The following is a 57,671-nucleotide window of genomic DNA, read 5'->3' as shown; positions in this document are numbered from 1 at the left end:
CGCTGGATCAAATGGTCGAAGCCCTCGTCATGGGTGGTAAGATTGCCTTGCTTGGAATCCCGCCCGGGCAATCCCCAGTGGATTGGAGCCGGATTGTCTTCAAGGCCATTACGATAAAAGGCGTGTACGGGCGGGAGATGTTCGAGACCTGGTACAAGATGATCGCCATGCTTCAATATGGTCTGGATGTCAGTCGTGTGATTACGCACCGCTATGATATTGCAGATTTTCGCGAAGGTTTTGAACAGATGAAGTCAGGAAGATCCGGCAAAGTGGTGTTGAATTGGACCTGAGCCGAACGGCAGGCAGATCATGGGAGGTACACCATGTCATCGGCCGGGATGATGCAGCCATGCTACCGCGCGCTGCGGTACGCTGGACATTGCACGGATTGCACGACTGATATGGCACGTTCGGCGAACCCACAGGCGCCGAGGTATTTGTCCTTGGCGCAACCCATGCCGAATATGGGGAGCTTGTCGGTGGCGCGCCCAAGCTCCGCCGCGATTGGACCCTTTATGACGAGACTGCCGTCTGGAAACAGATCCTGCTTCAAGTGGGGTAAGATCTGATTACGTTCTTGCCACTCAAACACTGCAGGAGCGACTTCCTTTCTCGCGCTGGCAGCGAAAGTCCGCAATGCGGGCTGCGTCTGCATAATTTAAGCGAGCCGGTGGACGGCGGCTTTGCGCCGAATTGTCCGACCTAAGCGGCCACTATTTCCGCTAGGTGCCCCAGAATTCGGGCATAGTTGTCTTCGCCCTGCGCCCCACTGACGAGATGTTGCCGTTGAAAGATCATCGCAGGCACGCCTGTCACGCCGCGGGACGTCCAGAACTGTTCTTTCTGGCGCACGATGTCGGCCATCTCGCCGGACAACAGCATGGCCAAAGCCGCATCGTGATTCAGCCCGATGCTTTGCGCGACTTCGGCCAGGACGCTTGGGTCATTCAGGTTCTCGCGCCGCGTGAAAAAGGCTTCAAAAAGAGCAAGCTTCGCGTCGTGCGCAAGGCCCTGATTTTCGGCCCAATCGATGAGTTGATGCGCCCGGAAGGTGTTCACCATCCGCATGTCGTCTGCATAATTAAACATGAACCCCAAGGCGGCTCCCATCTCGGATAAACGCGCACGGGCCTTCTTTGAGCCTTCCGGTGTCGTTCCGTATTTGGCGGCGAGATGCTCGCGCAAATTCTCACCTTCTGCGGCCATCTGCGGATTAAGCTCGAACGGATGCCAATGCACCTCAATTTCGATGCCGGTTTCATCCGCCGCCTTGGCCAGTTGGTAATATCCGATGGCACACCAAGGACAAACGACGTCTGAGACGATGTCGACGCGAATGGGTTGGGTCATGTCAGGCCTCCTTGAACCGCGCTGCGTTCGCTTTCGCAGCAGCATCAATATCCCCTTTGCCAAAGGCCGACGGCCTCGGCTCTGGCAATTGTAGTGCCTCTTGGACCTTTGGCATCGCATCCATGCGGTCGAACCAGGCTTGCAGATGAGGCAACCCCTCCACGCTGACTGTCGCCCAGAAATAGCTTCGCGCCCAAGGGTAAGTTGCAATGTCTGCTATCGACATGGCATCGCCGACAAGCCAGTCCCGCCCTGCCAGCCGTGTGTCCAGCACTTCCAGCAAGCGCCTGCTTTCGTCCACATACCGCTTGGTGGCGAAAGGCACGTCGTCGCCATTGGGCTTTGCTATCCGTTCAAAGAACATGGCCTGTCCCATCATTGGGCCAATGCCGCCCATCTGGAACATCAGCCACTGCAGGGTCTCTGACCGTTCCTTGGGATTGTGGCTGAGGAAGCGATCGTATTTCTCCGCGAGGTACCAAAGGATGGCTCCGGACTCGAAGACCGCAAAGTCGTCATTTCCGCGATCTACGATCGTGGGGATGCGCCCATTGGGGTTGAGCTTCATGTAGTCCGGCGCTTTCTGCTCTTTTTTGGAAAAGCTGATCGGCACCAATTCGTAGTCGATCTCTGCCTCGTGGAGGAAGATCAGCGGCTTCCAACCGTTCATCGTGTTGGCGGTGTAAAGAAGGATGTCGGGCGTCGTCATATCGGGATCCTGAGATGTTTAGTGGTGCTTGACAGCGTGTCTTGTTGCCGACATATTTGGACACTGCGCACGAAATGCAACCAGTATACTTTTGGTAACCTAATAGAGATCAGAATGAGAGCACGGGTCAAGCAAGACGAACAGGGGCGGCGACATGCGGCCGAAGCCTGTATCGAACCATGCGCCATTGAGAGTGGCATGCGAATTATTGGTGGCAAGTGGACGGGATCGATCCTCTGGCACCTCAAGGATGGTCCAGTCCGTTTCAACGATCTTGCCCGAATGATTGGCGGGGCGAGCAAGAAGATGATTGTCGAGCGTCTACGGCAACTCGAGGCGCAAGGGTTGGTGCGACGCGAGGTTGTGGACTCCGCACCTGTCTCCGTTCAGTATGAGATCACGGACTTCGGTCGAACCGCTCTGACGTTCCTCGATGAGCTCAGAAAGTGGAGTGAGGGATTGCCCAGGACGCCTTAGCTGATCATGAGCACGCTTCTCGACGCATTTTCGGGTGTAATTCAGCAAAAGTCCGCGCCAGGTAATCTTGACAATGTTGCGAGTCTCCGAGCGCAGCGAACGACCGCAAAGCGGGCTGCACCCGCAGCATCAAGATGAGGTGGTCAACGGCAGCTTTGGGCCGTTCGTGTAGGGTAAGATATGGTGCATCCAACAATGCTGCGAGATAGCTTTTGGTTAAGTTGGGCTCAAAGTGGTCATTAATTGCAGCAAGGAAAAAGTTCCTCGACCGTATTTGTTAGCCAAAATCGTAACACGATGTGGTATTAAATGTGGTATAGTATTTGGATGCTGAACAAAAAGAATTTAGTAACATAGCCTTGTGCTTTAGATTTGGCGGATCCCCAGTCCGCCACTCACCCCGTCTCGCATTGTCACTCCCGTTTCGGCTGGAATTCCCGCGTAGTTTCCGCGGGTTGTAAACGCGCATCAGCGACTGAGACGGATCGTATCCCTCCACGTGCGGGATCTGTCTCCATTTGTCTCAGTTGGTAGATTTCCTCGGTCTGGTTTTCCCTGATAAGGGCTAATTTACAGGGAAATTAGCCCGAAACGGCCAAATAGAGTTGATTGCCGGTGCGATAAAGAAAGCAATATCAGCGCTTTATCAGCAATTTCCATAAATCCCCTAACAGGGAAATTATTTCACGGAACAGGGAATTTTCTACCCGGAGCAGGGAAGCAATATCACTTATCAAGGAGCGCTAGAATTGGGGCCGAACAAGAGATCCTGCTGTGCCCAATCCAGAGGTATATGTCCGCGCACCAGCGTTTCGAGATTTAGGTGCGGGGCCTGTGTACCATCGAGGATGGCGGCCTGCAGTTTTGGCGAGAGCGCTATCAATGGCACTGTCAGAAGAAACCAGCTTGAGGCGGGCAGGGCGGTTTTGTAGCTTCGCGGGATGACAAAATCCGACCCATTTCGCTACTTCAAAACCAGCCCAGAGGTTTTCCGCCTGGCGGTAATGTTGTACTTTCGTTTACCTTTGTCGCTCCGGAACGTGGAAGATTTGCTACACGAACGAGGTGTCGATGTCAGCCACGAGACGGTTCGATATTGGTGGCATCGCTTTGGTCCGACGTATGCTGCCGAGATCCGGAAGCGTCGTATTGAAAGTATGAAGTCCAGCCGCTGGCGGTGGCACCTCGACGAGATGTTCGTGAAGATCAATGGCGAGATGCATTACCTTTGGCGCGCAGTTTGATCATGAGGGTGAAGTGCTTGAAAGCTACGTTACCACGGCCCGCGATAAGAAGGCAGGCCTGAAATTCCTAAAGAAAGCACTGCGTAAGCATGGTCGAGCCAAAGAGATCGTGACAGACAAACTCCGGTCTTATGGAGCCGCCCTACGCGAAATCGGCGCCGACACACGGCAGGAAGTCGGCCGATGGCTCAACAATCGAGCTGAGAATTCACACTTACCATTCCGACGAAGAGAACGTGCTAAGCTCCGGATTCGGCGGATGCGGAGTCTTCAGAAATTCGTCGCTGTAGACGCCTCCGTCTCAAATCACTTCAACCAGGTCCGCCACCCCCTCTCACGAGACAATTTCAAACTAAACCGAAGCGCCGCTCTCGCCAAGTGGCGTCTACTTTGTTCCGAATAGGTTCGCGCGATCAGCGGCAAACTGAGACTGGTACGAATTCGTCTGATAGCGCCCCTGTGAGGACTGAATGAAGCGATTCTTCTGGCGGCACCGATCGCACTAGATTTCCCGTATTTGGGAAAACTGACCGATGACTAAAGGTTGGTTCGTAAAATCACTTCGACACGGATCTTTTCTTGCGATCCCTTGGCTTTGCGCTTGTCGATGGTCGCCTTGAGCTTTCTGACAGCGCTTCTTACCAGGTGGCCTGAATTCTGCGCGATAATTCCGTCTAGTCGTCCTGCCCGCAGTTCCGCTTCTGTAAATGGTGTTCGCTCATGAGCGATCGTGATCAGTTCTTTTGGGCCTTGTAACTCCTTTAGAGTCATCAACGGTGGTCGGGCTTCAGATGACATCACGTAGAGGCCAATGAGGTCTCGGTTGTTTGAGACGGCGCTGGAAATGATTTCATGGGCGCGATCCATACTGCCATAGGTTTCCAGAGACGGAAGCGCTTTGAGGTTGGGGAAAAAGGTGTTGAGTTCCTCATCAAAGCCAAGGCGTCTTTCCAGGCTGTCGCGTGATAGCATACTTTCAGCGATCACCATAACTGACCCTGTGGCGGAGCCGCTAAACCTACCGATCAGGTTGGCTGCGGTTGCCCCAGCGGAATGATTATTCATTCCGACCCAATGATCATTGGCGGTGGTTTGGTCAGATATGAAGGGCAGGGCGGCCACTCCACGCTCTTGAAGCCTAAAGATGGCGTCGCGGACCTGCGGCGACTCCGGCGCCATGATGGCGACTCCGCTCACTTTGTCGCTGTTGAGTGTCGCGAGAAACGCAGAGATACTGTGGGGGTCGTTTTCGTCGATTTGATGGACATCACACCAAACTAGATCTTCGGCGAATGTCGTTCCTGCTTCTTCGATGTGTCGAATAATCTCTTCGAGGAACTGGTCACCGGATCGGGGTAGCGCAAAAACAAAGCGATATTTTTGCGATCTCGCTAGGTTTGCGGCTTGAATATTGCGTACAAAACCGAGCTTTTCGATGGCTTCGTTTACACGATCGACCGTTTTTTGCTTAACCCCCTCACGGCCATTCAGAACGCGGTCGACGGTAGCTCGACTGACGCCGGCCTCTTTCGCTAGATCTTTTGTCGTCGGCCTTAGCATTTCTGGAGTACGGGTTAATGTCTCAGTTTTGTTCATCTTATCAAACATTTGCATTGTCGCAAGCGCGGGGCGTGTCGCGGAAAAGGTCTATAGTTTGGGTGTTATGTAGCAAGAAATGAGGCACGTGTCTCAAAAAAAACTTGCATTGACGCACGTGCCTCATTTAGCACTTATCGCAAGCCGAGTCGTGGCGAGGAGACGCGGTGCTGAATGGATATGGGAGGAGCAATCCAATGAAGACCAAGATGATGACTACCGTTGCCGCAGGCGCAATCCTCGCGTCTGGCTTGTCAACGGCGGCACAAGCCGAAGACCTGACGCTTTGCTGGGCGGCTTGGGATCCAGCCAATGCATTGATCGAACTTTCCAAGGATTTTGAGGAGCAGTCCGGTCACAACATGAGTTTCGAGTTTGTTCCTTGGACGAGCTTTGCGGATCGGATGTTGAACGAATTGAATTCGGGCGGTCAGCTTTGTGATCTTATGATCGGCGACAGCCAGTGGATCGGCGGTGGTGCAGAAAATGGCCACTATGTGAAGTTGAATGATTTCTTCGATGCGAATGGCATTTCGATGGATGATTTCATTCCAGCAACAGTAACGGGTTACTCAGAATGGCCCAAGAATACACCGAACTATTATGCGCTTCCTGCTTTTGGCGACGTTGTAGGTTGGACTTATCGAAAGGATTGGTTTGATCGTCCGGAGCTAAAGGCCGAATTCAAAGAAACCTACGGCCGTGATCTCGGTGTTCCGGCATCGCTGGGTGAATTGAAAGATATCGCTGAATTTTTTCAGGGGCGCGATATTGACGGCACAACTGTCTATGGTGCGGCGATTTATACGGAGCGCGGATCCGAAGGCATCACAATGGGCGTAACTAATGCCCTGTACAATTATGGCTTCCTCTATGAGAACCCCGATCAGCCATACGATCTTGATGGTTTCGTTAACTCAGCAGGAGCCGTTGAAGGACTGGAATTCTACAAAGAACTTTATGATGTGGGTGCACCTCCCGGATCCTCAAACTGGTACATGGGTGAGAACATCGACGCCTACCGTTCCGGTCAGGTCGCTATGCAGATGAACTTTGCTTTCATCTGGCCAGGTGTTGAAGCAGACGAGAATGTCGGAAGCGGTAAGTCAGGGTATTTTCCGAACCCGGCGGGCCCGACAGGTCAATTTGCTCAGCTTGGTGGCCAAGGCATTTCAGTGGTGAGCTATTCGGAAAAGCAGGACGCGGCACTTGAATACATTCAATGGTTTGCGCAGCCGGAAGTTCAGGCCAAATGGTGGGAGCTTGGTGGTTATTCTGCTCTCAAAGCCGTTGTTGAAGACCCGAGCTTTGCCACAAGCCAGCCTTATGCACAGACATTCCTCGACTCCATGGCGATCGTTAAGGACTTCTGGGCTGAACCTGCTTATGCCGACCTATTGATCCCAATGCAGGAGCGTATCCATAACTACGTTGTTGCTGGTGATGGCACCGCGCAAGACGCTTTGGATGGCTTGGTCCGGGATTGGGTTGAAGTCTTCGAAGACGAAGGCAAGCTATAAAGAACTGCTTTCCTTCCAGTCAATTCTCCAGCCGGCTTCGCGCTGGCTGGGGTGACACCACCTGATGTCGAGCGCCTGCATTCAGATCGGTTCGATTCAAAGGATAACAGCTATGACAGCTTCCCCCATTACTAAGGCGGCTCAGCATACTCCCGATGGAATTGCAAAGAAAATACGTGGCCTTTCCGATCGGTCTATCGCTTGGATTTTCGTCGCGCCGACGATCTTTCTCCTGCTTGCCGTCAATATTTTCCCTTTGATTTGGACGATCCGGCTCAGCTTTACCAACTACAGGGTAAATCGGCCAAATAAGGAAGTCGAATGGGTGGGGCTACGCAACTATGAGCGTATCCTAAATGATCCAGATATCTGGCACACCATGCAGGCCACTGCACATTTCCTGTTCTGGACCATACTTATCCAAGTTCTGATCGGCTTTGCCTTGGCTTACCTGATCAACAACAAATTCAAAGGAAACGACCTTTGGACAACCATCATCGTCTTCCCAATGATGCTCTCACCTGCGGTGGTTGGTAACTTCTGGACCTTCCTTTATCAGCCTCAAATTGGCTTGTTCAATTATGTGGTCACGTTCTTTACTGGAGGCGATCCAGCAGACTTTTCGATGATCGGGGATGTCTATCTTGCGCCCTGGGCCATCATTATCGCCGATACCTGGATGTGGACACCGTTTGTAATGCTTATCTGCCTTGCTGGTCTGCGGTCGATTCCGGATAGCATCTATGAAGCAGCTGAGTGCGATCGCGCCAGCAAGTGGCGACAGTTTTGGACCATTACCATTCCGATGGCGCTGCCTTTCCTGATGTTGGCCGTCTTGTTCCGGGGAATTGAAAACTTCAAGATGTTCGATCTCGTGGTGCAGCTGACCGGCGGCGGTCCGGGCAACACGACAACGCTGACATCCATCGACCTGAAACGAGAAGCGTTTGAAAAATGGCGCACGGGATACTCATCCGCTTATGCCGTCATCCTGTTTGTCACAGTGTTCGGGCTTGCTTCGATCTACGTGAAGGCGCTCAATAAGGTAAAAGAAAGATGAGCTTTTCTGTAACAGAACCAACCAAAGGTACCAAGTGGTTTTCGGGAATACTTGTCGTAATCTATGCGGTCATCACTATTGTTCCGCTCCTTTGGATTATCGCAACCGGATTCAAATCTCCGGCGGATTCCATTGCGTATCCTCCGGTGGTATTCTTCGAACCTACTCTTGAAGGGTATGTAAACCTATTCACCGACCGGACGCGTGCGACGGCAGAAATGCTTGAGGAGGCCGGACCACCGCAAACATGGTACGAAGAAATTGCGCGTGAGCGAGGCACTGTTATCTCTGGCCCTTCTCGATATGGGGAGAGGTTCCTGAACTCAGTCATTATCGGCTTTGGCTCGACGGCGCTTTGCATGGTTTTGGGAACGGCGGCAGCCTATGCATTCAGCCGGTTTCGTGTGCCGCTAAAGGACGACCTTCTGTTCTTCATCCTATCCACTCGCATGATGCCACCGATTGCGGTCGCGATCCCTATCTTCCTGATGTTCCGGAATCTAGGTCTGAACGATACCCATCTCGGCATGATCTTACTCTACACGGCCGTGAACCTGTCCCTGTCCGTCTGGTTGCTCAAGGGGTTTATCGACGAGATTCCAATGGAATACGAAGAAGCTGCTCTGATTGATGGTTACACGAGGTTCCAAGCCTTCTACAAAGTCGTGTTGCCGCAAGCAGCGACAGGCATCGCCTCCACTGCTATTTTCTGCCTGATCTTCGCATGGAACGAATATGCGTTCGCTGTTTTGCTGACCTCCGGCACCGCGCAAACCGCGCCACCATTCATTCCCAATATCATCGGTGTGAACGGTAAGGACTGGCCTGCCGTAGCAGCCGGAGCCACCCTATTCCTTGTCCCTGTCATGGTGTTCACCGTGTTGTTGCGGAAGCACTTGCTCAGAGGCATCACATTCGGAGCTGTACGCAAATGACCGACTTTATTAATGGCCTGCTGCGGTTTCGCCGCGGCCCCTGGGAGATGGTGGCTTCGATCCTCATCGCAACAGGTGTCTTGATGCTGATGCAGCCCTTTCTGCTTGTGCTGTACACCTATTCCTTTGTTGTCACCCTTACCGGCACGGTGATGTTCATCATCGTCAGCCATTTTCCAAACTAGGAGACGCACGTGGCACAGATACGCATCGAAAATGTGCGCAAGGAATTCGGCGCTTTTACCGCTGTACAGTCTTCCACATTTACCATTGAAGACGGCGAATTTTTTATGCTTTTGGGTCCATCTGGTTGCGGAAAGACGACCACACTTCGGATGATGGCCGGGCTTGAGCTGCCGACGTCTGGTGAAATCTTTATTGATGGCGAAGAGGTGGGCATGAAGCCCGCGCGGCAACGTGACATCGCTTTTGTGTTTCAAATGTTTGCGCTCTATCCGCATTTGAACGTTGGGAAAAACATCAGTTATCCGCTGATCAGTCAGGGCATGGCAAAGTTAGAGGCGAAGAAAAAGGTTCACGAGATCGCCGAAATTCTCGGCATTACGGATATCCTTGATAAACGGGTTGGTGGCTTGTCAGGCGGGGACCGCCAGCGGGTCGCGCTTGGTCGTGCAATCGTCAGGGATCCAAAAGCATTCTTCATGGATGAACCGTTGGGGGCCCTAGACGCAGAATTTCGCGAGCATATGTCCGAGGAGCTTCGTGCGCTGCACAATCGCATGAATGCCACAACCGTTTATGTCACCCATGATCAGCTCGAAGCTATGCAGATGGGTGACAAGATTGTTGTGATGAATCACGGTGTTGTCGAGCAATTCGGTGCCCCACAAGACATCTACGATTGGCCCGCAACGAAGTTTGTAGCGCAATTCATCGGCTCGCCGCCAATGAACTTCCTCGATTTTGATGCCAGTGTTTCCGAAGGTAGTACCGCGGTAACTCTGGAAAGCGCATCCATTGAAGTGCCTGAGACACGAGAAGGCGCTTCTGGTGCAATAACACTGGGTGTTCGTCCCGAACATTTAAGTCTCGATGATTCAGCAGCATATCGTGGGCGGATCACAGCAACAGAATATTTGGGGACAACACAAATCGTTACACTGGATACAGCGAACGGTGAATTGAAGGTTCGAATGTCTTCGGAAGAAGACGCTCGGGTCGGTGATCAAACAGGTATCACCTTTGATCCACGTACGATTTCGCTGTTCAATTCTGATACAGGACAGGCGCTCAGAAGCGCCGCGAACATGGAGGTTTTGGCCTATGGCTGACGTGACTTTGAGTGGCGTGTCGAAAACCTTTGGTGCCGATACAGCATTGAGCGATGTGTCAATGACTGTTCCTGATGGATCTTTTGTTGTCCTTCTTGGTCCAACTGGCGCAGGAAAAACCACTACATTGCGGATGGTGTCCGGGCTCGACAAGCCTGATAGCGGAACAGTGAAGATTGGCGATCGCGACATGGCTGGGTTGACGCCTGCGCAGCGTGATGTGGCGATGGTGTTTCAACAGTACTCACTTTATCCGCATTTGACGGTGCGGCAGAATTTGGAATTTCCGCTGAAGTCCCCAATCCTAAAGACGCCGCAAGCGGCAATTGATGTAAAAGTGGGCGAAGTCGCGGAGATACTTCAGATCAGCCATAAGCTTGACAACAAAGCGACTGCTTTGTCTGGCGGCGAAATGCAGCGGGTTTCAATAGGTAGAGCCCTGGTCCGAAACCCCGCTGTCTATCTCATGGACGAACCGTTGAGTTCTTTGGACGCAAAATTGCGGTCTGACTTGCGGATCGAACTCAAGAACATTCAGGCGAACTCGGGAGCGACCTTGCTCTATGTGACGCACGACCAGATCGAAGCTATGACAATGGCAACTCACGTTGGGGTTCTAGACAATGGAAAGCTTGTTCAATTTGGTACGCCGCGGGAAATTTATGAGAACCCGGTAAGTGTTTATGCCGCAAGCCGCCTTGGGCAGCCTCGCATCAATGTCCTTCCGGCAGAGTCGTTTGGGGGTGCGCCCAACGGAGCCGTCAATATCGGCTTGCGTCCCGAACAAATCATCCAGGGTGAAGGCGAGGACAGCACTGTGTCGCGCGTAGAAAGGCTCGGCGATCAAACGCGCTTACATTTGATTTTCAAGGGCCATGACATCGTAACCGTAACCGATGCTCATACCCGTCTGACTGGCGGAGACATCGTTAAGATCCGGCCGAGAAATCCACACTACTTTGACGCCGATGGCGCACGCGTTGCCTAAGGGGAGAGACATGCAACATTTCATCAATCAAAAAGAGAACATGGTCACCGACGCCATTGATGGAACAATCAAAGCGTCTGGCGGAAAACTTACTCGCCTTGATGGTTATCCGCACATCCGTGTTGTTGTTCGGTCCGATTGGGACAAGTCGAAAGTTGCTCTCGTGTCTGGGGGTGGATCAGGACATGAGCCTTCACATGCCGGATTTGTGGGTAAAGGAATGTTAACGGCGGCTGTGTGTGGCGATGTTTTCGCTTCGCCCTCCGTTGACGCAGTTTTGGCCGGTATCCTCGCCGTTGCCGGCCCGGCCGGTTGCCTGTTGATCGTCAAAAATTATACAGGTGATCGGTTGAATTTTGGCCTTGCTGCCGAGCGGGCGAGAGCGTTTGGCCACAAGGTCAGCATGGTCATTGTTGACGATGATGTCGCACTGCCCGATTTGCCGCAGGCACGTGGCGTCGCAGGAACTTTGTTCGTTCACAAAATTGCTGGTGCGATGGCTGAAAACGGCGCCAATCTAGAGGCATGTACCCTTGCAGCTGAGCGGGTCGTTAAATCCACTCGGACGATTGGTATGTCTCTGGACACCTGTACGGTTCCGGGATCGCTCAAGGAGGACCGGATTCCGCACGGCATGGCGGAGCTGGGTTTGGGCATTCACGGCGAAGCAGGTGTCGAGCAAGTGGCGTCGAACGGCGCCGCCGATGCGATTGCAAAAGTGACGGAGAAGCTTGCGGACGGTATGCCAAGAACGCCACATGTTGCACTGGTCAATAACCTGGGTGGTGCGTCATGCTTGGAAATGTCGATCCTGACCAATAGCCTGCTTGCGTCGGAATTAGGTTCGAATATTCGCCATGTCGTTGGTCCGGACGCTTTAATGACAGCACTCGACATGCATGGGTTTTCGATTTCATTGCTTGAATTGGCAGAGGGCGACGAGAAACATCTTGCACAACCGGTAGAGGCTTCTGCTTGGCCGGGGATGAACGAAATCGCAGAGCCAGACGTATTGCCATTGCCAGATGGACTTTCTCCAATCCGTGCTCCGGCATCTGCTCATGACGCAACAAAAGAATTTCTTGTTGCATGCTGTACAGTTCTTATCGAGTCCGAGGCCGACCTAAATGCGCTGGATGCAAAATCTGGGGATGGCGATACCGGCTCGACGTTAGCATCAGCGGCGCGCGCATTGATTGATGCAATGGACAGCTTGCCGCTCGCAGATCACACGCAGCTCTATCGTGCGATTGGGCTGGAACTGAGCCAAACTATGGGTGGTTCATCCGGAGTGCTGTTGGCAATTTTCTTTGCAGCTGCAGGTGACGCGTCTTCTTCTGGCTTGCCAATGAAGGATGCGTTGCGAGCCGGTTTGGATCGTATGCGAGAAATCGGAGGTGCCAATCCGGGAGATCGTACGATGGTTGATGCTCTCATTCCTGCTTTAGACGGACTCAAAACGAGCATGTCTTCCGCAGCAACCGCGGCGAGAAAAGGTGCAAATTACACGGCTACGCTCACTACAGCAAAAGCTGGGCGCGCAAGCTATATCAATGCTGATCAACTTGATGGTCATGTTGACCCAGGGGCCGAAGCGGTCGCTCGCTTGTTTGAGCATCTGGCAGCTTAGATGCCTATAGCGTCATTCGTCTTGCCGGCCTTTTGGTTTAGGGAGGCAACGGGCGTTGTAACAAAAAACTGACTCCAGGCGGACACGGTGGTTTGGCAGCCATTGGAAACGACCCAATGCGCCTCCTTCAAATACTTCAAAATCAGACCTGAAATCATCGGCCTGGCGGCAATGTTGTACATCTGGTTTCCGCTCTCGCTTCGGAACGTCGAAAACCTTCTGCATGAATGCGGGCTTTGTCAGAATAACCTGGCAAGTGGCGAGTAGGGCGGTCCCATAGTTTCCAGCAATGACCAAACCTGTCTCTTTCAAGCACTTCAAAACCAGCCCAGAGGTCATCCGCCTGGCGGTGATGTTGTACGTTCGGTTTCCACTTTCATTGCGGAACGTGGAGGATTTGCTACACGAACGCGGCGTCGACGTCAGCCACGAGGCTGTCCGGTACTGGTGGCATCGCTTTGGCCCGACGTTTGCCTCCGAGATCCGGAAACGTCGTATTGAAGGTATGAAGTCCAGCCGCTGGCGATGGCACCTCGACGAGATGTTCGTGAAGATTAACGGCGAGACCCATTACCTTTGGCGCGCGGTCGATCACGAGGGCGAAGTGCTTGAAAGCTATGTTACCAAGGCCCGCGATAAGAAGGCAGCCCGAAAATTCCTAAAGAAAGCAATACGCAAGCATGGCCGAGCCGAAGAGATCGTAACAGATAAACTCCGGTCTTATGGAGCCGCCCTTAGCGAAATCGGCGCCGACACACGGCAGGAAGCTGGCCGATGGCTCAACAATCGAGCTGAGAACTCGCATTTACCGTTCCGACGGATGCGAAGTGCGCCGTGAGATGGGGTCAGAAACGTTCAACTGTCAGTACCAGCAAAACCCAATTGTACCGGATGGTTCGCCGCTCCGTTGGGAGTGGTTTAGGGCCTATGAGGTTGGCGCTGACCGAAATTGGTACCAAGCGGTTATTCAAAGCTGGGACACCGGCATGTCGGCAGACCCGAGGGCTGACTTCTCAGTCTGCACGACTTGGGGGTTCCGCGAAAACAATTGGTATCTTCTCGATGTCTGGCGCGGTCAGCTTGACTATCCGGATCTGAAGTCAAGAACCCTGGCACTGGTCGAGCAATGGGATCCCGATCGTGTGTTGATCGAAGACGCTGCAACGGGTCGGTCGCTATTTGACGAGTTATTCCGAGATGATTGGCGGCGGTATGAGCGCATCCGGCCGGAAAATGACAAGGAGACGCGATTCCGATCTTCGCTCGCCCCAGTTGAAGAAGGCAAAGTGTTCCTTCCGAAGGAGGCCCCGTGGCTACCCGTCTTCAAGCGTGAACTGCAGTCCTTCCCACGCGGGCGGAATGATGACCAGGTTGATAGCTTTAGCCAGCTCGTGAATTGGTCCAAAGGTAACGGTATCTACCGCGCGCTTGGTCGCGAACACCCGATAAATATCGAGCGGCGTGAGCGTCAACGTCGGCGTAGGTAGGGCGGGATCCAGACATTCGCCGCAGCTGCATGCGCCGTTCAAAAAATACTACTAAAAAGCGACCGTATTCATCGGCAAACCGAATACTCCAAATGCTTCTCTGGAATATCCTTCTGAATATAAAACAAGCCGTTTGCTACCCAGCGAATACAGAAAGTTTGGTTAGTCTTCTGTCAAAGAAGTGACCTAAATGAATCTACATGCAACACACATTGCCGCGGCTGCTATTTTGACTACAGTCAGCCCTGCCGACGCAAACGACGAAGCGCTTTATGGTGCTGCCGTACCAGAAGACGCAGTATTCGTCAGATTTCTGGCAGAAGACCCGGCCAAAGACTTGACTGCTTTTGGTTGGACCTTCGAAACTGAACCCGAGCAGGTCGCCTATTCGGTGGTTTCTGCCTCATTGCTTCCAGAGGCACCAGCTTCGCGGTTTAGTACTGTTGTCGTTACGACCGAGGGTGAAGGCATTGTTATCCCAGAACCCGATCGGACCTCCGCTTCTAAGGTTCACCTGTTGCTTTTGAACGCAACCGTGAACGCTGTGAGCCTTGTGGCAGACGGCGGGGCAATAGAAGTCATTAGGCCGACAAGGTTTGGAGCTGCCAACATACGGGCCGTCAATCCGATTAAAGCTGAGTTTAGCGTCGTACAAGTGCCTAGCCAGACCGTACTTGGAACGTTTGACGTCTCTATGAGTCGCGGAGAAGATCTTTCATTCATTGTGACTAACGATGGCGTAGAACTTGTGCCGACGAGCTACGGCGCTGTGATCACGGACTGATGCGATGGTCTTCTCGTCGCTCATATTTATCTTTGGCTTTCTGCCGGCCTTCCTTGCGGTCTACTACGTTGTACCAGCACGCTTTCGTTCTGCGTGGATCCTGATAGGCAGCTATGCCTTCTATGGCTGGTGGCGCTTAGAGTACCTTGCCGTTGTCGTCGGCATTTCACTTGTCAGTTTCATCTGTGCAAATGCTGCCCTTGCCGCGAAGTCGAAGAAAAGAAAGTCATTGTGGGTTAAGTTGGGCGTTGGCACCGACTTGGCGGTCCTTGGTTATTTTAAGTACACCTACTTTATCGCGGAGAGCATCGATGCAGCATTAATTTCATTTGACGGAGCGTCGTTAGGTGTTGAAAAGATTGTGCTGCCGATTGGCATTTCCTTCCTCACGTTCCAATCCATAAGCTACATCTTGGACGTATCGAGAAAGGATGCCCCACCAGCCCGAACCGTTATGGATTTCCTGGCCTTTTCAGCCTTGTTCCCCCAGCTAATCGCTGGCCCGGTGCTGCGTTATAAGGATGTGGCTGACCAATTTCAAAGTCGAACACATTCGCTTCTTGTTTTCCAAAGCGGATGCAAGCGCTTCGTCCAAGGACTAGCTATGAAGCTGTTGATCGCAGACACAGTCGCGCCGCTTGCCGACAGGATGTTTGCTTTGGATGCTCCAACCATGGCGGAGGCATGGCTGGGGGCTGGCGCATATTCCATACAACTACTCTTTGACTTCGCTGGGTATTCTGCGATGGCCATTGGTCTCGGTTTGATGATCGGCTTCAGGTTCGTGGAGAATTTCAATGCACCGTACATTAGCCAATCAGTTACTGAGTTCTGGAGGCGCTGGCATATCAGTCTTTCAAACTGGCTGCGTGACTACTTGTACATTCCACTCGGTGGCAATCGCGGGGGCACCCTCAAGACCTTTCGAAACCTGATGTTGACCATGGTCCTGGGTGGCTTTTGGCACGGTGCAAATTGGACATTCATCATCTGGGGGGCTTGGCACGGCTTGCTGCTTTCCCTCGAACGGGCAATTGGTTCAAAATCGCGAAAGAGGGTTTGGCCAAGATATACCGGTTGGCCATTTACTATGGTCGCTGTTATTGTAGGTTGGGTGATGTTCCGCGCGGCGACAGTCACCGATGCATTTGAAATGTATCGCGGAATGGTAGGGCTTAACGGCATTAATATCAGCGCAGAAACGATCTATTTTAATCAGCCTATAGAGTTCGTTGGATTAATTGTTGGTGCTATTCTTTCTATTGCCCCTTCGATCAATCCACGAGTATCGGTGCCTCAGTATTTGATGAGTCTTCAACTCTTCACACCGCTCATGTTCGTCGGATGCACGATTGTCTTGAGTGCACGGGCCCATTCACCGTTCCTGTACTTTCAGTTCTGAGGTGACACTATGGGAATTGGCTACTCTAAATCACTTGGACTTGCGGCGCTCTTGATAGCAACCGTCGGACTTGGATGCGTGGCGATGATCCAAACAAAATTCATCCAACCCAGCAAGTCAATTTGGGGCGGGCAGTACCAGTCTTCCGTTGAAGCAGATTTCATCGATCACTTCCCTTTATCTGAAATTTCGCGCGATATTTGGACCGCTTTTCAGCTTGTTATTCTTGATCAGACCCATAACGATGTTATCCGCACCACTGATAACTGGCTCTTTACAGCGGAGGAATTCCGTCAACCTAACTCAGATGTCTCGTTTGATGATGAACTGGACTCGGTTTCTGCACAACTGCAAGCCTCAGGAACAAAACTGATCACTATCGTTGTTCCCGACAAAGCACGCATCTATGCGGAAAAGCTTCCACACGCTCGCATGGACAGCTTGGAAATGCGGTATGATAGTGTTCTTAATCATCTAAAGGATGCGCAAATTCAAACGTTAGACCTAAGACCAATATTTTTGGATCTAAAATCACACGCAGCTCCGTATCTCCGGACTGATACACACTGGTCTCCCTTGGGTTCAGAAACCATTGCTCGCGAAGTGGCATCGCTGCTCATCAATTCATTGGACACGCATAATATATATCGGACCACCTGGTCTGACCCGTCTCCCTTCAACGGCGACTTGATGACCTTCATTGAAACGGGCTTTCTTAGCAACTTGATAGATTTTCCAAAGGAATCTGTCTCACTAGCATTGACCGAGCAAGTTGGAGGCGAGATGTCACTATTCGACAATTTCGAAATACCGGTGACACTTGTTGGGACAAGCTTTTCAGCCAATCCCGCATTCAATTTTGACGGCTTTCTCAAGCAACATCTTGGTGTGGATGTTTTGAATGTTGCCCAGATTGGGTCCGGCCCGTTTGAACCGATGCGCGATTATCTCGCTTCCGATGACTTCATAAGCGCGCCACCAAAAATAGTAATTTGGGAAATACCAGAACGATATATATCTACCGAGGAAACTGATCGATGAAAACCATTACATTATTAGGTATTGCTTTTGTAGCTATAAGTCTTGGACTACCGGTGAATGCTACTCCAATGTGTCCAGAATTGCTTCAAACTGATAATTTGGAGAATAAATATAGGCGGTTAGCTCCCATTCATACGGATATAGAAAATGGCTGGATATTCACTTCCGACCAACTGTCAGAGAGCTATACTTTAAAATCTGAAGCCGTCCATCTGATGAGCGGTATTGCCGAAGAGTTCGAAAGTCGTGGGATAAAACTTGCGATCATGATCGCACCACCACGACCTCTAGTTGCTGGGGATGGGGTCGTAAAAAGTACCTTAGGTTCAAACAGCGTCTTTGACACGGTTGCTGCTAGCGATAGTTTTAACCAAATGATTGAACAGCTGAGGCAAACGGGTGCTATTGTCCCAAACCTTTTGCCAGTCGCTCAGGAGATGAACCAATTTCGTCAATATTATTTTCGTCGTGATACACATTGGACTCCTGCAGGAGCAGCTGCTAGCGCGCTTGAACTTGCGGCCGAGTTTGGGTTTTCAGATGCAGCTTTCTCAGTCTCAGACGTAGTAAGCTCGGATATCTACGAAGAAGGGGGATCACTTTCCAACATAGTAAACGCCATTTGCGGTTTAGAGAATGACGTCGAACAAGTTGCGAAAATGAATTACTCACGCATCATGGCTTCTCAAGGCTTGGGTCTCTTCGGAAGTGCATCCGAAGATAAAATCGCGTTGGTTGGAACTAGTTTTAGCGATCGGTACAAGCGGGACCAATACCAAGTTGCCGATGCGCTCGCCGCTGCAAGCGGAGCCGATGTATCTAACTATTCGATTTCTGGCGGTGGCATGATTGGGCCAATGGAGGCATTTATTCTGTCCGGTGATGTCGATGACTACAGCAATGTGATTTGGGAATTCCCATATACCCAATCCCCAAATTCGACATCTCATTTACGGCAGTTGCTTGGAGCCCTTAGGTTTGAGAGTTCCAATCTGTCTCCGCCACAATCGTTAGAACTTTCTTCGTCAAACGAAGCGGCTATAACTTTCTTTGACCGACCACTTAAAGCAGATCTAATTCAGTTTGAGACAGAAACAGCCAACCTTTTACGAGTCGACGTAGTCATAAGTTTTGAAAGTGGTAAAACAAGAACCATCAAGCTACGTCGCAAAGACAGGGTTCCCTTAGACCGTCGTACTACCAATTGGTTTGCAGACCTAAGCGGTTGGGACAATGATAGTATAATTGAAATCATAGCTAAATTTGATCAGGGGGTCGCACTTCAACAAGTGTCCTTTAGGTATCAATCCAGTGTGGAGGACTCCTGAGACGGATCTATTCCAAAGCATAGTCCAGCGACCCTTTGCACATGGTTATAGACTATGTTGACTGTCAAGCGGAGCTTTTCTTGGATTAGAAAATGATTGTAGTGGCCAGTGTCAGGAGCTTTTCGTGCGTGTACGACACGAACGACCAATGTCGGACCTCAGTTATAGCGTCCGAGCACCTCTGAAGTTAACCCTTGAGAGTGGTGATGAAATTTGCATAAAAAGTTGGTCACTGAACGGAGTGCAATATCCTGAAAAGACTGATATTCTTCCGAAGGCGGGTTTGCTTTCTATTCCATTCCAAGGCGTCGATATTCAGTTTGATGTTCGGTTTAAGGACGGTAGCCACCGAAGGGAGTTGTTATTTGATGGCTTGTCAGGACGTCAGCGAGAAACACTTGCCATCTTTTACCGCTCTATTCTGTCTGGAAAGATGGCATCAACTGAAGAGGTAATCACTAGCCTCGATACGCCAGTTGATCTGGTGCCAATGACCGAAACTAATGAAGAGGAAATTGAAGGGCGCGCTAAACAAAGTCCCCGTATATTGAGAGTAATTTGGAATGTATCCCTCTACTTAGTATTAGCGGTAATCGTTTTTGGTGTAATAGGGAGCCAAGTCATCAATCGCCTTGCACATGTCGAACTGCTTCAGGCACGCATCGTAGCACCGATGACTGTGCTACATACATCTCAAAGTGGCTTTGTAGATCAAATCTTAGTTGAGCCGGGACAAAGTGTCGAACAAGGTCAGACACTGGTGCACTTGAACAATCCAGAAACCGCTGCAGCGCTCGATGATGTTCGCGCAAACATTGCGCGGTACGAAAGGCTTATTTTTGAAGCCGAGCAGCGTCTGGCTGAACATCGTAAGCAGATAGAAGCTAGTCGTGAACACTTAAAAGAGGCTCTTCGTTTGGTTGTAGCGATAGTGGGACATGAGAATTTCGCAGCAACAACTGGCACCTTGAGCGCGCAAGAAGCTTGGAACGAAATAAAGCGGTTTGATGAGAATAGAGCTGCCGGTATCGGTCGTCAATTCGAGATGGAACGGCATTTAACCCACGAAGTTGAAGATCTTCGGACCTATTGGTCACGTCTCAAACGCGACTTAGGAAACGCCAAGAACGTCAACGATGCAGTCGACATTGTGGCGCCAACAGATGGAGTTATTGTCTCAGTCGATGTCTTCGAAAATCAATTTCTTGATCGTGGCGTACGCGTCATTGAGATTGAGGAAAACACCCCGCGCTTAGTTAAAGCTTGGTTAAGCGAAACTAGAAGCGATATGATTTTTGAGGGTATGAAAGCAACGGTAAGGTTCAATGCAGGGCTAGAAGCTAAGTCAAGTGTAGGAGAGATTGTGAATGTCACAGCTGCAATTGATCCTGACATTTCCAAAGATTTTGGCCTTATTGTAACTGTTCATTTGAACGATTTGAGCACTGAAGAGATGCGGCAGATGTTTCGGCCGAATGCTCCTGTTCAGATGCGTGCAAAAAAACGTTGGCTTAGTTTCTTGCCTTGGATTGCTGACTAATGTCGTTACCAGACAATGAGTACGCATTCGATAAAGATTTGACATTACGGCTTGCTGAGCTCACTTCACCGGCCAAAAGAGGCTTCGCAAAGTGGGCACCAAAACAAGTTGTCGGCCTAGCATTGCTTTTTCTTTGCATCATTTGGCTGCTTCTTTTTGTTCCAAACCGCTTTCTACAGCCCGAGGTAATGCACCTATCAATCGTTTTGGGCTTTCTGGGTATTTGGCGTTTTGGTTGGTGGTTTACTCATGCCGTCCGCGCGGAAATCTATCGACGAGCAGTTTGGCCTCAAATGCGTGCAAAATCTCAAGAGTTGTGGGCTTCTGGTTGGAGACCAGGGAGATTGCATATTCAGATGACAACGTACTACGAAGATCCCTCGATCACCAAGCGAGTCATCGGTTCAATACTTGGACAAATCAAACATGAAGGTATTCCTACGACGCTATATGTCGGAACGGGTTCAGCATATGACGAATTGATAATCCGAGATTTTGTGGAAACCCACTCTGTTGATATCCCAGATGCTTTGGCTGAACTAATCTTCATCAGGCAAAACCAACCGGGAAAGCGTATGGCGATTGGTCTAATAGTTCGCGCAATTAGTCGATCTGGTGTCGATCCGAACGATTTAGTAGTTTTCATGGACGGTGACGCGCTTTTCGGAAGTGATGTGCTTGAAAAAGTCTTGCCCATGTTCGGGACCGATCCGGAATTACAAGCTCTAACGACCGATGAGGAAGTTATATGCTACGGCCCTAAATGGATTCAAAGTTGGCTTAGCATGAGGTTTGCACAACGCCGACTAGCCATGCAAAGCCATGCACTATCTGGTAAGGTACTTACATTAACGGGTAGAATGTCAGTCTTTCGGGCTCAACATATGCTATCCGAAAAATTTATTCGCACAATCGAAGCAGACCATTTGGATCACTGGCTTTGGGGTCGATTTCGGTTCCTGTCTGGTGATGACAAGTCGACTTGGTATCATATGCTAACCCGTGATGCGAAGATGACGTACGTTCCTGACGCAACTGTTTACACCATTGAGGTTATCAAAGAGAGCGGCTTAGGTCGCATGATACAAAACTTCCGACGGTGGTCAGGTAATATGCTACGGAATGGTAGCCGCGCTATTGCTTTGGGGCCGCGGAAGGTTAAACCATTTATATGGTGGTGCCTGATCGACCAAAGGATCGCCATGTGGACCATGTTAGTTAGTCCAACCATCGCAATTTTGGCGAGCTTTATCGAACCTCTTTACCTTTGGGGCTACCTAATTTGGGTATTGTCTAGTCGTATTCTTTTGTGCCTTTTTCTCTATCGCTACAGCAGAACTATCGATCTCAGCTGGCCGTTTATTCTCTATTTGAACCAGTTCATTAATGCTGCTGTGAAGGTTTTTATGATCTTTCATCTCAGCAAGCAAAAGTGGTCAAATCGTGGCAATCAAACTGCTGCTGTGGGTGACGGTCTACTAGCAAAATCTCAAAATGCCATGGCGAAGTTCCAGCTAATCACAACAGCAGTAGGTTTCGTCATGGCGGTCGCCATTTACATCGGTTTACTACCAATCCCGTTTTCGTTCTGACCTATCCTTATGAGCGCAACCATACTCGACCGAAATGAAAATTAGACTTTAGCGATGCAGCCAAGCGATTGTTCATAGGGCAGACTTAACTTGTGAACGTATTGGAGAGTGACATGAACAAGTCTGTAAAAATTACGTCCCCAGTGGAAGTACTGGACCACGCCAATTTCTCGCATAGCGTTGATAAAGAAGTTGGAGTGTCTACAAATGTGGAGCGCTTTCATCGCCCATGGGGCTTTTACGAAACATTGATGTTAGGTAAGCGCTTTCAAGTGAAGCGCATCGTGGTATGGCCAGGACGCAAACTGAGTCTTCAATGCCATTTGCATCGGGCCGAGACGTGGGTGGTTGTTGCAGGCTGCGCCAAAGTGACAATTGATGTAGAAACCAAACTCCTTAGCGAAAACGATTTTGTACGCATTCCACTGGGTGAAGTTCACCGAATGGAGAACCCGGGCAAGACCCCAATGCACCTTATCGAAGTTCAAAGTGGCGTATATCTCGGAGAGGACGACATCATCCGCTATGAAGACGACTACGGTCGGATTTAATTACTCCTACCCCCTCAGGAGTTTGCGCGGCCTACGGTCACTCACAGTACGCGCAATTGAAGCCCGTGATCACCTATTCTGGTGATCACGGGTTCTCATTTTTTGTATCGTCAATTTTCAAGGATAGCCCTGCATATCCATACGCATATATCCGACATGCTTTTGATCGCGCAGCTGTACTTCGTCTAAAAACCAGAAATTTTTCAGTAGTTTATACAACTTGTAGAGATTTAATTTGACAGCGAGTGATGCAAAATATGATGGATATGCAACTGATAAATGCCTCTCAGGCCGTACCAGTACAGCTCGACAAAGTAACTGAAAAGCCTTGCATTAGTGTCGTAGGTTTAGGTTATGTCGGGGCTGTCTCGACGGCCTGTTTGTCCAGCCTTGGACATCCTGTGATTGGCGTCGATGTTGATATTTCAAAGGTAGAGCAGATCGCCTCCGGCATCTCACCCATCCACGAGAAAGATTTAGATCGTCTACTGTTAGAAGGCATTGAAAGAAATCTCATACATACCACGACAGACGTTTCACAGGCCGTAGTTGACTCTGACGTGACCTTTGTATCTGTTGGTACCCCGACCTCAGAAGATGGCGGTTGCGATTTTAGCTATATCGACACCGCGGCCCGTTCGATTGGCCTAGGTCTTTCTCGAAAAGGGGGATTTCATACCGTTGTGATGCGTTGCTCTATTCCTCCTGGCACGACGCTCGAAATGATGGCGCCGGTGATTGAAGAAGTGTCAGGTAAGACGGTCGGTGTCGACTTTGGAATTTGCTTTAATCCTGAATTCTTGCGCGAAGGTGTGGCGGTTGCTGACTTTCATGCCCCACCGAAAACGGTCATCGGCGTTACTGACAGTCGGTCTGAACGTATCATGCGCAAGATTTATAGTGCCGTGGATAAGAATGTCATCGTTACTTCGGTCGAAACAGCCGAAATGGTGAAGTACATTGATAACGTTTGGCATGCGACCAAAGTGACATTTGCAAACGAGGTGGGTCGTCTTTGTAAGCCGCTTGGCGTCGATAGTCATGATGTTATGGATATCTTTGTTCAAGATACCAAGCTCAACTTGAGCTCGTATTATTTAAAGCCCGGCTTCGCATTCGGTGGATCATGTCTTCCTAAAGAAGTGCGCGCGGTAGCGCATATAGCCGAAGGCATCGGCGTCAACCTGCCTTTGATCAAATCACTCAGTACTTCCAATAGCGCCCACATCGACGCAGCGATCCAAATGGCAAAGGACACAGGAGCAAGACGAATTGGCGTTTTTGGTATCGCGTTTAAGCCTGGAACAGATGATTTGCGCGAAAGCCCGATTTTAGAAGTTATGGCTGCTTTGGAAGAGGAAGGTATCGAGATCTTTGTTCATGATTCAGCAATTACAAAGAAAACGTCGTTATCCGGTCAATTGAGTTACATGCGCCATGGCAGCCCTGGGCTTCGCGCTTTGGCATCGCGATTGTCTGATATGTTGTACGACGACGCTGTCGATGTAATGGAGAAGTCCGATGCGGTGATCGTTACCCATGCGCACGAAACCTATCGAAAAATTCTAAAGAACGACGAACAAAAACCTGTCTTGGACCTTGTTCGGCTGAACTCGTCTAAGACGGCCGGTCCAAACTATGCAGGCATTGGTTGGTAAGATGGCTTCTAAATCTCAACCCACCTATCTGGATATCCAGTTTCAGAAACCTCCGGCACAAACGCGACGCCATCTGCCTTTTTCACTGTTCAATTCGACGGCATTCAGCATTGGAACAGCCATCTCGGCCTATCAATATGGTTGCGAAATAGCAGAAATCTTGACGCTATGCGGGATCAGTTGGAGTGCAGCATACTGCGGAGCAACCGTTGTTTATGCAGCTCGTTCACGTTCAGATTTTGATATCCAAAGTCAAGTGCCCCACTACGCTTCGAAGAGGCCTAAGATCATGAAAGGTAGTTGTCCGAGATGAGCGATATTTTTGGCACAAGCAATAATGAGTTTCTCCAAGGAACCCGAGACCCAGACAAGATTGTTGGGCTGGCAGGAGATGACGTCATAGAAGGAGCTGCCGGCGAGGACACAATTTATGGAGACTTCGATCCTGTAAATCTTCTCGAGGGCACTGAAGGCGCTAGCAGCTTTAGTGAGTTTGGTGCCACCGGCGCATGGCAGGTACAAGATAATCCCGACGGCTCAACGTCCATGACACAAACTGTGGAGACCGTAGCCAACACAACATATTCCATATCGTTCGACATTGCTGCCAACTACGGCGCTCAGTCTTTGTCCGGAGCCGTCGAGGTTCTCTGGAATGGAGTGGTTATCGATAGTTTCGATACCAACAGCGCTGTTTTCTCGGCGCACTCTGTCGATTTTTCTGGCACAGGTGGGCCTGGTGAATTGACTTTCAAGTCAGCTGAAAGCAGTGCGGAAAATTCTGGCCCAGTTATTAATACTGACGGACCGGCCTTCTGGTACCAGAAAACCGTTTCATTTGGCGAAGCAGAGCTCAATGTCAGTGCATTCGCTGAAGGCCAAACGCACGTGTATCAAGTCATGAACGGAACGCTAAATGTGTTCGACGTTGAAACTGAAACATACAACAAGGCTGGCATCGACTCGAACGTCAACATCAATGCGATTGGTTTCAACCAAGAAGATGACTTGCTTTATGGCATCGCAGTCGGCAACGGTACAGACACATTGGGTAATTCCGTGTCCTATGGCGACCTGATGATGATTGATGCCCAAGGCAAGAACTACAACCTGGGAAGCACTCCCTACCGTTCCTGGACAGCTGATTTTGATAACAACGGCAACCTCTGGTCCTTTCATTCCAGTATGGACCGTTTGACAATGATCGACGTTGATCAGTTTGACTCAGATGGAAATCCAATCACGACAACATTTAAATTTCCAACAGATCTTGTGACGGATAAGATGTGGGACGTCGCTTTCGACGAAGCCACCCAGTCGTTTTATGGCCTTGTCAAACCAAGTGCTGAAGGGCAGCCTGGCAAGTTGTACACGATCGACATCTCAGAAGTTGCAAATGGAGGTCAACCAACATTCACGTCTGTGTCTGTTACCTCGTCGAAAATAAACGGTGTCGTAAAGCAAGGCATGCCAGCGCTCACTTTTGGTGCACTGATGTTAGACTCTGATGGTAATCTCTATGCAGGCGGCAACGGCGGCGATCATGACATGAACAACTCCACTCGTACTTCTGGTGGTATTTACAAGCTTGAGCTTGATGCTAGCACAGGCGAGTACAGCCTAGTTCTAATTGCAGATGCGCCCAAGGCGTATTCCAATGATGGTGCGATGGACCCTCGTACGAGCGATCCATTTAAAGCGAAAGACACGAGCGTTAATGTCCTGATTAAGTCTCCGGAACTCACCCCAAAACTTGATGCAAACGAAACCTATGATGACATCATCCATGGTGGGGGTGGAAAAGACAATTTGTCCGGCGGTTTTGGAATAGATGAAATTGTGGGCTCATCGTTGGGAGATACAATCGATGGAGGTGTCGGTGACGATGCGCTGTATGGTGGAGCGGGACCTGATGCTGTAAGCAATGGCCTCATATCAATCTATGATGCGAACGGGCTTCGATACGACCAATTCGGCAACCTTTTGCCTGAAGATGACGACATATTGATTGGTGGAGATGGAAACGATCTACTGGACGGATCAGCTGGTTATGACACGCTTTATGGTGGCGTTGGTGACGACACATTAAATGGCGGAACTGGGAACGATGAACTGCACGGCGGTGATGGCAACGATATTTTATCCGGTGGCAAACATGATGATGTTCTTAAGGGAGATGAAGGTGACGATCACCTTGACGGAGGGACTGGCGCCGACGAATTGCAGGGTGGCGAAGGAGACGATTTAATATTTGGCGGAAAACATGATGACGTCATCGCTGGCGGCGTGGGGTCTGATGATATTCAGGGCGGTTCTGGTAACGACACTATTGACGGTGGTGACGGTGATGATGTGATAAACTCGGGCTCGGATGATGACGATGTAATGGGTGGCGTAGGAAATGATCACATCGACTCCAGTAGTGGAAATGACACAGTCTATGGCGGTGCAGGAAATGATCACATCAAATCTGGCTCTGGAAACGACGTCGTCGTAGGCGGCGAAGGAAATGACTATATCAGCGCACACAAAGGCGATGATGTTATTGATGGCGGTACTGGTCGCGATAAGATTAACGCTGGCTCAGGAGCTGACGTAATCTCGGGTGGAGCGGGCAGCGATACTTTTGTTTTTCGTTCGGATGTCTTGGATGGAGAAAAGAATATAATTCAAGACTTTACAAGGACAGGAAGTGAAAACGACCGGTTAGATCTTAGATCATTAAATCTACTAGCTGCGGATCAAACTGAAGCAGAATGGATCCAAGAAAATGTTGATAAAAATACTTCTTCTATCACTATCAATCTTGGCAGCACTACAATCGTATTGATTGATCATAATGACCTGGGTGTAGAAAATTTCCTTGATGAAATTTCTGATGGTTTCTTGTTCTAAAAAGGAAAAAGGGTCCCGCTGTTAAAACAGTCCAGCATCCTTGGCAATCATGGCAGCATGTGTGCGGTTTTTCGCATCCAACTTTCGACTGAGGGTCTTGACGTGAAGCTTGATAGTTACTTCCTGCAATTCCAGCTCACGTGCAATTTCCTTATTGGCCAAGCCGCGGCATAAACCGTTTAGAACATCCAGTTCCCTAGCGCTGAGCCCCTTGGCAAGCGGGTTGATATCCTCAACGACTTCTTCGGTCATGAATTTGACCGGCACGAAGGTTTCGCCTGCGACCATAAACCGAACTGCGTTGACCAATGACTTGGCGCCCATCGTCTTTGGTAGAAAGCCAATTGCTCCTTTGTCCAGTGCCTCTTGAGCAATTGCTTTCGGAGCAGTGCCAGACATCACGGCCACAGGACGCCCGATGCTCTCCTCAATCGCTTGTTCAAGGCCGTCAAGGCCATTCATACCAGGCATAGAGTAGTCAAGCAGCACGAGATCGAAGCGGATGCCGCCTTTGATCGTCTTGATCGCCGCGGTCAAATCCTCAACTGAGGTTACCTCGATATCGTTTTCCTTCTCTAGAAAGGCAGCAAGAGTATCGCGAACCAACTCGTGGTCGTCTGCAATAAGGATCTTCAACCTTGGGCCCTCCATCGACACCTAGTTACATTATAAGCTAAATAATAAGCCGACAAACCGGCAAGAACATGGCTCAAGTCTATAAATTTACAATAAAATTAGGAAAGCTCTTCTCTAACTCGTGCCCACACCTCTAATAATGTCCTTTTTGTTGATTGAATATGGTTGAATTCACCATTTTTTGCGAACCCTTCGAGTGATTTAAGCGCTTCGTGCAATTCGGACGCGCCAATCATTGCGGCACTTCCTGCAAACTTATGCGCGCTTTCTATAAGATCTTTGCCTTCAAGTGCTGGGAGACTGGCAAGAAATGCCTCTCCTTCATCGCGAAACCGAGCCAAGGTTGTTTCAAAACCTTCGGTACCCAAAAGCTCTAAAAGTTCTTGAAGTTGATCAGTATCAAGGACTGAGTGCGATGTTGGAGCGATTACGTCACGAAGCGCTTCGGCAAGTTTGGTACGCGATATCGGCTTGCTCAAGACCTCGTTTATTCCATCAGAAATAATTGCTTCTCGATCCGCTTCGACAACATTTGCAGTAAGGGCAACGATTGGGGCATTTGCCGATTTACCCTGACTTGAGCGGATTGTGCGTGTCGCCTCGCGCCCATCCATTACCGGCATCGTAATGTCCATGAAAATTAGATCAAACGCTGTGTCCTCGGCGGCTTCGACTCCGGCTCTGCCGTCGGCGGCTTCGGTCACACTGTGCCCCATTTTCTTGAGCATCTCACGTGCAACCTGACTATTGATTTCATTATCCTCAACTACAAGGATGTTCAGCGGCTTCTGTTTCACGGTTTTTTCCAACTCATCCGCTGTGTCAGTATCCATCAGCGTATGAAAAGGAGCCCGGAACGTAAATGTGCTGCCTTTCCCTATTTTGCTCTCGACAGTCACTGTGCCGCCCAGAGCTTCCGCATAACGTCTGGCAATGCCCAAACCCAATCCAGTTCCGCCAGACGAACGGTTGAACGAAATGTTACCTGTTACAAAGTCATCAAAGACCATGTCGAGTTTTTCGGGCTCAATTCCGATGCCATTATCGCTAACGCGGAATTCAAGTTCTGGTTGGCCCTCTGATCCGCCCACTTTCTCGATCTCAATTCGCACCTGGCCGTTCTTTGTGAATTTAACAGCGTTTCCTATGAGGTTCAGCAAAACGGGCTGCAATAGGTCTGGGTCTGAATTTACTGTTCCGACTGACTTACCCTTCCACACCCATTCAAGTTGAGTGTTATGTGCGTCGGCTTGGCCAGACTGGCTGTCTAACAAATCTTGTAAAAAGGGTTCGATTTCCATTGGTCGTCTAGACTGTTCCAATGATCCGCTATCGTAACGTGTGATATCAAGTACACCTGTGACATGACTCAACAGCAGTCGACCTGACGTTTCCATATTTGCGATGTATTCGCGTTGATCTTTCCCGATATTGGTGTCCTTAAGCAGCGAAAGATTACCTAGCAAACCATTCAGTGGTGTCCGAATTTCGTGGCTCATCACAGCCAAAAATTCGCTCTTTGCCTTTTCACTTTCGAGCGCTTTGTCCCTCGCTTGGACGAGTTCCAACTCGGCCGCAACCTTTTCAGAGATATCCCTCAAGAAGGCAATGAAGAGCTCACCATCCTCTGTTTCAGCGGATTGAATGGCAAGTTCGACAGGGAAGAGCTCACCATTTTTGCGCACAGCTTCAAGTTGGACGCGGCCATGTCCGACGACATGTTTTTCACCGTTCTCTTTCATGCGCTGCATACCTGCCTCGTGGCCCGCTTTGAGATGTTCTGGCACGATCACATCACCAATATTCTTGCCAAAAACATCTTCAGCATAGTGGCCAAAAATCTCTTCCGATGCATTGTTAAACTCCAGGATCTCGCCGCGGATGTTTGCGACAATGACTCCATCTAATGATGTCGAAATGATCGTGTTAATGCGCTCGTTCACTTCCAAGGTGTCGCGCTGCTGCTTCCGACTTCGAGTGTTGAGCCAACTGAGGTAGAGAATTAGGCCGCTCAACAGCACTATTAGACCAGCAACGATATATCCTAGACGTGCAAGGGCGGCAGAAAAGGCAAGACGCTGACGATCGGCAAGCTCTGCAAAGAAGTTCAAACCGGAATTCGCTAAGGCGCGTACCTCGGGCCTAACGTTCTCAGTTGCGGTTTGCATATCCTTTAAGCTGTCTAGCAGCTCTTCATCGCTTCCGTCAATAAACGCTACGGACGATGTCAGGAATGCATTCACCAAATTCAAATGTTCTGAGAAACCTTCTTCCAATCTAAGTCCTGAGAACAATTGCCCATTGTTGACAGTCGTTATTCGGCTATAGAAGACATCAAATTCCCTGCGAACGGATATCAGATCACCGTTTTCTTTTTCTACGGCACTCGCTAGCGCGATCCAATACTCCAGAAATTCGACTTCAATCTGGCTCAATGTCCATTGAATATTGTCCGATCTAGCAGCCTCAAGTTGGTCTATTTCTTCACGTACATTTCTGGCGAATAACACCACTGCTGCAATGCAAAGTAAGGTCGCCAAGATCATGAAGATCTGGCGACCCCGCCGTCTCGACTCTTGAAATTGCGACATTTTAGATTCTCGCCTTTTTAGTCCAAAGACTAGTCGACGATCGCAATTCGGTCCAATTGCCAAATGCTCCGTGAGTAGATAACTTCAGCTTGATATTCAGACTTGGAGTCGTACGGATAAACTATCCAAAGTGGGCCCTTATCGCGTATGGACATTTCTTCACCGTTAAGTCGGTAAGCGATCATCGGGCCATCAATGACGGCGTCACTTACCGGGATTTCAACAGTATAGTCGTTGATAGCGCTGGCAAGGATTGTGCCATTTTCTATACCCAGTGAGTTAAGGAAGGATTTCAGCGATACACCAGAGAAGGTCTGAGGCCCTGTTGTCCATATCGTTGTTGTCGAAAACTGATCTTCGCCGAACGCATTCAAGTCTTCCAACGTAAATTCGACAGGCTCTTGCGTTCTATTCTCAAATCTCAATGTTAATACAACTTCGGCTGAATCTTCAGAAGCAATAGCTAAGCCTGTCGTTACGAGAAGAATCGCAAAAAGTTTAAAGAAAATAGACATATTTTCGGTCCTCACACTGATTTAACGTATTGCATGAGCCTGGGCACTCAAGACGGCATTAGAATAGGGGACTATACTTTCGTATAGCCTTCACCTGAAGACCCCTGGAAAAATCATTCATATGTTTCGCTGCGCTGCAGAATAGTGATGAATGCCAAAGGCAGCATTGGGCCGCTTGCGCCCGCACCTGCGTCTAAAATTCCGACATTGCAAAACGCAACTGATGGTTACGGCGAGCTTAAACACCCCAAATGCTGAACATGGCCCGAACAATCGAGCAGTGCATAATGCCGACATTCATTTCTGAAAGATCAACTCATGGTCGTCCTCCAAGCAGAAGCGATGAACTCTGCATGTGTAGCCCCAGTTTGACGGAATGGATCGAGAAGAAATTAGACGGCAGCTTTCGTTGAAAACGACCACTTAAGTGGGGCTGATCAATCAAGGTTTTGATGGTCCCTGCACAGAACTTGTGGCGCAGACTCTATAATTCGCAGACAGAAGCGCGCAGAAAGAATTGGCGAGACATCGCCTAATGCCGTTGGATTAGGATCTAAGAGGGTGATGACCTGTGTAATGGCGAGCGCCGTCCGAATAGCCCTCCCGACTCAGCCAAAGAGCGGATTCATCTGACCGGGCCGATAGATTGACTTTACCTGAGTGTCCTGGGGTCTATCTGGACATTGATTTCCGGAACCGGTCGGGCTGCAGTTTTGTTGTCCTGTTTTGTTGCCTTTATTGTTCACTCGAGCTCTGAGCGCTCGCGCCGTTAGAAGAAGTTTCAACCGTCAAACAATTCATCTGGCATTGTCAGAAGAACTTTGCTTGAGCGGGGCAGGGCGGTCGCATAGCTTCCAGCAATGACCAAACCTGTCCGCGAGCCTCGGTTGGAGGTCTGTACGGTCGGCGGACAATCGTTCCGCTAGATCAGCCAAAGTGGCTATTGAAACCTCAATATTACGGCTCGATCGGCCCGACCGCCATGCTTCGGCGCGTCTTGGGCGCGGGCGATCAAGATCAGCCAATGGGCGGCCAATGCGGCTTTCTGATGTGAACTGAAATCCTAGCGTGAGTGCTTTGAAGAGTTCTTGTATGACCTCTTGGTCGTTCTTGAACAGACCAGAGGGCGACAAAAGCGTCTCGCTGAAGTCCACCTCCCAGTCATCGGCGATTGCGTTTGCTGACTCGGCAATATCGGCAGCCGCCGTTTGAATCAGCGAACAGCGATAATCCTCCTCACCCACGTCGCGGAGCGCATCTTCGTAGAGCAGAAACTCCATCGCATAGAAACCGCGCGCGGCAATGGAAACGTCAGAGAAGTCTTCCACGTTCAACCCTGCTTCATCCGAATTGGAAAGAAGCCTGCCAAGTGTTTTCGGTGTTGAACCGCGAGGGTCTGGCCAGAACGCGAGAGCAAAGGCGCGATCGTCAGTTTCACTTGGGCCAAATCGAAGGTGGCTAACGGCAATCCAATCATCGAATGCCTCGTTATAGGCGGCCCGAAGAGGCTCTGACTCAGGCAAGCAGTCCATCATTGCCGTTTCACTCAAGGCTGTCGTCGTTTCCTTCAGCGCTTCATAGCGGGGAAGAATATGGTTCTGGACCGTATCTTGAATGATCTGACGCTGGTCGGCATGTGCCAAGGTTGCTTGAAAAATAATGCCAATTGCAAAAATGTGTTTCATCAAAGGCTCTCCAAGAAACGGATAAGTGCTTCGCGGTCTTCTTTGGGCATATCTACAACAACTTGCTTGCTCTCCTCAGCTTCGCCACCATGCCAAAGGATTGCCTCCATCAGATTGCGCGCTCTACCATCATGCAGAAACCGTGTATGTCCGCTCACCTGTTCCGTTAAACCAATGCCCCAAAGTGGCGGGGTGCGCCATTCCCGACCTGTCGCACGGGCTTCGGGCCGATTGTCCGCCAAACCCTCCCCCATGTCGTGTAAGAGCATATCCGAATAGGGCCATATCAACTGAAAGCTGTGCTCAGGCCGATCTTCGAGCCGGTGCGTGACGAACTTCGGGGTATGGCAAGACGTACAGTTGGCTGAATAGAACATCTCCTTGCCGCGTAATACTTCTACATCTTCAATGTCTCGACGAGCGGGCGGCGCGAGGTTCCGCGTATAGAACGTCACTAGGTCCATCCCCTCCTGATCAATCTCGAAGACCCGAGCATCGCCATCACCGTGTGGAGCGTTCTGGCAATCTGGTTGCGCGACGGTGCAATCACCATACGGTTGTGGAAACAGTGGGCTAGAGATTCCAACGTCACCAGAAAAAGCTGCCGCATTCTGCTCAGGCAATGTTGGTTGCCCCGCTTTGTGACCAAAGCGCCCAAGCATGGCGGTCTCGTATTCGTGAGACCAGATGATATTTGGCCGTCCAGAAATGCCGTCACCGTCGACATCGTCAGGGTCAGCGTTGGCAAGAATATCGACTGCGGGAATTGCCTCTAAAAGCCCCAACCCAATCATCTGTTGCGCGACCCTTGGGCTGAACATGGTATCGGGGTGGAATTCGCCATATCCTTGGTTTTCATAACCGTAGATTGGCCGTTGAAGCACAAATGTCTCACCGCCGGAAAGTTCCACCGGCACATCTTCATACTCGATCTGCAACCGAAACTCAGCGGGTTGCCCGGCAACAGTGAAGTCTTGTAGCTGGCCACCGTAGGTAGGTTCCGGCTTGGTCGCGATATAGTCTTCAATCTCGGCTATGGCGTCTTCGTAGGTCCCGGGGATCGAGACCCTTACCAACATGGATATCGCATTGTCATCTGTATTGGCTGGCGGATGTCCGCGTCCGTCCTTTATGTGGCACCTTTGACAGGACCGCGCATTGAAGAGCGGCCCCAACCCATCGGACGCGAGTGTCGAGGAAGGTGAAGAGGTCCAAAGCTTCCTGAACAGTCCATTCCCAACCTTGAAATCCAATTCGTCCTCGAAGGGAAGGTTGTCGGACGAGATGGAAAACGCATCTGCAGTTCGACGCGCTCTGACCGTAGTGGCCCCTGCTGGACGGGCCTCAAACGACTCAGCGCTGTTAAAATCTGTCGTGGGGGAGGTGACATTAGCGATTCTTGTGCGTTCTTCCGCCGTTCGAGGAATCACATTTAGGTGCAAATCGCTCGAAATGTCCTGCGAGACCGCCTCAAACGGTAAAATACCAGCAACAAAGACGGTTAAAAACGTACGGAGCATCTTTTGTCCTTCAAATTTCCGACTATATTAGTCAAGTACGAAAAAACTGTCCACGCGGGCATCTGCGAAATTTTGGATTTTTAGAATGCTGGCGCATAAATTAGACCAACTACAACAGTTCGACGATGTGGCACATCTTGTGCCATTTTTGAACAAACTGCGCTTCCTCTCCTTTGAATGTCGGGCTTCCGCTAGGCTCGATTTGTTTCAAGCCTGCAGCGTACTCGAACTAGATAGCTCAAAGGCATCAGACAACTTTGCACGAATTTTAGTGCGGGTTATCGGCCAAGCTCTCGATAAACCAATGGAGTTTTTGGCGCCGGGATCAGAGATTAGAACATTTGACGAAGATTGGCTCTTGAGGGTCCTAGATTGCCGGATGCGAAACGACACAGATAGCTATCTTTTCCTTCTGATGCGCCGCGTACCAGCGACCAAGCGCAGTAGTCTTGACCTACTATTAAAGAATATTGCGCTTCAGTAAGAAATTTAGACCAAAGGTCTTGCTCTCTTTTAGAATTATTCTAAATTAAATGGTATAGCCAGCTTACGCCAGCCAACAAATCTATTTCAAAAGAGGTTTCAGATGAATCAGACGGCAGCAACTCTTGCATCTGACGCGCAATCCGAAATTTGTGATGCGCTCAATCAATCTGTGGCTGAGGTTGTCGTCACAACCATGTTGGCCCAGAATTTCCATTGGAACGTAAAAGGTATGGCTTTCGGCCCGCTCCATGCAATGTTTCAAGAGATCTATGAGGACCATTTCGTCGCACAGGATGATCTGGCCGAACGCGTGCGGGCCTTGGGGGGTCACGCCGAAGGGCAGCTGAGCGGCATGATTGCGCGCTCCAAAGTTGAAGAGCACGATGGTCACGCATCAGACAAAGAAATGATCAAGACCTTGGCTGAGGCTCAGCGCACCGTTGCAGCTACGTTGGCGGGCACCGCAGCGATTGCAGCCAAACACGGCGATCTTCTTACGGAAGACTTGTGTATCGGTCGCGGCCAAACGCATGAGAAATTTGCTTGGCTCCTCAGCGCTCACCTTGAGTGACTAGGCAGCATCCGGGGGCTTAAAGCCCTTCTTTCTAAGCTTTTTGGCATAAAGTTCAGGCCACGAATGGAACTTTCCCATGCTGGCCTGTTGCAGTTTCAGCATATCCACAAATGCCGCCCGATGCTTGTCCTTCTTAAGCTCCTTAAAGAGGGATTTCTGTGCTTTGGTCATCGAACACGCGATGCAATGACCTTGACGTTTGTATTTGCAAACATCGACACATGGGCTTGGGTGCTTGGGCATAACTGACCTGGCTCAATGATAGAAGAAGGGCGCCAAGGCGCCCCTCCAAGATAGTCTTTCAAAGTCTTATTGGAAGACTGCGTCTGGATTGTCGAGGCTATCTGACCCTTCAAACTCAATTGCGTCCACCCCAAGGGCAGCAACAACGCGCTCAATGGAGCGCGTTTGGTCGACAAGCCCGTTTACGCCACCCATGATCAGCGCTTCGCCTGCTGCGTTACCCTGTTCAAGCATTTGGTCATATGCAAATCCAGACTCAGCAGCGTGTTTGATGCGTCCAAGCGCCATTACGGCTGACGATAGTTTGGATTGCATCTCGACGTTGAGGTCACCGTTGCTTTCAGCAACAAGGTCGGCCAAGGACGCGCCAGACACGACAGACCCATCCGTGCGTACATATTCGCCAAGGTAGACGTTCTGGATGCCGACACCATTGTAGTAATGGTCATTGTGGGTGTTGTCGGCAAAGCATGAGTGCTCTTCCTCCGGGTCATTCAACATGACGCCGAGACGCATCCGCTCACCCGCTGTTTCGCCGTAAGACAAAGAACCCATACCTGTCAGCATTGCGATGATGCCAGCATCTTCGTCTGCCATAACCGACGAACGGGCCTCACCGCCGTCCGCCCATTGCGCAGCCATCCACTCAAGATCAGACACCAACAGGTCCGTCGCTGCTTGCAGATACTCACCACGACGATCGCAATTGCCGTTCGTGCAATCATCGCCCATCGCGTAATCGGTCCATGGGCGTTCGCCTGCACCAGCGCCATGACCGTTCAGGTCTTGTCCCCAAAGTAGGAACTCAATCGCGTGATAACCTGTTGCAACATTGGCTTCGACACCATCCGCCTCTTGAAGCGTCTCCTCTAGAAGCGCCGGCGTAATTGCAGAGGCATCGACCATTGCACCCGAGAGATCGAGCTTCGCATTGGCAACAACGTTAAGAACAGCGAAGGCATTTTCATCAGAAGGTCCACCGTAAGACGCATCAACATAGTCGATCAGACCTTCATCTAACGGCCATGCGTTCACCTTGCCTTCCCAGTCGTCAACGATCGCGTTGCCAAAGCGGAAAACTTCGGTCTGCTGATATGGAACGCGCGCAGCCAACCAAGCCGCTTTTGCGGCCTCAAGGTTCTCTGCCGATGGGCTTTCCACAAGCGCGTTGACAGCCGCTTGCAAGACCTGAGCTGTCGCAAGGCTATCTTCGTAACCTGCCTGCGCAATGTCTGCATAGTTGTCCAAAATCGCTGCCTTTTCGACAGCGAAGGCCGGAGAAGTAAAAGCGACCGCCACTGCCGTGGTTGCTAAATATACGCGTTTCATTTTGTTTTTCCTCTAATGAATGGTTGCGTGTTGATGTGTCGGTGTCGGCACCGCTGAGGGTGCTGCAAGTCTCATTTGTTTGAAAGCCAAGCCAATCTCGGTTGCGAGGGACGTTAGTAAAGGCGCCATGTCTGGGCGCACCATAAGAGTTGCCATAAGAAGCGCGTCTTCTCGTTCACCGTCCGCCGCATAGGATATGAAGTTGGCAAAACAGGCTTCATCACCCCCAAGGCATTTGCATTGGACCGAATGCCGCATCAAAGGCCGGCGACCATGTTGAACGCACATCCGACAAAGTTCGCCAAATGCCTGGGTCAAGTGCTCTGCTTGCTGACACTCGAAAACGGAAGCGAAATCGCCAAAGATCTCTTGTTTCCGACTCCCACCTTCGCACCAAAGCCGCAGATAAATGACTGACGCCGCTTCTGGCCCGGTTAATTCAGTGAGGTACCCGACCGGCGCGCCCCCTCGATGTCTGTGAGTACAACTCATTTCGTGAGGATGAGCTTTCCTGCGCGGGTAATACGCAGATTATAGACTTGGTCATTTAGGACAATTTGCGCTTGGTCTCCGCCCTTTGTGAGGTCGGATGCGTCATATGTCGGAAGATGATTTTTTGGTGGAATGACGGTTGAGGTCATAGCGTGAACATTCATGAACGTAGCTCCTTTGATCTTTCCAAATGATCAAGGGTCCACTCGAGGCTAAAGCCGTCCGCTACAGTCGAGCTCTGCCACATGCGCATAAGTTCTGCTTTCTCGGTGCAGCATTCATTTTCTCGTGTCTGTGGCTGATCTTCTTCGTCCCGGTGGCGATCCATCACGGATGTCCCTTCATCGTTCGATCATCGGGCTTCCCTAAATTCAGGGTGGCTGGACATTGATTCCAAATCTGAGTGAACTAGTCGGAAATGTCAATCTGAGTTTTTTTGTCGGTTATTTTGTCGCGCCACTTGACTCGCAAGCCGCATTCCTGATTAGAGAACTCAGGAATTAATCTGAGCATTTCGCTCAGATACAGAGAGGGTACGATATGCTCAAATCAATATTGAAATCGACGACGATCGTTGCATCACTTGCAATGGCAGCTACTGCAGCCATGGCAGATGGTCATGCACAGACTTACGGTCCATTTCCAATCACGCTTCAAGGCTACGAAGGCGACAAGACAGATTCCACCGGTTACACGGGTCAGATTGCGCGTCACGTTCTTCATGACAGCCTTAAGAAACTTGCTGGCCAAGGCGACGGCGGCAGCAACGCAGAAGAGCTCGAAGCTCAGATGCTCGCTTATTTCTCAGGCTCCGACGAAGATCTGCCGATTATCGCGCCAGCGACCAAAGGCGATTTTGTTGTGGCCCAGACAATGGTTGGCGAAATCTCCGGCGGCAAGAACATCGAAGGTAAATTTTACAATGGCCTGATGCCAGCATGGCCAGGTGCGATGTCAGGCGTCGATGTCGCGCTCAACATGATCAGCAACGCAGCAGCGTCAAACGCAGGGTTCTCTCCCGAAACTGGCTACGACTGGGGCCAGCTGATTTCCAAGTTCACCATGGGTGCGATGGCCTACAACCAAGCTGTAGACAACTACCTGGACGAGAAGCTCGGCGCAGATAACAAGCCAAACAATGCGCCATACAGCGACGGTGCGCATTACACCGGCAAAGAACATTCTTGGGATGAAGCGTTCGGTTACTTCGGTGCAGCTGCACACACATTGGCTCTATCCGCAGACGACGCATATGCGATCAATAAGCTCAGTGACTTCGCTGTCGCTGACGCGAATGGTGACGGTGCTGTCGACCTCCGCACGGAAATGGTCTTTGGTCCAGCCTACTACGCAGCCAGCTTTGACCGTGCAGGCACACAATCTACCGATTATCTTCAGACCATCATGCAGGCTTACATCGATGGCAGAAACGTCATTACAGACGCTAATGGCGAAGCATTGACCGACGACCAGCGTGCTCAGCTAGTATCGCTGGCTTCCACGATCGAAGACAACTGGGAACAGGTCCTGGCCGAAGCTGTCTTCAAATACGCCGGCTCTGTCTACAAAGACATCAACGCGCTCGCAGAAGCAGGTGACGACAATGCCGAAGCCTACCGCACATATGCTAAGCACTGGGGTGAGCTGAAAGGCTTCTCCATGGCGCTGCAATCTGGTCGCAACAACCTCGGCGAAACAGCAGTGACAATGAACGACCTGATCCTCTTCGGTCCACCAACATTGGACAACTCTTACGTCACAGGTTTCGATTCAGACGGTAACTTCGAAATGGATCGTCGTATCACATGGAACGACTATCAGCTTCAGTTGCTTCAGCTGCAGCAGCTGATGGTTGATAAGTTCGGCGTTCAATCTCGTGTAAACGACCAGCTTGCCGACCTTGAAGGTCTTGCCGAGTCACTCGGCAGCGCGAGCACAGCTGAAACAGACTAATCTGTAGAACGGGGCGGCGCCAATCGCCGCCCCTTTTTCGAAATGGAATTAACGGAATATATCTCAAGCGTCTTTGGCGACTTTATCAATCCGAAGAAGCGCATTTTCCTCGGCTACCTTCTGTTGTCTCTTCTCATTGCATTGCTCTGGCTGGTCACTGTTAAGCGGACCAACCTGACCAACGCATTGGCACGTATCTTTGACCGGAAAATACTGTTTTCCAGTTCTTCGAAAGCGGACTACAAACTCTTCGTTTTCAATCAGCTGATTACGCTCCTGATTTCTCCGATGCTGATCACGCAGCTTACCATCGGAACCGCGATCTACTTCTTTCTACATAAGCAAAGCCTGATCGCTCCCTCTGAATTCAGTTCGCTCAGCACGAGCATGATCATCGGGCTTTTCTCTGTCAGCATGTTTGTGATCGACGATTTCACCAAGTACCTCGTCCATAGATGGATGCACCATTGGCCAGTTCTATGGGCCATACACAAGGTGCATCACTCTGCCGAGACATTGACGCCCATTACCGTTTACCGTGTTCATCCGCTAGAAGGAGTGCTCTACGCCCTCCGAAGCGCAGTCGCGCAAGGGGTCGCCATTTCGATATTTGTTTTCGCATTTGGCAACGCGGTCGATCTTTATACGATATTGGGTGTGAATGTACTGGTTTTTGTCTTTCATGTGACAGGTTCAAACCTGCGCCACAGCCATATTGAAATCCGCTATTGGCCTTGGCTGGAACGGTTTTTGATTTCGCCTGCACAACATCAGTTGCATCACTCGATAGCTGAAAAGCACTATGACAAAAACTTTGGTGCCGCTTTGGCGATTTGGGATTGGATGTTTGGGTCTCTACATCTGTCTGAAAAGGACGAGCAATTGTCATTCGGGGTCATTGGTGAAGAAGACGCTGCCTCGAGTATAGGGGCACTATACTGGCGACCTTTCCGAGACATTTGGAGGCTTTTTTCCAGACGCGCCCAGCAAGCAAAAGATCTCGTCGGCCGTGCCGTTGGGGCCAAACTATGACTATGGCCTACGATCCGTATGCATAGTGCTGAACAAATTGGGCAGCGGGTATTGTCAGAATAACTTAGCTCGAAGCAGGTCAGGGCGGTTTTGTAGCTTCGCGGGATGACAAAATCCGACCCATTTCGCTACTTCAAAACCAGCCCAGAGGTTTTCCGCCTGGCGGTAATGTTGTACTTTCGTTTACCTTTGTCGCTCCGGAACGTGGAAGATTTGCTACACGAACGAGGTGTCGATGTCAGCCACGAGACGGTTCGATATTGGTGGCATCGCTTTGGTCCGACGTATGCTGCCGAGATCCGGAAGCGTCGTATTGAAAGTATGAAGTCCAGCCGCTGGCGGTGGCACCTCGACGAGATGTTCGTGAAGATCAATGGCGAGATGCATTACCTTTGGCGCGCAGTTTGATCATGAGGGTGAAGTGCTTGAAAGCTACGTTACCACGGCCCGCGATAAGAAGGCAGGCCTGAAATTCCTAAAGAAAGCACTGCGTAAGCATGGTCGAGCCAAAGAGATCGTGACAGACAAACTCCGGTCTTATGGAGCCGCCCTACGCGAAATCGGCGCCGACACACGGCAGGAAGTCGGCCGATGGCTCAACAATCGAGCTGAGAATTCACACTTACCATTCCGACGAAGAGAACGTGCTAAGCTCCGGATTCGGCGGATGCGGAGTCTTCAGAAATTCGTCGCTGTAGACGCCTCCGTCTCAAATCACTTCAACCAGGTCCGCCACCCCCTCTCACGAGACAATTTCAAACTAAACCGAAGCGCCGCTCTCGCCAAGTGGCGTCTACTTTGTTCCGAATAGGTTCGCGCGATCAGCGGCAAACTGAGACTGGTACGAATTCGTCTGACAGCACCATTTCTACAGGTTGTTTCGCAAACAAATGGGCGTGACGCCAAAATCCTATCGGAATCTGAATCAAAAAGAGCCTTTTCAGCAGTCTGCTTGAAGGCAACATGCGCGGTGGCATTTGACAACCATGATGGGTTAGATCTGGCTCATGTTTCTGTTTCTAAATCAATTCAAAGGTCGACTGTTGGCCTCGAATTTCGATCTATGTTCTTTCCGCTTCGAACCTCGACCAAGCGTCCGCGAAACTTTCAAAATCGAAGTCTGCTCTTCGGGCGGCGTCCAGTACGATGCTTTCGGTATCTAGTAGTTTTTTGATCGCAACGGCCAAGCCTTCAATATGTTCTTTGCCGATAACCAACGCGCCGTGTCTGTCAGCATGAACAAGATCACCATCGGCAATCTCAAGTCCGAATATGCGCACAGGCGTACCGATCTCTTTTACATGAACAAACCCATGGCTTGGCCCGATCTGACCTGCGATGACGGGAAAGCCATTGGGCAGATCGCCAAGGTCGCGCATCACACCGTTGGTGAGCGCTCCGCACAGGCCAAAGCCCTTGTGCACAGTCGTGTTGATTTCCCCCCAGAACGCTCCGATCGCATCGTTACCGTCCAGGTCTTCAACCACTGCCAAGGCGGGGCGGGGGCCAGTGGCCATTTGCTCGTAATAAGCCATGCGCCGTTTTTTGATCACGTCGGGCGCTTCCGTCGGTGGATCGATCGCCGCGATTTTAGCGGTGCGGGCGTAGCCGATGAGGACGCCATTTGGGTCACTGATCTGCATCGTGCCACGGGTGAAATTGTTGAACCCGCGCTTGCCTTCGACAACTTCTATGGCGTTGCAGACCGTTGGCGTGTCGACAGATCGGAGCAGGGTGAGAAGGGCGTCATCCATTTGGGATCTCCTTAAGCCAGGCTTGAAGCGCGGCGGTTGTAGCCTCTGGTTGTTCGAGCGTGGGCAGATGGCCGGCGTTGGGCAGAATGGTTAGTGTTGAGTGCGGCATGAGTTCATGCATTAGCGTGTGGCGGTGCACGGGGCACAGAGTGTCTTCTTCGCCGCAGAGTATCAGGGTTGGGCTCTTGTAGGCGCGCAGTGTATCGGTTTGGTCGGGACGAGTTTGCAAAGCCCGTGATTGTTCAATGAATGCCGTTGGTCCCATCGAAAGTGCCATATCCATACAAAGATCAAGAATGCTCTGACGATGTGGACCCTCGGTTAAGTAATTGGGCTTCATCTCATCCCGCATCACCGCTTCCAGATTGCCATTCATTGCCATTTCGATTTGAGGGATGCGGCGCTCCATGACTTCGCGTGTTTCCGCCAAAGGATTGGTATCTAGCAATGCGACAGCTTGCACTCTTTCAGGTGATTGCCTCAGTATTTCCATTGCAACAATCCCACCCATCGACAATCCAGCGAGGGCGAAATGTGGAGGTGCGCTCTTCAGAATTTCCTCTGCGATTGTGGCGACGTGAGTACCATCGAACGCCGCTACGTGGATTGCACGATCGTTCGACATTGCATCGATCTGATGCGCAAACAGCCGTTCGTCGCACATCATCCCCGGCAGAAAAACCAGAGGTGTCATTTGACCAGCGCGGCCCCTTCGGACAGCGCGCCAAGCTTGGCGTAGGCAATTTCAGGATCGACGGCGCCGAACCCTGCAAAGGTGCCAAATCCGCAGTCGGAGCCTGCGATTACACGTTCCGCGCCCACAATATCGACAAAACGCTGTGTGCGTTGTGCGACAAGCTCGGGGTGCTCCACAAAATTCGTCGTTGTGTCGACGACACCGGGAACCAAGACTTTATCTGCCGGAATTTCATCCTTTCGATCTCTGAACACGGTCCATTCGTGGCCGTGGCGTGGGTTGGATGTTTCAAACAGAACATAACGTGCTTTCGCAGACATTAACGTATCGAACATCTTCGCCATTGGGATGTCGCAGACATGCGGCCCTTCGTAGTTGCCCCAACAGATGTGGATGCGGACCTTTTCGGCGGGTACGTCGGCCAGCGCGTGGTTCAATGCCTCGACATGGGAGCCTGCTATCTTCAGGAACTCCTCATCACTTAAGTCATTGAAAAGCATGTGCCTTGACAGCGCGAGGTCAGGGCAATCGAGCTGTAGGTCGAGGCCGGAGGCGACGATGGTTTCGTACTCTTCCTTCATCGCATCAGCGAGGGCGGCGAGGTATTCCTCGCGCGTGCTGTAGAAGTCGTTTTGCAAAAAGAGTGAGATCACACCGGGCGAGGCGGCGTTCATGAATCCGCGCTCAACACCGTGTTCAGTCATAGCGGCCTTGAGGTTGGCGATGTCTTTTTCCAACTCACCTTGGCCTTTGGATTTCACGTCGCCCACGCACATGGGGCGGGCATATTGAGGGGTTCCGCCATCGTCAGCCAAACGCTTGAGAAAGCTTGGGAATTTTTTCAGGTCAGCGGGTGCGTTCCTTGGGCTGTTGCCATCAAAGCCTGTGTAGCGGTCCTTAACGTAGGTCGCGTAGCTAATTTTGGAGGTTTCGCCATCGCTCACGATGTCGACGCCCGCGTCAATCTGCTTTTTAACGGTGTCTGACACGGCCGCAGCCATGCAGTTGTCGAAGGCGGATTGATCATATTCGGTGCCGTTTTCGCGGGCAAAAATGAAGTCCACAACCTCTTGTGTGCGAGGCAGGGAGCCGACGTGGGTGGTTTGGATTTTGGTCATTCGTGGTTCCCCAAATAGTCAAGAAAGTAACGTACGCCGTGCGTACACACGGCGTACAATAGTTGTACATACGCTGTACACTAGCCCTGCCAAGTCAACCCAGCTGGATCGCCAGTTGCGACGATGCGATAAAGGCTTGCTTCTCCGGTCATCGAAGGCACGACACTGTGCGCCAAATTTTCAGGGACCGACATTGTGTCACCGGGGGCAAGCGTCGCGGCGCCGCCGTCCCATGTCACTTTCCAATGGCCGCGCATTGGCATCAGGACAGTCGGGAACTTGGCTGCGTTTTTGGCTTCGGTTGCAGAACCGCGTGTGATGAAATCAACCTCGAACCCTGGTTTGTCGCGCAAGACACCATGTTCGCCGATGACAGTGGTGGGCTCTTTGTCTGACAGGGCCATCAAATCCCAATAGCGCGCCACATGGTTCGGGAGCACATCGGCGGTCGTCGGTTCGGGTCGTTTGGCAAGTTCCTCGCCAGACATCAGAGGCATGGGCGCTACGCCTTCGGGCAGCTTCTGCTGGCGCTTGGTGTCGTAGAGCTTGCCGTCTTCGCCCAGAACCAAACCGTGGTCAGCTGCATCTTCGATCACTTGTGGGGCCCACATGACCCCGCCGCCGGCGTCATCGCCGCCGAGGATCGCCATGATCATTCCGTAGTCGGTGCCGATGTTTTCGAATCCACGGAAAATACCTGTTGGGATGTTGAAGATATCGCCTTCTTCCAAAACCACTTCGCCCGCATCGCCCCAGCGGCCCCAGAAGAACCGCCAGCGGCCCTTCAGTACGAAAAAGGCCTCTGCTGTGTGGTGGTCGTGTAGTGAGTTCCGGCATTTCGGGGGCTGGCCAGCGGCCCCGATGTTGAACCCGTGAGGGATCGAAATATGCACGTGTTGATCGGAGGATTCAGACACGCCACCGCCAATGATGGTGAAGTTCTCTTTCTGATCAGAGCCGGGCGTGTGGGCGTCGATAAAAGCCGTTTTGCACGGGTGCAGATCGCCATAGCGGACGATGCGGGTCTCTATCTCTTGTGGTGTCATTCCGATTACCCCGTTGCCAAAAGGATCTGCTTCCAGATCGCCGTTTCGTCGAAAAGCGTGTATTCGCGGCGCAGGCCCCAAGGGCCAAATTCGGCGTGGGAGGCGCCCATGACATAAACCTGAGCGCCGGTCGGTGTGCCGAAGCTGCCCCAGCCGTCATGTTTGCCCCAAAGACTCCAACGGAGGGCGGCGCGAGGGGGCATCATCGGGTCATCGCGGCCAATTTGATGCTCGATTTTAAACTCTGCATTGGGGAAAGAGGCGCGCAGGCCCATCCAGAATTTATCGGCACCACCATGAGACAGAGCTGAAACGCCGCCAGGGTATTCAAGGTTCACCGCGCGGTCGTATTCCTGTGGGATCACACTGAATTCGGCATTCATAATGCGGGTTAGGAGCTCTGCGTATTTTTGACCCCATTTATTGTCATTGCCTGTTCCTTTGTAGGGGCCGTCAATGTCGATTTCAGGCGTGAAGGGCTTCACGCAGTTTTCCGGGCCACCTTCGCGGTCGATCAAATCAGCGGCATAGTCTTTTGGGTCCCAGCCCAGCTGACGGACAATCGCGCCTTGGTCGCGGATCAGCCATTCGTCGTTGATCTGATTGTTGATCGCATGGCAGTCGGCGATGATGCGGTAGCGGAGAGTTTTGCCTGTTGCTTTACCATAAACCCCATCATGAGCATGCGTCGCGGTGGAGTGCAGCCGGTGAGAACTGAGCATTCCATCCTCTGGCATGCCGGACCAGATGACGTCCTCACCATAAAGTGTGCGGTCCGGAAATTCGGCTAGAGTTGCCATAGTTGCTGCGATGACGCCTTGGTTGCCCTTCACCACGCTGCTGGGGGATCGGACCGGGATGTCGGGGGCGTAGTAGTCATGCAGGGTGCCAATGCCGCGATCTTCCCAAATTTCTTTGGTGATGCCGATGATGTAGTCGGGGAAATCGGTGAAACGATTTGAAAAGCCTTTCATGGCGTCCATCCTTCTGGGCGTCTTGCGGAGCCGCGCGCGATTAGCGGCCCAGGTATTTCGATCTTTGTCGACGTTCTGGTTGGGTCATTGATTTGACCCAGTAGGGTATCAATGGTGGCCTCTGTCATTTGGTTGACCGGTTGGCGTACCGTTGTCAGGTCGTATGCCGCCCAACTGGCCATGGGGACGTCGTCATACCCGACGATTGATACGTCCTCTGGTACGCGCAGGCCCAGTTCAAAGCGGATCGTGTCCATAACCGCAAAGGCCATATGATCATTGCCGACAAAGATGGCGTCTGGTGGGTCAGGGCGCGACATCAAATCCCGCGCGGCTTCAGAGGCGACTTCGCGTGAATACATGCCGTCTATTTCCGCAACGAGAGCATGGCCAGATTTTGCGAGGCTTTCTTTGAAGCCAAAGGCGCGATCTCGGCCGGTGGATGAGCCGCTCCAACCAGAGATATGGGCGATACGTTGGTGGCCTGCATCGACAAGAAACTCGGCGACTTTGCGTCCGCCTTCGGTGTTTGTTGAGGTCACTGACGACATACCGCTGCCATCCAGCCCACGGTTGAAGAGGACCACTGGAATGCCTGCCAGCTTCGCGCGATCTGCGAGGGTTGAGCTCATGGAAACCGAGGCTGCGATGATCCCGTCGACTTGATAGTCCATGAGTTCCTGCACCAGATTGTCGACGGCATCGACAGAGTTCGGCGCGGTGAAGATGAGGACGTGATACCCCTTCTTTTGCAGCTCGTTTGACAAGAGTTCTAAAGCGACAGGGAAGAAGTGATTGTCGAGGTAAGCCACGACAAGGCCGATGATCCGGCTTTTGCCAGACACCATAGCGCGGGCAAGGACGTTGGGGCGATAGCCGAGCTCTTTTGCAGCGGCTTTGACCTTTTCAACGGTTTTGGCCGAGGCGGAGGCACCCGGAGTGAAGACACGGCTGACCGCTGACTGGCTGACGCCAGCGCGGGCTGCAACTTCTGCCGATGTGACCTTCGTTTGTGCCATCAGTCTGCGGTCCATCCTCCGTCGATCATCATATGAGTGCCGGTCATCAGTGCGGACGCATCAGACGCAAGGAAGACAGCGGCACCCATGATGTCTTCTACCTCGCCGACGCGGTCGAGTTTGATCTTATCCATGATCCAAGCGCGCTTTTCCGGGTCTTCAAAGGTAGGTCGGGTGAGGTCAGTCACGATAAACGTTGGGCAGATGGTATTTACGCGGATACCTGCTTTGCCCCATTCGATCGCCATGGCCTTGGTCATGCCTTCGACGGCGTGTTTGGTGGCGCAATAAACCGCCCTATCTTGACCGCCGACATAACCCATCTGGCTGGAAATGGTGATCAGGCTGCCCGGTTTTCCGGCGGCGATCAGTTTCTTGGCGACGGCTTGGTTAAGGAAATATGCACCCCGTACGTTGATGTTCGATACGGCGTCGTAGTCCTCGGGGTTAGTTTCCGTTGCAGGTGTATGAAGAGCAAGGCCGGCGGCGTTCAGCGAAATGTCAAATGGGTCATTAGCTTCGATGGCCGCGCGGGTTGCGTCGATGTTGGAAACGTCGAGCGCGAGAGTGTCGGCTAATAAGCTCTTAGCGGTGAGTTGATCTTGCAAATCTCGCAACTTGTCTGAACGGCGCGCAGCAAGCGTTACATGTGCTCCGGCTTCGGCCAAGGCAACTGCACAGGCAAGGCCGATGCCAGAAGAGGCTCCTGCGACCAAGGCGCGCTTGCCTTCAAGTCGGAAGGACGGGGTTTGAGGCAGGGTCATTAGACGTCACCAACGGGGAAGGGAATAGAGCCCGACACGCGCGCCTTATTGAACTCGCGCATCCGCGCCAAAACATCAACATCCAGTTGGCGATAGGCATCAAGGATATCGACCATGACCCAGTTTTCTCGGATTTTGCCGTTTTCGATCCGCCAGAAATCGAGAGAGCACATGGTGATCTTCTTTCCAGACGGCGCAATACCCATCCAACCATCATGAGTGACGGTCTGAATCATGTCGGGCCATCCCGTCACCGCCACATAGTCGTTATCGCCAAAGAAGTGGTAGGTGATTTCATCCACATAGAGCCCACGGTCTGGCATTCCGTTTAAGAACGGGATTTGGTGCCAATTGCGGAAACCTGAGATACCTCGCCCGGTGCCGATACCAGCGGGCCCGTACCAGTTCATGCGAGGGTGCCAGAACCGCGGCATGTCCATCACTTCTGGACCACCTGTGCTTGGATGCAACTTCAGATGGTCGAGCATGTCGACAATATGCCGGCATGACGCCTCTGACCGTTCTTTGTCCCAGGGTCCGGGGACAAACCCGTCTAGTGTTGCGGGCCCGGGGATATGAAATTCAAGGCCCAAGGACGGTGCCATAGGCCAAGCGCCAGCTTGCATCATAAGCTCTGGTATATCCCAAAGCGTTTGAATCTCGACGACGCGGCCTTCTTCGAATTTGTAGAATTCGTGGAAGCGCATATGTGCAAGATGGCCGGTTGGCGGGATATCAAGGTATGGGACAACAAAGGTGCCCATGTAGTGGCCGCCGCAGCCGATCCAGTTGCCACCATGCTCCGTCTGACCGCCCATCAAGATCCAATCCCGCCGTTCTAGATCTGGCATGGACTTGAAAAGTGGCGCGTAGCAGATGTCGTAAAGCTCATCTGGCCCAGTAAGATCGCCAAGTGGATGGGGCATATGAATGAGCGCGTCAGGCGCGATGAGGTTGCGCAAAGCAGACCGCACTGAGGCCTCTTCAAAATCGGTCATCGCAGCGTGAAGCTTTTTCAGAGCTTCCTTGTTTTCAGTGTGAACGCAACTCATTCCGCGGCCTGACCATATGGTACATTTTTGCCGCCATAGCGGCGCACACGTAGGTTGCACTGTTCGGCGTGGCCGACGAAACCTTCGAGCATGCAGAGGCGAGAGCCGTATTCGCCGACCAATGCGGCGGCTTCATCGGTTGTGACCTTCTGGTAGGAGTGTGTTTTGAGGAATTTGCCGACCCATAGCCCACCAGTGTAGCGGCCGGCTTTCTTTGTCGGCAGAGTGTGATTGGTGCCGATGACTTTATCGCCGTTTGCCACGTTGGTGCGTGGGCCAAGGAACAGCGCACCGTAGGAATGCATGTTCTCTAGGAACCAGTCGTCGCGGTCCGTCATGATCTGGACGTGTTCGTAAGCCGTGTCATTGGCGACCTGAAGCATCTCCTTATAGGTGTCGCAGACAAAAATATCGCCGTAGTTTTCCCACGACGCGGACGCGGTTTCTGCCGTCGGGATGATTTTGAGAATGCGGTTAATCTCGACAAGCGTTTCGTCCGCGAGTTTGCGAGAGTTGGTGATCAGCATCGCGGGTGAATTGTAGCCGTGTTCAGACTGCCCGAGCAGGTCAGTTGCACACATTTCTGCGTCAACGGTTTCGTCTGCAATCACTTGTGTTTCAGTTGGGCCAGCAAAGAGGTCGATGCCAACGCGACCGTAGAGCTGACGCTTGGCCTCCGCGACGAAGGCGTTACCGGGGCCGACGAGCATGTGCACCGGATCGATGGTTTCGGTTCCAATGGCCATCGCGCCAACAGCTTGAATGCCGCCCATCACGTAAATCTCGTGTGCGCCGCCCATATGCATGGCAGCGACGATGGCGGGGTGGGGCTCTCCATTTACAGGAGGCGCGGAGGCGATGATGCGGGGGACGCCTGCCACGGTCGCAGTGAGAACAGACATATGTGCGGAGGCCACCATCGGGAATTTGCCGCCGGGGACGTAGCAACCCACGGATTGAACGGGTATGTTTTTGTGCCCCAAGATTACACCGGGCATCGTTTCCACCTCAATATCCGTCATCGAGGCGCGCTGGGCTTCAGCGAAGTTGCGGATTTGAGTTTGGGCGAACTTGATGTCTTCCATATCGCGGGTGGAGACCTTTTGCATCGCTGCTTCGATCTCGGATTGCGATAGTCGAAATGCCTCGGGTTCATAGCCGTCGAATTTCTTAGACAGATCACGCACAGCCGCATCGCCCCGTTTCTCAATATCGGCCAATGTAGCTTCGACAACGGAACGGACTTTCGCGTCTTCTTCTTTCTTTTCGGCTTCGGGCTTACTTTGCTTCAGATGCTCAATGGCCATCTAACTATCCTTGGGTTTAGGGAGTTGGCGGCGTCTTTTCGCCGCGATCAAATGCTTCCCAGCCTTCGCCGTTGAACACATCAACGCCGAGTTGGGATAGGACGTGTGGGAAATCGACCATCACCCAATTATCGGTGATTTTGCCATCTTCGACTTTCCAGAAATCCATGTAGCGGATGTTGATCCGCTTGCCGGTGGGCGCGACGCCCATGAAGGTGCCGGAATGCGTGGCCTCTTGCCGACCGAACGCGGCGGCCCATTCGCCCATGTAAAGGCGGGCTTCATCGATACAAACCTTTTCAGAGAATGCAGCTTGGAACGGCTTTTGCCAATTGTCTTGAAACTCGCGCAGGCCGTGTTTCGTACCGCATCCGGTGTTGCCCATCCAAGAGAAGGTCTCTGAAAAGAACTCTCCAATGTCCGCGATGCGGTGGTCATTCAGCCCATCGACCATGCCTTCGATGACCGCGCGTGTCGCCTCGGTCTTGGACATATCAGTGTCGCGGCTGAGAACCGCCTGTTCTGGTCTGGAACCCATCATCCTTTCACCGCCCCTGCGGTCAAGCCGCTGACGATTTGGCGTTGGAAGAACATCACAAGAATAAACAGAGGAACCGTCGCTGAAACTACCGCGGCAACGGCGAACATGACGTTGCCTTCGACTTGTGCGGAGCCTAAGAAACTCTGGATCTTTGGAATGATCGTTTCGTTTTCCTGACTCAAGAGCATTCGTGTGACGGTAAAGTCGTTGTAGGCCAACAGGAAGCTAAACAAGCCCGTCGTGATAACACCTGGCCACATGACTGGGATGATAACATGGCGGAAGGCCTGGAAGCGTGTGCAGCCATCGACCATTGCAGCTTCGTCCATATCCTTTGGGATATTTAGAAAGAACGAATGCAGCATCCACAGCGTGAAGGGTTGGTTGATCGCGACAAGTACGATGATCGTGGTCGGCAAAATTCCCCAGATATTCCATTCGAAGAAAGGAAGGAGATAGCCTGAAACCAAGGTGATGTGCGGCATGGCGCGGAAGACCAAGGCAACCATCAGAAGCCAGAATGCGTATTTGTATCCCGAACGAGCGAGCGCATAGCCGCCTAGCGTTCCGATCGTCAAAGAGATCGTCACCGTAAAGAACACAACAATGCTGGTGTTGATCACGGATCGCCAGAACTCTTCCTCAACCCAAGCGCCATAGTAGCCGTCGAGCGTAAACCGAGATCCGGTTTGTTCTAGGGTTTGAACGCCAAAGATGGCGTTCGTCCAATCCGCCTTTGAGAAGAAATCGCCTTGGACCTTGAACGAGCCCCAGACGGTCCACAGGAAGGGGAAGGACGCCAGAAGGACCCAAATGATGACAAAGATGATCGAGACGACCTTCAACGGTGACAGGCGCGATTGAGCTTTGGTGGCCATAGTCGGATCCCCTTCCTAAACAGGTTTCGAATTGAAGTCGCGCCAGGTGCGGATCAGCACTGGTACCAGAAGGAAAGCGACACCGATGATGGTGAGGATCGAACTTGCACCCGCAGACCCATAGAGCGGGTTACCGGCCTCGATCAGGTCGTTGTAGATGATCCAAGACAAGGAACGCGCGTGGGCCTCGGCTTGGAAACTGATGATGGGTTCGAAGACGCGGAAGTTGTCCATCAGTTGGATCAACGAAATGAAAATTACGAGCGGCATCAGGTGGGGTACAACAACATGGCGCATGCTTTGCCATTTACTCGCACCATCGATCATGGCGGCCTCCATGGTTTCGCTCGGGACGGTTTGAAGACCAGCGTAGAAAACGATGAAAGCGAAGGGCAGGGAGGACCATATCCCGTAGACGATCAGCATCACCCAATTCAGAGAGGTCGTCGCTTTTAAGCTGAGGGTAGGGTCGCCAGTGATCCATTGAAGCGTCGCGCCGATGATACCGTCGCCATCAACCATCCAAAACAGGATGAGCGCACCGACGAGGGGCGTGACTATCATGGGAAGGAGGGAGACGAAAATCGTGGGGCCTTTGAACATTTTTGGAAGATTGTTGACCGCAACTGCGATTGCCAATCCAAGGACCAACACAAAAGGCGTGACCACAAAAGTATAGGTCAGGGTAAAAGCCAGCGCCCAATAAAACGGGAGGTCGAGCACTTCGCTAAAGAAGGCGCTCCATGTCTCTGTTGTGTTCCAACTTTCGCCAATTTCGGCAAAGGCGAGGTGCGCGCGATTGGTGTAGGTGTCGAGACCGTTAAATCGACCAAGTGGTTGTTCTTCTCTGAGGGAGGCCGTTGCTTCAAGGTCCACCGCTGTAGCCTCAGTACAGCCAAAAGGTCCGCAGTTTTCGGTCACGACGAGAACTTGTTCGTGCTCAATATAAAGTGACTGTATAGCAACCGACACGATGGGCAGGGCGATAAAGAGAAGCATCGCTGACAGGGTCGGCAGGATGAACCAGAAAAAGGTCTTATGTTTCATCGCATGGAACTCGGTTGCTAGGTGCAGGAAGACGAGGGGCCTAACTGGCGGTCAGGCCCCTCGAATTGAGCTTCTTAGAGGAAGCCGGCTTCGGTCGCAGCTGTTGTGTAGGCTGCTTCGATGTCAGAGAGCGTCTGCTCAGCGGATTCATCACCCTTCAGGAAGTCAGCCAATTCCGCTGATGCGGCATTGTGCATGAAGTTCACGTAAGGAATCATTGGGTAAGGCTTCGCCCCGCCCTGTGCCGTTGCTGAAACACCTGCTGCAGCTGGACCCGGCTGATAACCGTCGATGAGCCAGATCGCGTCGTCATTGTGCTCTGCAACCATGTCAGCCGACATTGCACTTGCAAGTGCCGCAAACGTTGCTTCGGCTTCTGCATCAGAGATATTGGTCGCGATGGTTACGCCATCCCACCACAGTGTTGCTGCTGGGATTGATCCACCGTCGACGGTTGGAGCCGCTGAAAGAACAGTGTTTTCGGTTACTTCCGGGCTGGACCCTTCATCGTCCAAAATCGCGCCACCGCGAGAACCCCACATGATGCCAAGGGCGGCTTGGCCGGCTTCCCACAAACCTTGTGTCTCGTTGGACGCGTGGCTGAGGTGATCTGGATGCGCATACTCTGTCAAAGACTTGATGGAGTTAAGGGCTGCAACGCCAATTTCATTGTTCACGTTCGGCTCGGCTGAACCTGGTTTGAACAACTCACCGCCGTGGGCAAAGTAGAACAGGTTGAACAGTTCACCCATGTTCCAGCCGCTCGCGTTCAGGACGATTGGGTATTCCATGATGCCAGCTGCACGGATGGCTTGGGCTGCAGCTACAACTTCATCAACCGTTGCAGGGATGCCTTCAACGCCTGCCTGCTCCAAGATGTCGGTACGGCTATAGAGGTGCTGAGAGTTGGCCATGAACGCGACAGCCATGATCTGACCATCAATGGTGATCATCTGGTTTGGATTCAGATCTTGGCCGTATTTCGCGACGAGATCGTCGAGAGGGCGCACAAGTCCGTCGTTCATCAGCTGAGTCAATGTGGAGTTGGCCACAATCACAGATGTGTATTGCGCAGGATTTGGTGTTTGCGCTTGGTTCATCATATCGCGCGTGTCGTCGCGCAGAGTGACCGTAAATTCTCCAGCATCCCCACCGCAATTCGCTTGCGCCGTGCCCGAAACGGCTTGAATGGCTGGAAAGTCGCTGCCGAGGATGCGGACAGATTCACCAGATGGGCCGCAGGCGTATGCTGCTGTACCCATCAGACCGGCGAATGTGCCTGCCAGAGCAATTTTCTTAAGAAACATTTGAATCTCCCTGTTTCTTTGTTTGGCGGATGCGCCTTGCAATCGCGCATCCTTTGATTGCCCCGACCAAAGAGGTCGGGAAGTTTGAGGGCCTAAGCCCCGATCCGCTCACCCGTTTGACCATCAAACAGGTGGCAAATTTCTGTGGGGACAGAAATCGAGACGGTATCGCCGATCTCCGCCCGGAATGATTTGTCGGTTCTGACTGAGACGAGAGTGCCGCCGAGCCTGACAGAAATCATGACCGCGTCACCCAGCAGTTCGAGCGCGTAGATGGGTGCATTGATCTGGCCGCCACTATCCACAACGCTGGCGTCTTCTGCTCTGAACCCCAAGGTCATCTTTCCATCAGACCCACCAACGCCAGCTACTTCCGTTGAGGTCGCCGAGAAATTGCCGTTTGAGACGTTTCCTTCGATCAGGTTCATGGCTGGATTGCCGATGAAGCTGGCCACAAAGGTGTTGGCTGGTTTGTCGTAGATTTCTGTAGGGCTACCGACTTGCTGCACCACGCCCTTTTCCATGACAACAACGCGATCCGCTAGAGTCATCGCTTCGATCTGGTCGTGAGTCACGTAAATCGTCGTGACCGAGAGTTCGTGGCTCAAGTTTCTGATTTGTGCGCGCGTGGACACCCGCAGCTTAGCGTCCAAGTTGGACAGCGGTTCGTCCATCAAGAAGGCGTTCGGTTCTCGTACAATCGCTCTTGCAAGTGCAACACGCTGGCGCTGTCCGCCGGATAGTTCTGCGGGCTTCCGGTGTAGAAACTCATCCAATTCGACCATCGCACTGGCGCGCATGACTTTGGCATCATGATCAGCTTTTTTGCCGCCGTCGCGAACACGCAAGGGGAATCGGATGTTTTCATAGACGTTCATGTTCGGATAAAGTGCGTAGGATTGGAACACCATCGCGATGTCGCGATCCTTTGGTTCCAGATCATTGACTGGGTTGCCGCCAATCAAAATTTCGCCATCAGTCGGATCCTCCAAGCCGGCAATCATCCGCATCGTCGTCGTTTTGCCGCAGCCAGAAGGGCCAAGCAGAACCAAGAATTCTTTATCCGCAATCGTCAGATCGAAGTTATCGACGCCAACGAATGAGCCCCAACGCTTGGACACATTGCGCAATTGGATTTCGGCCATCTGACCCCCCTTGAGATGGAATCACGTATTTTGCATACGTTTGCAAAAAGGTAGACTTCTGAAAGTGGATTGGGCAAGTTCTTTTTTGAGAAATCGACTCTCGGTAAATCAGGAATGCTTTAAGTGTCTGACTTTCAATCGGAAAAAGAGGTTATCAGCGGATATCATTCCGCATTGGAACGGGCGAGCGGGGATGAAATCTCAGCAGTCGAAGAGCGCTATGCACACCCGGATTATATTTGGCGCGGATTTCATCCCTTTGACGAAGTTGATGACCCTCGCCGGGTCGCGCAGCGTTTCTGGGAACCACTGAAAGACTGCTTAACGTCGCTGCAAAGGCGGGAAGATATCTTTTTTGCGGGTGAAAACTGGTTGCACAAAGATGGATCAGTTTGGGTTGTTTCGATGGGCCATCTCATGGGGCTTTTTGACAAAGAATGGCTGGGTATTCGTCCTACGCGAAAGTTGGCGATGCTGCGGTACTGCGCGTTTTATCGGATCTTGGACGGCAAGATTGCTGAGTCCTTGATGTACTTCGATTTGCCTCATCTCATGGCGCAGGCGGGACAAAGTCCGTTTCCCACGCAAACCGCGCGGCATCTTGTTCAGCCTGGTCCCGTTACGCATTGCGGTCTTTTGTTCGATCCGCAACCAATTCAGGAAGGGCTGAAGACGCGAGCGGCGATTGACGCCATGGTGTCTGATTTGGGGCAATGGAACCTTGGTTTGCCTTTGGAGGAAGAGTTGGCGCGAACTTGGCACGACGATATGTTGTGGTGGGGCCCTGAAGGGATCGGCGCGACCTATACTATCGAGCGCTACACCAAACAGCATTCCGGCCCATTCCGCGCGGCGTTTTCGGACCGATCGAAGACCAACCACATCGCTCGAGTCGCCGAAGGAGAGTTTGGTGCGTTCGCCGGATGGCCGAATTTCACCGCCAAGTTGACAGGACCGTTTATGGGGATGGAGCCGACTGGAAAGATAGGAGAATTTCGCGTCATCGACGTTTATCGTAGGCGGGGTGACAAATTGCACGAGAACTGGATTTTTATCGACCTTTTGCACTTTTGGAAAATGCAGGGCATGGATTTTCAAATTGCATGAGGGTCAATGATGAGAAGGTTCCTGTCAGAAGAACTTTGCTTGAGCGGGCAGGGCAGTCGCATAGCTTCCCGCAATGACCAAACCTGTCTCATTCAAGTACTGCAAAACCAGTCCTGAGATGAATCGCCTAGCCGAGATGCTTTGCATTTGGTTTCCACTTTCATTGCGGACTGCCGAAGATCTTCTAAATGAGCGCGGCATCGACGTGAGCCATGAAACCGTCCGGTTTAGGTGAAACAAGTTCGAACCGATGTTTACTTCTGAGATCCGAAGAAAACGGGTTCAGCGGCTGCGTTCATTCTCGAAATAGAAGTGGCACTTGGATGAGTCTTTGTGAAGGTGAATGGCAAGCGTCACTATCTTTGGCGTGCGGTAGATCATGAAAGTGAGGTGCTTGAAAGCTTCGTCATTAAGACCCGAGACAAGAAGGCCGAGTTGAAATTCATTAAGAAAGCAACGCGCAAGCTTGGAAAAGCCGATGAGACCGTGACAGACAACCTGCGCTTTTTCGGTGCTGCAACGAAAGAAGTCGGCGCCGACACACGGCAGGAAGCCGGCCGCTGGCTCAACAATCGAGCGGAGAATTCATACTTACCGTTCCGCCGCTCTCGCCGAGTAGCGTCAGCTTTGTTCCGGAAAAGTTCACACAATCAGCGGCAAACTGAGACTGGTTCAAATTCGTCTGACTGCACCGCCACTCACTTCCGTTTTGGCTGGAATTTCTAGGTGAGTTCGGCGGAGATGAACTCTGGCTAGGTCGTCCTGGCAAATTTTTAGTCGCCAATTTTCCGGCATCGTACCGAACTCCGAAGTCATCGTCTTTTTGAACCGAGTCATTGTGCAGAATGCTCAAACAAGAGCATCAACGAATACGGAAGGTGGCGCTCTTTATCTAGCTTATGAGATGGCCCCTTTGTCATGAGCAATCCTCGGCTGGGCCAAAACAGGTTGCTGCCAAAATTTGCTCACCACGCACTGCTTCCGAAGTCACATGGTCGAAGACTTGCATTGCATTCTTGTTGAAAACGATGTGATCGCCAGAGATTGGCTCATCAAGCCAAGAAATAAAGTAGATGCCGTCAGCAATTTTTGTCACATGGGTATGGAAGCTTTCTGCCGCGGCGCGATCGATTGATACCAGTGTCTCCTGATCGTTGATTTGCAGCGTGACCGCACCAGAATCCCCTTCATATTGAAGCGGTTTACCAGTCAGCTCCGCCAAACCGTCTGTATGACTTTGGACCAGCGGTGGCTGGAATTCGGTTAACGATGGCAGATCATATTTCCAGCTATTTGCAATGAAATGGTAGGCCATTCCAAAAGACCCCGTCGGCGCGCCTTCGGGGAATGGGCATTCCTTTGAGGGTTCGCAAAGGATCTGCCCGTGGATCTGGTCGAAATCTGAGTAGTCGTCTACGGAACTTGGACCTGACCAAAGGTGTGCATGGACAGTATCCTGATCGAAATTTACGACAACGTTGTCGGTTCCTCCGGGCGTATTCCAAGACAGAAAATAGACGTCGTCAGCAACTTTGGAGACGTTCGGTTCAACTTGCGAGACGATCTTGTCAAAGAAGCCGTAGTCGAAGCCGCGCCATTTTAGACGGTTGTCGTACAACGCCAATTCAAAACTGCCAAAGCCGACGTAGTCATAGGCCAATGGCTGATCAGCCCCACCTAATTGGTCCAGTTTGACTGTTAGTGCATTATTGGCCTGGGTTCCATCGGGACGATGGTTTCCGGGGCCGGTGGGCGGTAACCCAAGGCACTGTGTGGT

The 57,671-nt window shown here is 51.6% G+C and carries 50 protein-coding genes and 8 pseudogenes (1 of these 58 running past the window's edge); 31 read left to right on the top strand and 27 right to left on the bottom strand.

Annotated features, from left to right (window positions below; genetic code table 11):
- Both tdh and BUA85_RS16565 read left to right on the top strand, forming a co-directional pair.
- Nucleotides 1–293: the final stretch of an L-threonine 3-dehydrogenase gene (gene tdh / locus BUA85_RS15350; RefSeq protein WP_072902816.1), read on the top strand. Its footprint begins 736 nt before the window's first position; 293 of the gene's 1,029 nt are visible here — the last part of the coding sequence; its start codon lies beyond the left edge, outside the window; its stop codon occupies nucleotides 291–293.
- Between the two features lie 29 nt (nucleotides 294–322).
- Nucleotides 323–565: pseudogene (locus BUA85_RS16565) on the top strand (nuclear transport factor 2 family protein); the annotation flags it as partial.
- Nucleotides 566–705: 140 nt separating this feature from the next.
- On the opposite strand, the gene BUA85_RS15340 reads toward BUA85_RS16565, so the two are convergent.
- Entirely contained in the window at nucleotides 706–1,353 is a 648-nt protein-coding gene (locus BUA85_RS15340; RefSeq protein ID WP_083526311.1) for a DsbA family oxidoreductase, read from the bottom strand.
- A 1-nt stretch (nucleotide 1,354) separates the two neighbouring features.
- Nucleotides 1,355–2,062 (bottom strand): glutathione S-transferase family protein, encoded by a 708-nt coding sequence (locus BUA85_RS15335; protein ID WP_072902646.1) that lies wholly within the window; start codon nucleotides 2,060–2,062, stop codon nucleotides 1,355–1,357.
- Nucleotides 2,063–2,176: 114 nt separating this feature from the next.
- On the opposite strand from BUA85_RS15335, the gene BUA85_RS15330 reads away from it, so the two are divergent.
- Together BUA85_RS15330 and BUA85_RS15325 are read left to right on the top strand one after the other, a co-directional pair.
- Complete coding sequence (locus BUA85_RS15330; RefSeq protein WP_072902644.1) at nucleotides 2,177–2,539, top strand: winged helix-turn-helix transcriptional regulator; 363 nt, start codon at nucleotides 2,177–2,179, stop codon at nucleotides 2,537–2,539.
- A gap of 941 nt (nucleotides 2,540–3,480) precedes the next feature.
- A pseudogene (locus tag BUA85_RS15325) lies at nucleotides 3,481–4,186 on the top strand (IS6 family transposase).
- Nucleotides 4,187–4,320: 134 nt separating this feature from the next.
- On the opposite strand, the gene BUA85_RS15320 reads toward BUA85_RS15325, so the two are convergent.
- Nucleotides 4,321–5,379, bottom strand: coding sequence for a LacI family DNA-binding transcriptional regulator (locus BUA85_RS15320; RefSeq protein ID WP_072902814.1), 1,059 nt, complete (start codon nucleotides 5,377–5,379; stop codon nucleotides 4,321–4,323).
- Between the two features lie 197 nt (nucleotides 5,380–5,576).
- Here BUA85_RS15320 and BUA85_RS15315 point away from each other — a divergent pair, with 197 nt between their 5' ends.
- The 19 genes and pseudogenes from BUA85_RS15315 to BUA85_RS15225 all read left to right on the top strand — a co-directional run bounded on the left by BUA85_RS15315 (nucleotide 5,577) and on the right by BUA85_RS15225 (nucleotide 27,082).
- Nucleotides 5,577–6,899: an ABC transporter substrate-binding protein gene (locus BUA85_RS15315; protein WP_072902642.1), complete on the top strand. Its 1,323-nt coding sequence runs from the start codon at nucleotides 5,577–5,579 to the stop codon at nucleotides 6,897–6,899.
- Between the two features lie 112 nt (nucleotides 6,900–7,011).
- Nucleotides 7,012–7,959, top strand: coding sequence for a carbohydrate ABC transporter permease (locus BUA85_RS15310; RefSeq protein WP_072902640.1), 948 nt, complete (start codon nucleotides 7,012–7,014; stop codon nucleotides 7,957–7,959).
- Nucleotides 7,956–8,894 carry a carbohydrate ABC transporter permease gene (locus tag BUA85_RS15305; RefSeq protein ID WP_072902638.1) on the top strand — a complete coding sequence of 313 codons (939 nt, stop codon included), beginning with the start codon at nucleotides 7,956–7,958 and terminating at the stop codon, nucleotides 8,892–8,894. Before BUA85_RS15310 ends, BUA85_RS15305 begins: the two co-directional genes overlap by 4 nt.
- A complete protein-coding gene (locus tag BUA85_RS15300) occupies nucleotides 8,891–9,079 on the top strand; it encodes a hypothetical protein (protein ID WP_072902636.1) in 189 nt (62 codons plus the stop codon). Before BUA85_RS15305 ends, BUA85_RS15300 begins: the two co-directional genes overlap by 4 nt.
- A 9-nt stretch (nucleotides 9,080–9,088) precedes the next feature.
- Nucleotides 9,089–10,186: an ABC transporter ATP-binding protein gene (locus tag BUA85_RS15295; RefSeq protein WP_072902634.1), complete on the top strand. Its 1,098-nt coding sequence runs from the start codon at nucleotides 9,089–9,091 to the stop codon at nucleotides 10,184–10,186.
- Nucleotides 10,179–11,174 (top strand): ABC transporter ATP-binding protein, encoded by a 996-nt coding sequence (locus BUA85_RS15290; protein ID WP_072902632.1) that lies wholly within the window; start codon nucleotides 10,179–10,181, stop codon nucleotides 11,172–11,174. Before BUA85_RS15295 ends, BUA85_RS15290 begins: the two co-directional genes overlap by 8 nt.
- A 10-nt stretch (nucleotides 11,175–11,184) precedes the next feature.
- Complete coding sequence (locus tag BUA85_RS15285) at nucleotides 11,185–12,804, top strand: dihydroxyacetone kinase subunit DhaK (protein ID WP_072902812.1); 1,620 nt, start codon at nucleotides 11,185–11,187, stop codon at nucleotides 12,802–12,804.
- A 102-nt stretch (nucleotides 12,805–12,906) separates the two neighbouring features.
- Nucleotides 12,907–13,041, top strand: a pseudogene (locus BUA85_RS16990) (IS6 family transposase); the annotation flags it as partial.
- Between the two features lie 52 nt (nucleotides 13,042–13,093).
- Nucleotides 13,094–13,636, top strand: a pseudogene (locus BUA85_RS15275) (IS6 family transposase); the annotation flags it as partial.
- Nucleotides 13,527–14,291 (top strand): phage terminase large subunit, encoded by a 765-nt coding sequence (gene terL / locus BUA85_RS15270; RefSeq protein WP_110559110.1) that lies wholly within the window; start codon nucleotides 13,527–13,529, stop codon nucleotides 14,289–14,291. The pseudogene BUA85_RS15275 and the gene terL, both read left to right, overlap by 110 nt.
- 190 nt (nucleotides 14,292–14,481) lie before the next feature.
- Complete coding sequence (locus BUA85_RS15265) at nucleotides 14,482–15,075, top strand: alginate O-acetyltransferase AlgF (protein ID WP_072902624.1); 594 nt, start codon at nucleotides 14,482–14,484, stop codon at nucleotides 15,073–15,075.
- Between the two features lie 4 nt (nucleotides 15,076–15,079).
- Nucleotides 15,080–16,477 carry an MBOAT family O-acyltransferase gene (locus BUA85_RS15260; RefSeq protein ID WP_072902622.1) on the top strand — a complete coding sequence of 466 codons (1,398 nt, stop codon included), beginning with the start codon at nucleotides 15,080–15,082 and terminating at the stop codon, nucleotides 16,475–16,477.
- A 9-nt stretch (nucleotides 16,478–16,486) separates the two neighbouring features.
- Nucleotides 16,487–17,518: an alginate O-acetyltransferase AlgX-related protein gene (locus tag BUA85_RS15255; RefSeq protein ID WP_072902620.1), complete on the top strand. Its 1,032-nt coding sequence runs from the start codon at nucleotides 16,487–16,489 to the stop codon at nucleotides 17,516–17,518.
- Entirely contained in the window at nucleotides 17,515–18,846 is a 1,332-nt protein-coding gene (locus BUA85_RS15250) for an alginate O-acetyltransferase AlgX-related protein (RefSeq protein ID WP_072902619.1), read from the top strand. The genes BUA85_RS15255 and BUA85_RS15250 overlap by 4 nt, the downstream gene beginning before the upstream one ends.
- Before the next feature lie 148 nt (nucleotides 18,847–18,994).
- Nucleotides 18,995–20,386: an HlyD family efflux transporter periplasmic adaptor subunit gene (locus tag BUA85_RS15245; protein ID WP_083526309.1), complete on the top strand. Its 1,392-nt coding sequence runs from the start codon at nucleotides 18,995–18,997 to the stop codon at nucleotides 20,384–20,386.
- On the top strand, nucleotides 20,386–21,978 hold the full coding sequence (locus BUA85_RS15240) for a glycosyltransferase (protein WP_072902615.1): 1,593 nt from the start codon (nucleotides 20,386–20,388) through the stop codon (nucleotides 21,976–21,978). The genes BUA85_RS15245 and BUA85_RS15240 overlap by 1 nt, the downstream gene beginning before the upstream one ends.
- A gap of 215 nt (nucleotides 21,979–22,193) precedes the next feature.
- Nucleotides 22,194–22,529: pseudogene (locus tag BUA85_RS15235) on the top strand (cupin domain-containing protein); the annotation flags it as partial.
- 257 nt (nucleotides 22,530–22,786) lie between these two features.
- Complete coding sequence (locus BUA85_RS15230) at nucleotides 22,787–24,187, top strand: nucleotide sugar dehydrogenase (protein WP_083526312.1); 1,401 nt, start codon at nucleotides 22,787–22,789, stop codon at nucleotides 24,185–24,187.
- 309 nt (nucleotides 24,188–24,496) lie between these two features.
- Entirely contained in the window at nucleotides 24,497–27,082 is a 2,586-nt protein-coding gene (locus BUA85_RS15225) for a calcium-binding protein (protein ID WP_072902612.1), read from the top strand.
- A 21-nt stretch (nucleotides 27,083–27,103) separates the two neighbouring features.
- On the opposite strand, the gene BUA85_RS15220 is transcribed toward BUA85_RS15225, so the two are convergent.
- From BUA85_RS15220 to BUA85_RS15200, 5 genes are all read right to left on the bottom strand, one after another.
- On the bottom strand, nucleotides 27,104–27,718 hold the full coding sequence (locus BUA85_RS15220) for a response regulator transcription factor (RefSeq protein WP_072902808.1): 615 nt from the start codon (nucleotides 27,716–27,718) through the stop codon (nucleotides 27,104–27,106).
- Between the two features lie 98 nt (nucleotides 27,719–27,816).
- Nucleotides 27,817–30,309, bottom strand: coding sequence for an ATP-binding protein (locus BUA85_RS15215; protein WP_072902610.1), 2,493 nt, complete (start codon nucleotides 30,307–30,309; stop codon nucleotides 27,817–27,819).
- A gap of 29 nt (nucleotides 30,310–30,338) precedes the next feature.
- Nucleotides 30,339–30,824, bottom strand: coding sequence for a putative pterin-binding protein (locus BUA85_RS15210; protein WP_072902609.1), 486 nt, complete (start codon nucleotides 30,822–30,824; stop codon nucleotides 30,339–30,341).
- A gap of 797 nt (nucleotides 30,825–31,621) precedes the next feature.
- Nucleotides 31,622–32,509, bottom strand: coding sequence for an imelysin family protein (locus BUA85_RS15205; protein ID WP_072902608.1), 888 nt, complete (start codon nucleotides 32,507–32,509; stop codon nucleotides 31,622–31,624).
- Complete coding sequence (locus tag BUA85_RS15200) at nucleotides 32,509–34,029, bottom strand: di-heme oxidoreductase family protein (protein ID WP_072902606.1); 1,521 nt, start codon at nucleotides 34,027–34,029, stop codon at nucleotides 32,509–32,511. The genes BUA85_RS15205 and BUA85_RS15200 overlap by 1 nt, the downstream gene beginning before the upstream one ends.
- 85 nt (nucleotides 34,030–34,114) lie before the next feature.
- Between BUA85_RS15200 and BUA85_RS15195 the strand changes: the two genes are divergently transcribed.
- Entirely contained in the window at nucleotides 34,115–34,513 is a 399-nt protein-coding gene (locus BUA85_RS15195) for a hypothetical protein (RefSeq protein WP_072902605.1), read from the top strand.
- 102 nt (nucleotides 34,514–34,615) lie between these two features.
- Nucleotides 34,616–35,086 carry a Dps family protein gene (locus tag BUA85_RS15190; protein WP_072902603.1) on the top strand — a complete coding sequence of 157 codons (471 nt, stop codon included), beginning with the start codon at nucleotides 34,616–34,618 and terminating at the stop codon, nucleotides 35,084–35,086.
- Here the strand turns inward: BUA85_RS15190 and BUA85_RS15185 are convergent, their stop codons facing one another.
- The 4 genes from BUA85_RS15185 to hemP form a co-directional block, all read right to left on the bottom strand.
- On the bottom strand, nucleotides 35,087–35,332 hold the full coding sequence (locus BUA85_RS15185) for a DUF1289 domain-containing protein (protein WP_072902601.1): 246 nt from the start codon (nucleotides 35,330–35,332) through the stop codon (nucleotides 35,087–35,089).
- Nucleotides 35,333–35,398: 66 nt separating this feature from the next.
- Entirely contained in the window at nucleotides 35,399–36,661 is a 1,263-nt protein-coding gene (locus BUA85_RS15180; RefSeq protein ID WP_072902600.1) for an imelysin family protein, read from the bottom strand.
- A gap of 12 nt (nucleotides 36,662–36,673) precedes the next feature.
- Entirely contained in the window at nucleotides 36,674–36,979 is a 306-nt protein-coding gene (locus BUA85_RS16985) for a hypothetical protein (RefSeq protein ID WP_242649078.1), read from the bottom strand.
- Nucleotides 36,980–37,149: 170 nt separating this feature from the next.
- Nucleotides 37,150–37,317, bottom strand: coding sequence for a hemin uptake protein HemP (hemP, locus tag BUA85_RS15170; RefSeq protein WP_110559109.1), 168 nt, complete (start codon nucleotides 37,315–37,317; stop codon nucleotides 37,150–37,152).
- Between the two features lie 376 nt (nucleotides 37,318–37,693).
- Here hemP and BUA85_RS15165 point away from each other — a divergent pair, with 376 nt between their 5' ends.
- The 4 genes and pseudogenes from BUA85_RS15165 to BUA85_RS17130 all read left to right on the top strand — a co-directional run.
- Nucleotides 37,694–39,106, top strand: a complete 1,413-nt coding sequence (locus BUA85_RS15165) for a DUF4856 domain-containing protein (RefSeq protein ID WP_072902596.1) — start codon at nucleotides 37,694–37,696, stop codon at nucleotides 39,104–39,106.
- Between the two features lie 42 nt (nucleotides 39,107–39,148).
- Entirely contained in the window at nucleotides 39,149–40,138 is a 990-nt protein-coding gene (locus BUA85_RS15160) for a sterol desaturase family protein (RefSeq protein WP_072902595.1), read from the top strand.
- Between the two features lie 105 nt (nucleotides 40,139–40,243).
- Nucleotides 40,244–40,949: pseudogene (locus tag BUA85_RS15155) on the top strand (IS6 family transposase).
- Nucleotides 40,950–40,998: 49 nt separating this feature from the next.
- Nucleotides 40,999–41,094, top strand: a pseudogene (locus BUA85_RS17130) (helix-turn-helix transcriptional regulator); the annotation flags it as partial.
- Nucleotides 41,095–41,199: 105 nt separating this feature from the next.
- Here the strand turns inward: BUA85_RS17130 and BUA85_RS15145 are convergent.
- The 14 genes from BUA85_RS15145 to BUA85_RS15080 form a co-directional block, all read right to left on the bottom strand.
- On the bottom strand, nucleotides 41,200–41,892 hold the full coding sequence (locus BUA85_RS15145) for an RraA family protein (protein ID WP_072902593.1): 693 nt from the start codon (nucleotides 41,890–41,892) through the stop codon (nucleotides 41,200–41,202).
- Nucleotides 41,885–42,586 carry an alpha/beta fold hydrolase gene (locus BUA85_RS15140; RefSeq protein WP_072902591.1) on the bottom strand — a complete coding sequence of 234 codons (702 nt, stop codon included), beginning with the start codon at nucleotides 42,584–42,586 and terminating at the stop codon, nucleotides 41,885–41,887. The genes BUA85_RS15145 and BUA85_RS15140 overlap by 8 nt, the downstream gene beginning before the upstream one ends.
- Nucleotides 42,583–43,707: a cobalamin-independent methionine synthase II family protein gene (locus tag BUA85_RS15135; RefSeq protein ID WP_072902589.1), complete on the bottom strand. Its 1,125-nt coding sequence runs from the start codon at nucleotides 43,705–43,707 to the stop codon at nucleotides 42,583–42,585. Before BUA85_RS15135 ends, BUA85_RS15140 begins: the two co-directional genes overlap by 4 nt.
- 80 nt (nucleotides 43,708–43,787) lie before the next feature.
- Nucleotides 43,788–44,753, bottom strand: coding sequence for a cupin domain-containing protein (locus BUA85_RS15130; RefSeq protein WP_072902587.1), 966 nt, complete (start codon nucleotides 44,751–44,753; stop codon nucleotides 43,788–43,790).
- Nucleotides 44,754–44,758: 5 nt separating this feature from the next.
- Nucleotides 44,759–45,727 carry a nuclear transport factor 2 family protein gene (locus BUA85_RS15125; RefSeq protein WP_072902805.1) on the bottom strand — a complete coding sequence of 323 codons (969 nt, stop codon included), beginning with the start codon at nucleotides 45,725–45,727 and terminating at the stop codon, nucleotides 44,759–44,761.
- A complete protein-coding gene (locus BUA85_RS15120; protein WP_072902585.1) occupies nucleotides 45,724–46,746 on the bottom strand; it encodes a LacI family DNA-binding transcriptional regulator in 1,023 nt (340 codons plus the stop codon). The genes BUA85_RS15125 and BUA85_RS15120 overlap by 4 nt, the downstream gene beginning before the upstream one ends.
- On the bottom strand, nucleotides 46,746–47,510 hold the full coding sequence (locus tag BUA85_RS15115; RefSeq protein WP_072902583.1) for an SDR family NAD(P)-dependent oxidoreductase: 765 nt from the start codon (nucleotides 47,508–47,510) through the stop codon (nucleotides 46,746–46,748). Before BUA85_RS15115 ends, BUA85_RS15120 begins: the two co-directional genes overlap by 1 nt.
- A complete protein-coding gene (locus BUA85_RS15110) occupies nucleotides 47,510–48,562 on the bottom strand; it encodes an ester cyclase (protein ID WP_072902581.1) in 1,053 nt (350 codons plus the stop codon). The genes BUA85_RS15115 and BUA85_RS15110 overlap by 1 nt, the downstream gene beginning before the upstream one ends.
- A complete protein-coding gene (gene hisD / locus BUA85_RS15105; protein ID WP_072902579.1) occupies nucleotides 48,559–49,869 on the bottom strand; it encodes a histidinol dehydrogenase in 1,311 nt (436 codons plus the stop codon). Before hisD ends, BUA85_RS15110 begins: the two co-directional genes overlap by 4 nt.
- A 16-nt stretch (nucleotides 49,870–49,885) precedes the next feature.
- Nucleotides 49,886–50,410: an ester cyclase gene (locus BUA85_RS15100; RefSeq protein ID WP_072902577.1), complete on the bottom strand. Its 525-nt coding sequence runs from the start codon at nucleotides 50,408–50,410 to the stop codon at nucleotides 49,886–49,888.
- Complete coding sequence (locus BUA85_RS15095; protein WP_072902575.1) at nucleotides 50,407–51,288, bottom strand: carbohydrate ABC transporter permease; 882 nt, start codon at nucleotides 51,286–51,288, stop codon at nucleotides 50,407–50,409. Before BUA85_RS15095 ends, BUA85_RS15100 begins: the two co-directional genes overlap by 4 nt.
- A 15-nt stretch (nucleotides 51,289–51,303) precedes the next feature.
- Complete coding sequence (locus tag BUA85_RS15090) at nucleotides 51,304–52,335, bottom strand: carbohydrate ABC transporter permease (protein WP_072902573.1); 1,032 nt, start codon at nucleotides 52,333–52,335, stop codon at nucleotides 51,304–51,306.
- A gap of 74 nt (nucleotides 52,336–52,409) precedes the next feature.
- Entirely contained in the window at nucleotides 52,410–53,642 is a 1,233-nt protein-coding gene (locus tag BUA85_RS15085; protein WP_072902571.1) for an ABC transporter substrate-binding protein, read from the bottom strand.
- Between the two features lie 92 nt (nucleotides 53,643–53,734).
- Nucleotides 53,735–54,787 (bottom strand): ABC transporter ATP-binding protein, encoded by a 1,053-nt coding sequence (locus BUA85_RS15080; RefSeq protein WP_072902570.1) that lies wholly within the window; start codon nucleotides 54,785–54,787, stop codon nucleotides 53,735–53,737.
- Between the two features lie 123 nt (nucleotides 54,788–54,910).
- Between BUA85_RS15080 and BUA85_RS15075 the strand changes: the two genes are divergently transcribed.
- Nucleotides 54,911–55,894 carry a nuclear transport factor 2 family protein gene (locus BUA85_RS15075; RefSeq protein WP_072902568.1) on the top strand — a complete coding sequence of 328 codons (984 nt, stop codon included), beginning with the start codon at nucleotides 54,911–54,913 and terminating at the stop codon, nucleotides 55,892–55,894.
- Nucleotides 55,895–55,967: 73 nt separating this feature from the next.
- Nucleotides 55,968–56,539: pseudogene (locus tag BUA85_RS16980) on the top strand (IS6 family transposase); the annotation flags it as partial.
- A gap of 271 nt (nucleotides 56,540–56,810) precedes the next feature.
- Here BUA85_RS16980 and BUA85_RS16835 read toward each other — a convergent pair.
- Nucleotides 56,811–57,671: hypothetical protein (locus tag BUA85_RS16835; protein WP_165611629.1), on the bottom strand; the 861-nt coding region annotated here is incomplete at its 5' end.

It is taken from the genome of Cognatiyoonia sediminum, from assembly GCF_900129845.1.
Classification (GTDB): Bacteria; Pseudomonadota; Alphaproteobacteria; order Rhodobacterales; family Rhodobacteraceae; genus Cognatiyoonia; species Cognatiyoonia sediminum.
The sequence above is the reverse complement of the archived record's forward strand: the minus strand, read 5'-3'. Positions and strand labels throughout refer to the sequence as shown.

Coding starts and splice junctions, on each gene's coding strand:
- BUA85_RS15340 (WP_083526311.1), bottom strand. CDS start 1,353: ATGACCCAACCCATTCGCGTCGACATCGTCTCAGACGTCGTTTGTCCT.
- BUA85_RS15335 (WP_072902646.1), bottom strand. CDS start 2,062: ATGACGACGCCCGACATCCTTCTTTACACCGCCAACACGATGAACGGT.
- BUA85_RS15330 (WP_072902644.1), top strand. CDS start 2,177: ATGAGAGCACGGGTCAAGCAAGACGAACAGGGGCGGCGACATGCGGCC.
- BUA85_RS15320 (WP_072902814.1), bottom strand. CDS start 5,379: ATGAACAAAACTGAGACATTAACCCGTACTCCAGAAATGCTAAGGCCG.
- BUA85_RS15315 (WP_072902642.1), top strand. CDS start 5,577: ATGAAGACCAAGATGATGACTACCGTTGCCGCAGGCGCAATCCTCGCG.
- BUA85_RS15310 (WP_072902640.1), top strand. CDS start 7,012: ATGACAGCTTCCCCCATTACTAAGGCGGCTCAGCATACTCCCGATGGA.
- BUA85_RS15305 (WP_072902638.1), top strand. CDS start 7,956: ATGAGCTTTTCTGTAACAGAACCAACCAAAGGTACCAAGTGGTTTTCG.
- BUA85_RS15300 (WP_072902636.1), top strand. CDS start 8,891: ATGACCGACTTTATTAATGGCCTGCTGCGGTTTCGCCGCGGCCCCTGG.
- BUA85_RS15290 (WP_072902632.1), top strand. CDS start 10,179: ATGGCTGACGTGACTTTGAGTGGCGTGTCGAAAACCTTTGGTGCCGAT.
- BUA85_RS15285 (WP_072902812.1), top strand. CDS start 11,185: ATGCAACATTTCATCAATCAAAAAGAGAACATGGTCACCGACGCCATT.
- terL (WP_110559110.1), top strand. CDS start 13,527: ATGGAGCCGCCCTTAGCGAAATCGGCGCCGACACACGGCAGGAAGCTG.
- BUA85_RS15265 (WP_072902624.1), top strand. CDS start 14,482: ATGAATCTACATGCAACACACATTGCCGCGGCTGCTATTTTGACTACA.
- BUA85_RS15260 (WP_072902622.1), top strand. CDS start 15,080: ATGGTCTTCTCGTCGCTCATATTTATCTTTGGCTTTCTGCCGGCCTTC.
- BUA85_RS15255 (WP_072902620.1), top strand. CDS start 16,487: ATGGGAATTGGCTACTCTAAATCACTTGGACTTGCGGCGCTCTTGATA.
- BUA85_RS15250 (WP_072902619.1), top strand. CDS start 17,515: ATGAAAACCATTACATTATTAGGTATTGCTTTTGTAGCTATAAGTCTT.
- BUA85_RS15245 (WP_083526309.1), top strand. CDS start 18,995: ATGTCGGACCTCAGTTATAGCGTCCGAGCACCTCTGAAGTTAACCCTT.
- BUA85_RS15240 (WP_072902615.1), top strand. CDS start 20,386: ATGTCGTTACCAGACAATGAGTACGCATTCGATAAAGATTTGACATTA.
- BUA85_RS15230 (WP_083526312.1), top strand. CDS start 22,787: ATGATGGATATGCAACTGATAAATGCCTCTCAGGCCGTACCAGTACAG.
- BUA85_RS15225 (WP_072902612.1), top strand. CDS start 24,497: ATGAGCGATATTTTTGGCACAAGCAATAATGAGTTTCTCCAAGGAACC.
- BUA85_RS15215 (WP_072902610.1), bottom strand. CDS start 30,309: ATGTCGCAATTTCAAGAGTCGAGACGGCGGGGTCGCCAGATCTTCATG.
- BUA85_RS15210 (WP_072902609.1), bottom strand. CDS start 30,824: ATGTCTATTTTCTTTAAACTTTTTGCGATTCTTCTCGTAACGACAGGC.
- BUA85_RS15205 (WP_072902608.1), bottom strand. CDS start 32,509: ATGAAACACATTTTTGCAATTGGCATTATTTTTCAAGCAACCTTGGCA.
- BUA85_RS15200 (WP_072902606.1), bottom strand. CDS start 34,029: ATGCTCCGTACGTTTTTAACCGTCTTTGTTGCTGGTATTTTACCGTTT.
- BUA85_RS15195 (WP_072902605.1), top strand. CDS start 34,115: ATGCTGGCGCATAAATTAGACCAACTACAACAGTTCGACGATGTGGCA.
- BUA85_RS15190 (WP_072902603.1), top strand. CDS start 34,616: ATGAATCAGACGGCAGCAACTCTTGCATCTGACGCGCAATCCGAAATT.
- BUA85_RS15185 (WP_072902601.1), bottom strand. CDS start 35,332: ATGCCCAAGCACCCAAGCCCATGTGTCGATGTTTGCAAATACAAACGT.
- BUA85_RS15180 (WP_072902600.1), bottom strand. CDS start 36,661: ATGAAACGCGTATATTTAGCAACCACGGCAGTGGCGGTCGCTTTTACT.
- hemP (WP_110559109.1), bottom strand. CDS start 37,317: ATGAATGTTCACGCTATGACCTCAACCGTCATTCCACCAAAAAATCAT.
- BUA85_RS15165 (WP_072902596.1), top strand. CDS start 37,694: ATGCTCAAATCAATATTGAAATCGACGACGATCGTTGCATCACTTGCA.
- BUA85_RS15160 (WP_072902595.1), top strand. CDS start 39,149: ATGGAATTAACGGAATATATCTCAAGCGTCTTTGGCGACTTTATCAAT.
- BUA85_RS15145 (WP_072902593.1), bottom strand. CDS start 41,892: ATGGATGACGCCCTTCTCACCCTGCTCCGATCTGTCGACACGCCAACG.
- BUA85_RS15140 (WP_072902591.1), bottom strand. CDS start 42,586: ATGACACCTCTGGTTTTTCTGCCGGGGATGATGTGCGACGAACGGCTG.
- BUA85_RS15135 (WP_072902589.1), bottom strand. CDS start 43,707: ATGACCAAAATCCAAACCACCCACGTCGGCTCCCTGCCTCGCACACAA.
- BUA85_RS15130 (WP_072902587.1), bottom strand. CDS start 44,753: ATGACACCACAAGAGATAGAGACCCGCATCGTCCGCTATGGCGATCTG.
- BUA85_RS15125 (WP_072902805.1), bottom strand. CDS start 45,727: ATGAAAGGCTTTTCAAATCGTTTCACCGATTTCCCCGACTACATCATC.
- BUA85_RS15120 (WP_072902585.1), bottom strand. CDS start 46,746: ATGGCACAAACGAAGGTCACATCGGCAGAAGTTGCAGCCCGCGCTGGC.
- BUA85_RS15115 (WP_072902583.1), bottom strand. CDS start 47,510: ATGACCCTGCCTCAAACCCCGTCCTTCCGACTTGAAGGCAAGCGCGCC.
- BUA85_RS15110 (WP_072902581.1), bottom strand. CDS start 48,562: ATGAGTTGCGTTCACACTGAAAACAAGGAAGCTCTGAAAAAGCTTCAC.
- hisD (WP_072902579.1), bottom strand. CDS start 49,869: ATGGCCATTGAGCATCTGAAGCAAAGTAAGCCCGAAGCCGAAAAGAAA.
- BUA85_RS15100 (WP_072902577.1), bottom strand. CDS start 50,410: ATGATGGGTTCCAGACCAGAACAGGCGGTTCTCAGCCGCGACACTGAT.
- BUA85_RS15095 (WP_072902575.1), bottom strand. CDS start 51,288: ATGGCCACCAAAGCTCAATCGCGCCTGTCACCGTTGAAGGTCGTCTCG.
- BUA85_RS15090 (WP_072902573.1), bottom strand. CDS start 52,335: ATGAAACATAAGACCTTTTTCTGGTTCATCCTGCCGACCCTGTCAGCG.
- BUA85_RS15085 (WP_072902571.1), bottom strand. CDS start 53,642: ATGTTTCTTAAGAAAATTGCTCTGGCAGGCACATTCGCCGGTCTGATG.
- BUA85_RS15080 (WP_072902570.1), bottom strand. CDS start 54,787: ATGGCCGAAATCCAATTGCGCAATGTGTCCAAGCGTTGGGGCTCATTC.